The sequence below is a fragment of the Undibacterium sp. JH2W genome (assembly GCF_049340425.1).
Classification (GTDB): domain Bacteria; phylum Pseudomonadota; class Gammaproteobacteria; order Burkholderiales; family Burkholderiaceae_D; genus Undibacterium.
This window is the reverse complement of the sequence record NZ_JBMPOT010000004.1, coordinates 57,672-115,342: the sequence shown is the minus strand read 5'-3', so window position 1 is coordinate 115,342 and position 57,671 is coordinate 57,672. Positions and strand designations below refer to the sequence as shown.

Sequence of the window (57,671 nt, the reverse complement as noted above, 5' to 3'; positions counted from 1 at the left end):
CTCGGTGGCAAAGCGGTAATTGGCCATGCCCGCAATTTTTGCAGCTTTGATTTCATTGAGCTCATGGTCGCCACGCAAGAGCAGCAGCCAGATTTGTGCAGCCTTGCCACTGTCTTTTTCAGCATCGACAGCCAGCACGATGGACTTGACCGTGGTTTCCAGCGGAATATTAAGCAATTGTGCGACATCTTCACATTTGGCTTTACCCGGAGTAGCAGTCTTGGTCAGCGCAGCGGCAGCGGCTGGACGGCTGGTTTGCGTAGGCAAGGCTTCTGCCGCTTCCATATTGGCAGCGTAGTCGGAAGTCGGGCAATACACCAGCGCGTCTTCACCTGTATCGGCAATGACGTGGAATTCGTGGGAGCCAGAACCACCAATCGCACCATTGTCGGCAGCTACCGCACGGAATTCCAGACCAAAGCGCTGGAAGATACGCGTATAGGCGTCATACATGATTTCATAAGACTTTTGCATGCCTTCAACATCGCGGTCAAAGGAATAGGCATCTTTCATGGTGAATTCACGACCACGCATAAGGCCAAAACGTGGGCGGCGCTCGTCACGGAACTTGGTCTGGATGTGATAAAAATTCACAGGCAGTTGGCGGTAAGAGCGGATTTCTGTGCGTATGACATCCGTGATCGCTTCTTCAGACGTAGGCTGGATGATGTAATCACGGCCATGGCGGTCTTTAACACGCATGAGTTCTGGCCCCATCTTGTCCCAGCGGCCAGTTTCTTGCCAAAGTTCGGCGGGTTGCACTACTGGCATCAGCATCTCGATCGCACCGGCGCGATTCATTTCTTCACGAACAATATTCTCTACTTTGCGTATGATGCGCAAGCCCATGGGCATGTAGTTATAGATGCCGGAACCGAGGCGTTTAATCATGCCCGCCCGCATCATCAGTTTATGGCTGACGATCTCGGCATCGGCAGGAGCTTCTTTCAGTGTGGAAATAAAAAATCGTGTAGCACGCATGACAGTGATTCTTTTTAAATGGAGGGTTATAATCAACTCAATTTTAAAGGATTAGCTGGCTAATGCGCCCACTCTTTGCACATTTGATGAAGGAAACTGCGATTTGTTCGCCTCCTTGGGGGCTGTCCGCTGAAAAATGCGGTGTTTTTCGACGAAACAAACGCTCTCTACGCTATCTATTGCAGGAGCAAGCCGTTTAGCCACAGAAAGTTTTGAGGTTGAACATGCTGGATCGTGAAGGCTTCCGCCCTAACGTTGGCATAATTTTGCTAAACGCCAACAATGAAGTCTGGTGGGGAAAGCGTGTGCGCGAGCACTCCTGGCAATTCCCTCAGGGTGGCATTAAATATGGTGAGTCACCGGAGCAGGCCATGTTCCGCGAACTCGAAGAAGAAACCGGCTTACTGCCTGAGCATGTCAAAGTCATAGGCCGTACCCGTGACTGGCTTCGCTATGAAGTGCCGGATCATTTTATCAAGCGTGAAATCCGCGGGCATTATCGCGGGCAAAAACAGATCTGGTTCCTGTTGCGCATGATAGGTCGCGATTGCGATGTCAATCTGCGGGCCAGCACACATCCTGAATTTGATGCCTGGCGCTGGCATGACTATTGGGTACCGCTGGACGTCGTGATTGAATTCAAGCGCGGTGTTTATCAATTGGCCTTGCAGGAATTGTCGCGTTATGTGCACCGCACCGAGCATCCCAATTCCAACCGCAATCGCTATTTACGTAATCAGCAACAGACGCAAAAAAATCAGGATTGCAAGAAAACCGAGCCGGAAGAATCCAAATAATTTATGTTAAATAAAAAACTACGCTATCTTTCCCATCTCGTCATCATAGGCATGGCACTGCTACCTGTCAGCCTGGCTTTTGCAGCGGACGAGGAAGAAGATGACAAGGAATGGCATGAAGTCGCGCTGCAATTACCAGAGGCGCCCAAGCCTGAAAATCTCTTGAATTTTTACAAGAGCCCCAGCCAGACATTTGCAATAGATACCAAGTCGCTCATCGTGGCAGCTGATGGCACTATCCGTTATACCATGGTTGCCACCAGCTCTGGTGGTGCCAGGAACATCAGCTTTGAAGGCTTGCGTTGCCAGTCATATGAAGTCAAGCTGTATGCCTTTGGGCGCCCTGATGGCACCTGGTCACGCTCGCGCCGCAATCAGTGGGATGCCATCACAAACACCGGTGTCAACAAACAGCATGCGACCTTGTACTCCGAGTATTTTTGTGAAGGTAAAACTGTCGCAGGCAAAGCCAGTGTATTACTGGACAAGCTGCGTGGCAAAAAGATGTCGTATTACTAAAATAGCCATACAATATGTAAAAAAGAAATGGGCACTGAACTTTTCAAATTCAAGTGCCCATTTTTATATTTAATTCACAACAAAACCAGATTGTCGCGGTGTATTAACTCCGGCTCTTCAACAAAGCCAAGTATGGCCTCGATCTCAGCCGAAGCATGGCGCTTGATGCGGCGTGCATCTGCGCTTGAATAATTGCTGAGCCCTCTGGCCACTGGTGTTCCCGACTCATCACAGCAAGTCACCACCGCGCCACGACTGAATTCTCCACGTACATCGAGTACACCTATAGGTAGCAAGGATTTGCCTTCCTGCGTTAACTTTTGTACTGCGCCAGCATCCAGCACGACCTGACCTAAGGTCTGCAGATGATCCATCATCCATTGTTTACGCGCTGCCACTGGTGCCATTTGTGAAATCAACTGCGTGCCTATGGCCTCACCTTGCGCCAGACGCAGCAAGACATTCTCTTCACGCCCCCAGGCGATGACGGTATGCGTACCTGAACTGGCACCACGCTTGGCCGCCAAAATCTTGGTCAGCATGCCGCCACTGCCCAGACTGGAACCGGCACCGCCCGCCATGGCTTCCAGCGACGGGTCGCCGGCCCGGGCTTCGTGGACAAACTGGGCATCTGGATTTTTACGCGGGTCAGCCGTGTACAAACCTTTTTGGTCAGTCAGAATGATCAGGGCATCACCTTCAATCAAATTGGCGACCAGTGCCCCCAAGGTATCGTTATCACCGAACTTGATTTCGTCAGTGACCACTGTATCGTTTTCATTGATGATGGGAACGATGCCAAAGCGCAGCAAGGTAAACAAGGTGGAACGTGCATTCAGATAACGCTCACGGTCAGCCAGGTCAGCATGCGTCAATAAAATCTGCGCCGTACCTATCTGATGTTCACGGAAACTGCTTTCATAAATTTGTGCCAGGCCCATTTGCCCAACGGCTGCACAGGCCTGTAACTCATGGATGGCCGTCGGTCGCTTTTCAAAACCCAGGCGTTGCCGCCCTTCGGCGATGGCACCAGAGCTGACCAGTACCACCTCCTTGCCCATGGCACGCAAACCAGCAATTTGCGCCGCCCATTTGGCGATAGCTTGCTGGTCCAGCCCCTTGCCATCATTAGTGACCAGGGATGAGCCTACTTTGATAATCAAACGTTTTGCTTGCTGAATGACAGATTGCATAAATGAATACGGATGTGATTTGGCGACGTTGCCACATCAAAGCGGCAAACAAATCAAAATTATACTTTATATGGATACTATCGTTGCAATCTAAATTTAATTCACATTTAAAAGGAATATTCTACTTTTTATGAGATTTTTATTATTAAAAAGAAATTATTTCAATATCAAAACACTCATTGATTTTTCATTTTTGGTGGGCAGGAGGTGTTTGATGAGCAGGACGAGCAATAGATGGCAGACATAAAAAAACCTGGCTTTCACCAGGTTTTCTTTTAGTCTTCGATTACTTTAAAACGCGGATCATCTGGATCAATAGACAAAATACCCTGCGCTTCTTCTTTCATCGTGGTTTCTTGCGAACGCTGCTCATGCGTACGCTTTTCTTCCAGATATTTATAGATCTCAGTCACCAGCTCTTCACAGCCTTCACGGTTCAAGGCAGAGATTTCAAACACCGGGCCTTTCCAGGCGAAGCGCTTGATAAAGTCTTTGACCTTTTTCTTGCGCTCATCTTCTGTCAGCACGTCGAGCTTGTTGAGCACCAGCCAGCGTGGCTTCTCATACAGGCTCTCATCGTATTTGCGCAATTCCTTGATCAAGGCCTTGGCTTCTTTGACAGGATCAACGGCTTCATCAAACGGTGCCAGATCAACAATGTGCAAGAGCAAGCCTGTGCGTTGCAAATGCTTCAAGAACTGTATGCCCAGACCGGCGCCGTCAGCCGCCCCTTCGATCAGGCCAGGAATGTCGGCGATAACGAAGCTTTTTTCATGACTGACACGAACCATACCCAGGTTAGGATGCAAAGTCGTGAAAGGATAATCAGCGATTTTTGGGCGCGCATTCGATACGGCAGTAATGAAAGTCGATTTACCGGCATTTGGCAAACCCAAGAGGCCTACGTCAGCCAATACTTTCAACTCCAGACGCAATTCGCGGCGTTCGCCTTCTTTACCATCAGAGCGCTGACGTGGCGCACGGTTGGTCGAAGTCTTGAAGTGGATATTACCCCAGCCGCCCTCGCCGCCTTTGACCAATTCAACTTCCTGGCCATGTTCAGTCAGATCGGCGATGACTTCATCGGTATTTCTGTCGCAAATTTGTGTGCCAACCGGCATGCGCAGACGGATATCGTCAGCGCCCTTGCCGTAGCAATCTGCACCACGGCCATTTTCACCGTCTTTGGCTTTATGCAATTTGGAATAGCGATAATCAACCAGGGTGTTGATATTGCGGTCAGCTACAGCCCAGATACTGCCGCCACGGCCGCCATCGCCACCGTCAGGACCGCCAAACGGGCGGAATTTTTCACGGCAAAAGGATGCCACACCATTGCCACCATCGCCGGCGATTACTTCGATACGGGCTTCATCAATAAATTTCATTTTTACCACCTAAAAAAGCTTGTATAAATTTTTGTAACCTGATGGAACAATAAATTTATACAGGATTTCTTCAAATTAAAAGGACTAACATCAAACTGCCTGTGCAGGGTGTACTTAGAATCTGTTTTCGATCCTACTGCGCGAGCGTGATCGGGGCTCATGTGCTGCTCAAAATGCTCATGTACTTGAGTACATTCCGCTTTTTGCGCTGCTCTTCACTCCCGCTGACGCTCGCTCGCTACAGATCGCAAACAGGTTCTTACGGAGAGGTGAACTTGCGGTAAGGGATTGCCGCAATGAGCTGGAACGGAGACTGATCCAACTAAAAAGGCCCTACCGATGGCAGAGCCTTTTTATCATACTGGCTTGCGCCCTGCTTTGAATTACTTCAAAGCATTACGCTGCTGCTGTATCTGCAACAACAATAGCGAACTGGTGACGTGCTGCACCTTTGATCGCGAATTGTACTTTGCCGTTAACCAGAGCGAACAAAGTGTGATCTTTGCCCATACCGACGTTTTCACCAGCGTGTACGCGAGTACCGCGTTGACGAATGATGATGCCGCCAGCATTGATAGTTTGGCCGCCGTAGACTTTAACGCCAAGGCGTTTTGATTCTGAGTCACGACCGTTGCGCGTGGTGCCGCCGCCTTTTTTGTGTGCCATTTTTAATTAGCTCCTTAAATACAGGTAGATTGATTGCTGATCTACAGATTAGCCGTTGATAGAAACGATTTGCAATTCAGTGTAGTTTTGGCGATGGCCTTGACGTTTCTGATAGTGCTTACGACGACGCATTTTGAAAATGCGCACTTTGTCGTGACGACCGTGATCTATAACCTTAGCCAGCACCGTAGCACCTGCGACCAATGGAGCACCAAACTTAATGGTCTCACCAGCGCCCAAAGCGAGCACTTGATCAATGGTGATTTCGGAGCCAATGTCTGCAGGTATCTGTTCTACTTTAAGTTTTTCACCAGCGACAACTTTGTATTGTTTGCCTCCGGTTTTTATGACCGCGTACATGTGAAACCTCATCAAATAAATATTAGGGATTTTCTCCCCGCCAGACAAAAATACACCTGGGAAGTCGGGAAAACCCCAAATTGTACATAATCCTGCCAAAAGCGTCAAAGACTATTTGCATATTTTTTCAGCAAAGCCATGGTAAACGGGCAATTTGCTGCTGAGAAATGGATGAAGCGCAAGAGAACTGGTGCAATTCAAGCAAATACCAGCACTGCATCGTATAATCTCGCCCATCCAGGATTTTTAAGCAGGTTCCCCCTTGTCTGCCACAAACAACCAAAACCCCATCACAGAATTGATTTCCTCCGACATGAACGGGGTAAATCAAGTCATACGCAACAAATTGCACTCTGAAGTTGCACTGGTCAACCAGATCGCTGAATACATCATCAGTGCTGGCGGCAAACGTATACGCCCGGTGCTGGTCTTGCTGGTGGCAAACGCCTTTCAATATCAAGGCAGGCACCATCATGAACTGGCAGCCATTGTCGAATTCATCCATACCGCGACCCTATTGCATGATGACGTCGTTGACGAATCATCCATGCGCCGTGGGCGCAAAACAGCCAATGCCCTGTTTGGCAATGCGGCCTCGGTGCTGGTAGGCGACTTCCTGTATTCGCGTGCATTCCAGATGATGGTGTCCATCAATAGCATGCAAATCATGCAAATTCTGGCTGATGCAACGAATGTCATCGCTGAGGGCGAAGTCTTGCAGTTATTGAATATGCATGATCCTGACGTGACTGAAGAACGCTATCTGCAGGTGATACGCTCAAAAACTGCCAAGCTGTTTGAAGCAGCAGCAGAAATTGGTGCCCTGATCGCGGGTGCCAGTCAAACAGAAATCGAAGCCGCTGGTGAGTATGGCCGATCTTTGGGAACTGCTTTCCAACTGATTGATGACGCTCTCGATTATTCTGGCAATGCCGAGGATATAGGCAAAAACGTCGGCGATGACCTGCGCGAAGGCAAACCCACTCTGCCCCTGATCTATCTGATGAAAAACGGCACGGCAGAAGAGCGCGAATTGGTGCGTGCCTGCATAGAAAACGGCGACGAATCCAAATTTGATGCCATACTGGCTGCCATTACCCAATCTGGGGCACTCGCCTATACTCAAAGTGAGGCCGTTAAAGCTGCAGAACGTGCAGCGGCTGCGATATCGGCCTGGCCAGAAAATCAATACAAACAAGCCATGGTAAAGCTGTGTGCTTTTGCCGTAGGCAGGAATCATTAAATCGCGAAATTCGCGGATTTAACAGATTGTTACAAAATCGGGCAGCCTGCATGGCTGCTCAAAATCTGCGCTCAGACCGGCAAAAAAATGCCTGAAAAAATTGGCATGGCTATTTGGCAGAAAACAATCTATACAGAGTAAAGAAGTAATGAATCAGTGTCAAAAATGACGAAATGATTCCAAACTTGATGGCGTTGTAGCAGCAATGCATTTTTTTGCCTCGTCCTGTGTGACTACACTATGGAACGACTTTACAAATAACAGGCTTGGTTGCATTATCCTAAGGCAACTGATTGTATTGGCAAATTTACTCAAAAGATCCTATGTCCGCAGTCCTACCAAATTCAGCGCCCCAAATGGCAACGCCAGGCTTGGCACGAGCCTTGATGCAGGCCAATTTATTGACGCCGGCTCAAGTTGAAACTGTCAGTAAAAAAGCGCAAGCCGAAAGGATAGGCTTCATTGACGCCCTGACTCAAAGCGGCACGGTCAGCGCACGTGATCTGGCGACATTTTGCTCTGATGCATTCGGCTACCCATTACTGGATTTATCAGTCATCAACGAATCCCTGATCCCGGATAAACTGGTAGATCAAAAACTCATGCAGGCGCAACGTCTGCTAGCAGTAGCCAAAAAAGGCAATAAAGTTTCTTTGGCAATTTCTGATCCGACCAATAATTCAGCCCTGGACCAGGTTAAATTTCAGACTGGCCTGGGTATAGACATTATCGTCGTACAGCATGACGCGCTGGTCAAACTGCTGGAAAAGCTGGGTAAATCCTCAGAACAAAGCCTCAATGAAATTGGTGGCGATGAATTTGATCTCGAATTCAAGGAAGATGATCTTGGTGCCGGTGCAGCAGCCGAGGCACAGGCAACAGAGATTGATGATGCTCCTGTTGTCAAATTCCTGCAAAAAATGCTGGTTGATGCCATTAATATGGGGGCATCCGATTTGCATTTTGAACCATTCGAAAAATTCTACCGCATACGCTTCCGTGTCGACGGCGAGCTCAGGGAAATAGCTCAGCCACCTTTGGCGATCAAGGATAAATTATCCTCACGTATCAAGGTTATTTCCAAATTAGACATCTCGGAAAAACGGATTCCGCAAGATGGCCGCATGAAATTGCAACTATCGGCCAGCAAATCCATCGACTTTCGTGTGAGCACTTTGCCTACTTTGTTTGGCGAAAAGATCGTTATGCGTATTTTGGATGGCTCTCAGGCGCAGATGGGTATCGATGCCCTGGGCTATGATCCGGATCACAAAGCCATCTTGATGGATGCGATTCAACGTCCCTATGGCATGGTGCTGGTGACCGGGCCTACCGGTTCTGGTAAAACCGTGTCCCTTTACACTTGCCTTAACGTTATTAATAAACCTGGTATCAATATCTCGACAGCCGAAGATCCAGCCGAGATTAACTTGCCTGGTGTAAATCAGGTCAACGTCAATGACAAGGCTGGCCTGACCTTTGCAGCCGCGCTGAAGTCTTTCTTGCGTCAGGATCCAGATGTCATCATGGTGGGTGAGATTCGCGACCTTGAAACCGCCGATATTGCGATCAAGGCTGCACAAACCGGTCACATGGTGTTTTCGACCTTGCATACCAATGATGCGCCTGCCACCCTGACACGTTTGATGAATATGGGTGTGGCTCCCTTCAATATCGCCTCCTCCGTCATCCTGATCACGGCACAAAGGCTGGCACGCCGTCTGTGTACCTGCAAAAAACAAGTAGAAATCCTCGATGAAGTCTTGCTGGCAGCTGGTTTCAAGGATGAAGATCTGGATGGCAGCTGGAAGCCTTATGGCCCGGTTGGCTGCGACCGTTGCAACGGTGGTGGCTATAAGGGGCGTGTCGGCATTTATCAACTGATGCCCATATCTGAAGCTCTTGAACGTCTGATCTTGGCCAGTGCCAGTGCGCTGGACCTGGAAGAGCAGGCACAAAGAGAAGGCATCAGGAATTTACGACAATCTGGATTAATGAAAGTCAGACAGGGACTGACCAGCCTCGAGGAAGTCCTCGGATGTACCAACGAATAATAAGAGAATAATGATATGGCAACCAGTGCGGCAAAATCGGCAAAATCATCACAAATCAAAGAGCATTTGTATGCCTGGGAAGGCAAAGACAAATATGGCAAGCAAGTCAGGGGCGAAACACGCGCAGGTGGTGAAGCGATAGTGAACGCCACCTTGCGCAGGCAAGGTATCCTGGTCACCAAATTAAAAAAGAAAAACTATACCTCCGGTAAAAAAATTACCGACAAGGACATCACACTGTTTACCCGTCAGTTGGCTACCATGATGAAGGCCGGTGTGCCCCTATTGCAATCCTTTGATATTGTTTCCAAGGGGCATAGTAATCCATCGGTTTCCAAACTATTGCAAGATATACGCGGTGACGTGGAAACCGGAACCAGCTTGAACGCTGCTTTCCGCAAATTCCCCTTGTATTTTGACCCGCTGTTCTGCAATCTGGTCGGCGCGGGTGAGCAGGCGGGTATTCTGGAAGATTTGCTGACCCGTTTGGCTATCTACAAAGAAAAAACCCTGGCCATCAAGGCCAAGATCAAGTCAGCATTGACTTACCCTATCGCCATTCTGTCGATTGCCTTCCTGGTTACTGCCGTTATCATGATCTGGGTGGTACCTGCTTTTAAACAAGCTTTCAGTAGTTTTGGCGCAGAATTGCCTGGGCCCACACTATTTGTGATGGCGATTTCTGACTTCTTTGTTCAATATTGGTATTTGATTTTTGGTATTTTATTTGGCAGTCTGTATTTCTTTTTCCAGACATGGAAGCGCTCGCTCAAAATGCAGCAAACCATGGACCGCTTATTACTACAAGCACCTATTTTTGGACCAGTGATTAGAAAAGCGACCATTGCACGCTGGACGCGTACACTCGCCACCATGTTCTCTGCAGGAGTCCCATTGGTAGAATCCCTGGATTCTGTTGGTGGCGCCTCGGGTAATGCTGTCTACCTTGATGCCACCATCAAAATTCAAACCGAGGTCAGTACTGGTACCAGTTTGACGGTCGCCATGCAAAATGCCAATGTATTCCCTCCCATGGTCACACAAATGGTGGCCATTGGTGAAGAATCAGGTGCACTGGACCAGATGCTGGGCAAGGTTGCCGATTTTTATGAAGAAGAGGTCGATGAAGCTGTTGCCTCCATGTCCAGCCTGATGGAGCCTATCATCATGGTAATTCTGGGTGTTGTCATTGGTGGCCTGGTAGTTGCCATGTACCTGCCTATCTTCAAAATGGGTGCGGTTGCGGGATAATGGAAGTATTACTTTTCGCACTGCCACATAATGGATGGTCCACAATAGCCTTCGGGCTATTGGGACTGCTGATAGGCAGCTTTCTGAATGTAGTGATTTATCGCCTGCCCAAAATCTATTTGCGCGAGGTAGATAATTTTGTTGCTGAACAACGCCAGGAAAAGCTGCCCCATCAGGATAAATTCAACCTCACGCTACCCAGGTCTGCCTGCCCGCATTGCGGCCATCAGATCACAGCCATGGAAAACATCCCCATCATCAGCTACCTGGTGATTGGCGGTAAATGTACAGGTTGCAAGGCAAAAATTTCCATACGCTATCCCCTTATAGAAGTACTGACTGCCCTGCTCTCTGCCGCCATGATCTGGCATTTTGGCAGTGGCGTGGCAGGCATGGGTGCCGTGGTATTCGTCTGGCTCCTGATCTCCATGACCTTTATTGATCTTGATCATAAATTACTGCTCGACGACCTTACCCTGAGTTTGTTGTGGATAGGTTTGCTGGTCAACCTCAATGGCAGCTTTGTCCCGCTCAAGGATGCTGTTTTGGGAGCTTGTGCTGGTTATCTGTCGCTATGGTCGATTTATTGGGCCTACAAATTATTGACAGGTAAAGAAGGCTTTGGTTATGGTGACTTCAAGTTGCTGGCAGCTTTGGGGGCATGGATGGGCTGGTCGGTGTTGCCCGTCATTATTTTGTTTTCTTGCTGTGTTGGTGCTGCCATAGGCATTACACAAATCGTGTTTTCGAGAATGGGCTGGGGTAAAGAAACGGGTTGGGGTACAGAAATGCCTTTTGGTCCCTATTTAACAGGTGCTGGCCTGATTTCACTGATCTGGGGCAAGAATATTGTTGACTTCTATTTGAGTACCAATCAATGGCTGGCAATTTCTCACTAGGACTGACAGGCGGCATAGGTAGTGGCAAGACCACGATTGCCAATATGTTTGGCGAACTGGGTGCCGCACTCATAGATACCGATCTGATCGCCCATCAGCTAACCACGCCGGAAGGCCTGGCCATTCCTACCATACGCAGTCAGTTTGGTGCTGAATTTATTACCGCAGATGGTGCCATGAACCGGGCTGCAATACGTCAGTTGGTGTTTGCCAATCCCGGGCAAAAGCACAAACTGGAAGCCATACTGCACCCCTTGATACGCGCAGAAACTGAGCGCCAGGCGTCCACAGCCAGTGGTGATTACCGCATTTTTATTGTGCCTCTGCTGATAGAATCCGGTAATTGGAGAAACCGTGTGGATCGCATCCTGGTGGTTGATTGCGATGAAGAAACCCAGATCAGCCGCGTTATGTCGCGCAACCAGTTAAGCAGGGAACAGGTGCAAGCCATCATGCGTAATCAGGCCAGGCGGCAAGACAGACTCAATGCAGCAGACGATGTCATCGTCAATGGCAGTGATTTGAAAAACATACGAGAAGAAGTTTTACGCCTGCATCAGCAGTATCTGCAGCTTGCAGATATCAGCAAGTAAGTATTTGCCAGCCGAAAGCAACAATTTCCTACAAAAAAAATAAGAGAAATCTGCACGTGGTGTTTGTAATTTCACACAGTATGGTTCAGAATCATGTGCAGCTTTGATTAGCACCAATTTTGACAGGGAAACTATTTTGATTGTTTACGAATACCCTTTTAACGAGCGTATTCGCACGTTATTGCGGCTGGAAGACTTATACGAAAAATTCACGTTTTTCTTGCATCAGTCTGACCCCATGCAGCATCACGTTGCCCTTGCCACCATTTTTGAAATGTTGGAAGTCGCTGGTCGCGCCGACCTCAAATCCGATCTCTTGCAAGAACTCGAAAGACAAAGACATACGCTCATCAGCTTCAAATCCAATCCCAATGTACAGGCAGAAATGCTGGATAAAGTATTGGACGACGTTGACCGCGCCAGCAGTGCCCTGGTTACCAGCACGGGCAAGACTGGCCAGAACGTGCGTGACAATGAATGGCTGATGAGCATACGTGGCCGCACCATCATCCCAGGTGGTGCCTGTGAATTTGATTTGCCCAGCTACCATGCCTGGCAAAAAAACACTCCGGAAAAACGCTTCGCCGACATCAGCACCTGGTTTGCCCCGATAGCACCATTGTTTGATGCCATCAATGTGGTCTTGCGCCTGCTGCGCGAATCTGGCTCTACATCGAAAGTCATCGCCCAGGCTGGTAGTTACCAGCAAATGCTGCAAGGCAAGGTTTATCAGTTATTGCGCGTCAATGTCCTGCAGGAACTTGGGGCCATACCTGAAATCTCTGCGAATAAATATATGTTGTGGATACGTTTTATGTCCCAGGATGGCGACATGAAGCCCAAGGCCTATGAAAACGATATCCCGTTTGACCTGACTCTCTGTAATTTCTGAACATGGCTACTTTTGTTGATTGTCCCACCTGCAAAACCAAGGTGGAATGGAAAGAAGAAAACCGCTGGCGTCCTTTTTGTTCTGAACGCTGCAAGCAAATCGACCTGGGTGCCTGGGCAGAAGAGAAGTACACGATACCTGCAGTCAATCTTCCAGAAGACCCGGAAGAACTGGCTGAATAAGCTACGTCACTGACTTAGAACGTGTTTACGATCTGTAGCGAGCGTGCGTCAGCGGGGTGAAGAGCAGCGCAGAAAGCGGAATGTACTTTAGTACATGAGCATTTTGAGCAGCGCATGAGCCCCCGCATTAACTCCGGTTGCGCTCGCGCTTAAGATCGTGAACATGTTCTTAGCGTTTTTGCGGGATACCGTATTTACGCAGCTTGGTGGCGATCATCGAATGCGAAGTCGCCAGACGTGTCGCCAGCTTGCGGCTGGATGGATATTGCGGATACAGGTTTTCCAGCAAACTGCGCTCAAAGGCATTCACCGATAATTCCCAGCTCTCGGTGGCGTCGCTTTTCACCACATCTGCCGTGATACTGCCCTCGGCCCAATCGAGGTCAGCCGCATCCAATACCCGCTGGTCTGACATGGTAATCGCGCGGAACACCACATTCTGCAATTGCCTGACATTGCCCGGCCAATGATTGGACACCAGCGCCGCACAGGCGGATGAATTCAAGCGGCATACCGGTTTTTGCGCCTGGGTGCAGGCACGTTCTATGAAATGTCTGGCCAGCGGCAGGATATCGTCAGGGCGCTCGCGCAAGGCTGGCATCTCCAGATGCAAGACATTCAGGCGGTAAAACAGATCTTCACGAAAACTACCTTCCTGCACCATCTTGCGCAAGTTCCTGTGGGTGGCGCTGATGATGCGCACATTCACCTTGACCTCTTTATCACTGCCTATGCGACGGAACTTGCCGTCATTCAGGAAGCGCAGTAGCTTTGCTTGCAGGTACAGCGACATCTCGCCTATCTCATCGAGAAAGACCGTGCCACCATCCGCCATTTCAAACAGGCCAGGCTTGCCGCCACGCTGGGCACCGGTGAAGGCACCGGACATATACCCAAATAATTCGCTCTCGGCCAGGCTTTCTGGCAAGGCTGCGCAATTCAGCTCCAGGAAAGCCGCATTGCTGCGGCCACTGACACCATGGCAAGCCTGGGCCAGCAATTCCTTGCCGGTACCAGTCTCGCCCGTAATCAGCAAAGGAGCATCAACGACGGCCACCCGTACTGCCTTGATTTTCAGGCTGCGTATCTGTTCTGACTCACCGATGATGAAATGAAAGCCACTGCCTTCCGAATGCTGCAAGGCATGCAGGCGGCCACCTATGCGTGTGGGCGCATGGAAGGTCAGCACCGCACCTACCGAGCGACCATGGGTAATATCAAGACCCTGGGGCTCGGATACCGGCGTCACATCCATGAAATAAGGCTCACCGTTGAGACTGACTTCACGGCTGGGTAAGCGGAAGCCGCAATTGACCAGCTCTTCCTGTATGCCGGCATCGTCAAGCACCTGGTTCAGGCTGCGCTGACACAGGCTGGACTCACTCATGCGCGTTGCCGTGGCGGCAGCCACATTGGCAATCACGATATGGCCGCTGGCATCAATCGCCAGCACCGGGTCTTCCATGACCGCCATCATGGTGTCGAGATTGAGACGCCTGCGTATGCCGGGTAAAACATCCAGCACCTTGATTTCACCTACCCCACGCACAGACTGGCAATCAGTCTGCAATGAGGGCAGCATGAATTCCAGTAGCTCAGGGCTGTCGATATAGATATTCGGTGGGTCGACTTCAACCGCCACTACATTGAGCCCGCGCCGCGCCAATACCGCCAGTATTTCGTGAGCAATACCTACTCTGTCCTTGAACTGGATATTGATGCGCATGCGTTGCTTTGTAATGAAACGATGAAAGTCTGCTTAAGTCTGATTGATATGCGGATTAATACGGCTCCGGGATATAACCACGTGGGCGGGCATGCTGGCGACGGAAAGCGCTATTCGATGCCAGGCCACGCAAACGGCCCAGGTCAAATTGCTCCAGTTGCTGCAAGACTGCACGATTGAGCGTCATTTTAACTTGCATCATCAACAAGTCCACGCTTTGCTGGCTGGAAGTACGAGTATTGCGTCTTTCCTGTGGCACTTCTGCCTCTTCTTCCTGAACCGCTTTTTCCATTGCCTTGGCAGCAGCACGTTCTTCTGCATTGACGAAGCTACGATAAACATCCGCCAGAGTGATGATGCCATTGCAGTCGCGGCAATGCCATGCATCCTTCTCCTTGGTGTCACGGCTGACCAGGGCATCCTTGCTCAGCACTGCCAGTATCGAACGTATCAGGCGCGGGGTCTTGCCCGTGGCTTGCGCCAGTGTGGTGATGTTTGCAGTACGTGGCATCACCATCATGATTTGCGCCAGTAATTCTATGGCGGTATAAAACCGCGCATTCAGGTTGGCATCTGAAAAAACCTGGGTTGATGACAATAACTCTTCAATTGCATTCATGCCAACTCCTTGTGTATGAAAATTGGACTGTTGACGCTGCCGTAACGGTCCATGAATAAACCTTCAGTAGAAATAGCCGGGCGCTTGCCAGAAACCACGTCGGCAATGAACTGACCAGAGCCGCAAGCCATGGTCCAGCCCAGCGTGCCATGACCGGTGTTCAGGTACAGGTTGCGGTAAGGCGTAGGGCCAATGACAGGGGTGCCGTCCGGCGTCATGGGACGCAGGCCAGTCCAGAATTCAGCTTTGCTGACGTCACCGCCACCAGGGAACAAATCAGTCACTGAATGCTCCAGGGTGGCACGACGGTCTGCCCGCAGGTCGAGGTTATAGCCGGTGATTTCGGCGGTGCCACCGACACGTATGCGGTCGCCCAGGCGGGTAATTGCGACTTTATAGGTCTCATCCATGACCGTCGATTCCGGCGCTTTTTGTGTGTCGGTAATAGGGACGGTGATTGAATAGCCCTTGATAGGGTAAACAGGAATCTTGATGCCCAATTCTTTCAAGAGAATTGGGGAATAACTGCCAAGTGCCAGTACGAAACAGTCTGCCTTGATCTCACCTTCGGAAGTGATGACAGAACTGATGGTATCGCCGCTCTTGACCAGTCTTTGTATAGTGACGCCGTACTTGAACTGGACACCCAGTTCTTGCGCGAATCTGGACAGGCTTTGGGTGAACTTGAAGCAGTCGCCGGTTTCATCCCCTGGCAAACGCAGGGCACCGACAAATTTGTCCTGCACATTGACCAATGCCGGCTCCACTTTCAGGCAAGCTGCCTTGTCCAGTTTTTCATACGGCACATCGTAACGTTTGAGGATGGCGATATCGGCCTCTGCACCATCGAGTTGTTGCTGGTTGCGGAACAGTTGCAGCGTACCCTGGGTACGTTCGTCATAGCTGATACCGGTATCGCTGCGCAATTGTTGCAAGACATCACGGCTGTATTCAGCCATGCGCAACATGCGGCCCTTATTGATTTCATAGCGCTTGCTGGTGCAATTCATCAGCATCTGCGTGACCCAGCGCCACATGGTAGGGTCCAGGCTGGGGCGTATCGCCAGCGGACTATGCTGCATCATCAACCATTTGATGGCTTTCAAAGGAACACCAGGGCCTGCCCATGGAGCGGAATAGCCAGGGGAAACTTCACCCGCATTGGCAAAACTGGTTTCCAGGCCTGCGGCTGGCTGACGTTCTATCACTGTCACTTCATGGCCTGCTTTGGCCAGATAATAGGCTGACGCTGTACCGATAACACCTGCACCCAATATAACTATTTTCATTTTTTTCTCCCGGCTTACTGCTAGCTCACTGATGGATTAATCTGTTTGTCTGTTGTGTTCTTTGTTTGTTCTGGCTACTTGCTCAGGCAAGCGGCCATACATGTAGAGGCTTAATTGCTATAGGTACGCTCATAGCGGCCTCCCAGACTGGTCAGGATTTCATAGCCTATGGTATTGGCACGTGCTGCCACCTGGTCCACTGTATTGTCAGCAGAGATCAGATCCACCATAGAGCCGGGTTGCAGATGTTCTGCGGCGACTGCAGTCACATCAAGGGTGATGGTATCCATCGATACATTGCCCACCATGGGCACGGCCTGGCCGGCAATATGGGCAATGCCGCGATTACTGAGGCTGCGCATCCAGCCATCGGCATAGCCAACACCGACGGTGGCTATGCGAGTGGTCTGGCTGCTACGCCAGGTCGATCCATAACCGACACCAGTGTTAGCCTGAATTTCACGGGTTTGTATGATGCGACCTTGCAGATGGGCAACGGCACGCAAGGGGTTGGCTTGGCCTGCGACAGGAGCAACGCCATACAAGGCTGCGCCAGGACGGGCCAGGTCGAAATGAAAGTCTTTACCCAGGAAGATGCCGGAAGAATTCGCCAGACTGGCTGGCAAACCCTGGCAAGCCGGGATTTGCATGCGCAAGGCGTTAAAGGCTTGCAACTGCTGCTGATTGACCGGATTAGCCTGGTCTTCGGCGCTGACCAGATGGCTCATGATGTATTGCAGGTCTATGCCCTCGCTGAGGCTGGCATCGGCCTGCCATTGCTGTGCCTCGGCTGCGGACAAGCCCATTCTGGCCATGCCGGTATCAACTTGCACGATGGCTGGCAGGCGACGCTGTTCTTTTTGCGCCAAGGCACGCCAGGCCAGCATTTGTGGCAGGCTGTTCAAGACTGGGGTGCAGTTATTTTCCAATAATTCGGCCTCATGCCCTACTGGTGAGCCATGCATGACATAGATGGCGGCATCTGCAGGCAAATGTTCACGGATGATGATTGCCTCTTGCAAATGCGCGACAAAAAAATCACGGCAATCTTCGGCATACAAGGCTTGCACCACCGGCACCGCACCGAGCCCATAGGCATCTGCCTTGACCGCAGCACCGCATTTCGCCGCCCCCAATAAGCCACGCAGCAGACGATAGTTATAACGTATTGCCTGTAAGTCAATACGAAGTACTGCACCTGCTATTCCAGCAACTTGCTTCATATCTCACCACTCCATCGCATCAAAAGAAATGCGATTAGTTATGCAATCGTCGTGCCACAAAATTTTATTGAAGAAATTCAATGACTTATAGAATTTATGTCGGAACCCTTAAAATTCCCGTATTGAAATCAATACAGTTATGCATTTTCTTCTGCACTTCAAACTAGAGACTACTCTCTACTACGTACTAAAAACCGCACACTGTATTTATTTTAATACAGTGTATTGATTTCAATACACATCGATAATAAAATAAAGCACAGATAATCTCAGCCCAAATAGCTGCCGACAATAAGTGATACTACGGATTGTTTTTCATAAAAAGACAGTTTGATGACATCACTCACGAACCGCATGCAATGAAGTATAGACGTGTGGAAATAAAGCAAAAGCTAAAAAGGGTCAGAGCCGAGCTTGAAAGTCAGCACTGACCTACTTTTCGGACTGAGGAGGTGGGAGTCAATGGCCACAGAATTGGCCAGCAAGTACTAAGCTGCTGCCAGAGCGGCCTCGTCCTTACGCAGCAAATCCAGCCATTCCAGCAATGGTATGGTGGCTGGTAATAAAGGCGTGAGCCCCACACTACCCTGCCAGGCAAAGGCTTGCCCTTCCAGGCTTTGCGGTTCGCCCTGCCATTCTCGGCTGATATAGAAATGCAGCCTGACATGGGCATGCGGATAGATATGCTCAACGCCACACCAGGGTTCAGCAGTCAACACTTGTATGCCCAGTTCTTCGACAAACTCACGCTTGAGTGCATCAAGTATGGATTCATCGGGCTCAACCTTGCCACCCGGGAATTCCCAATAACCCTCATATGGCTTGCCAGCGGGACGTTGTCCCAGCAAGACATCGCCATTGGCTTTCATCAGGATGCCGACAGCGACATCCACAGGTTTTGCACTCACCTCAGGACTCCGCCAGCTTGCCAGCGTAGTCACGGGCAAATTGCCAGGCCACGCGGCCAGAACGCGAACCGCGTTGCAAAGCCCAGCGCAGGGCATCGCCACGTGCTTCTTCTATCTGGCTAGAGGTACAGCCCATGCTGCCCAGCCAGTAAGCGACGATGTCGAGGTAATCATCCTGTTTGAAAGGATAGAAAGAAACCCAGAGACCAAAGCGTTCAGACAAGGAGATTTTTTCTTCTACCGTTTCGCCCGGATGCAGGTCCCCATCATCGCTATATTTATAGCTGGCATTGTCCGACATTTTCTCGGGCAAGAGATGGCGGCGGTTTGAAGTGGCATAGATCAGCACATTGTCAGACTGGGCAGAAATACTGCCATCCAGTGCCACTTTCAAAGCCTTGTAACCGGCCTCGCCTTCTTCAAAGGACAGGTCATCACAAAAGACAATGAAACGCTCGGGACGCTCAGCGATCAGGTCGACAATATCCGGCAAATCAGCCAGGTCGGCTTTATCTACTTCGATGAGGCGCAAACCCTGATTCGAAAACTGGTTCAGGCAAGCCTTGATCAGTGACGATTTGCCTGTGCCACGGGCACCAGTCAGCAAGACATTATTGGCTGGTTTACCGTGGACAAATTGCCTGGTGTTTTGCTCTATCTGGGCTTTTTGTGCGGCGACATTACGCAAGTCATCCAGCGCTATGGTTGATGCATGGCGCACGACTTGCAAATAGCCATGGCCACCACGCTTGCGCCAACGGTAAGCAAAGCCGAGATTCCAGTCAGGTGCTGGCGTACTGGCGGGCAATATATTTTCCAGCCTGCTCAGCAAATGCTCGGCACGCAAGAGAAATTGATCAAGCTGCGTCATTGTCTTTCCAGATCAGGAACGGTAGTCGGCATTGATGGAGACATAGTCATGCGACAGGTCGCAAGTCCAGACTGTCGCTGCCGCATCGCCACGTGCCAGTTTGACGCGTATGGTGATTTCGCTTTGCTTCATGATGCGCTGACCATCTTCTTCACGGTACTCAGGATTACGGCCACCGTTTTTAGCGACCCAGACATCATCCAGGTAGAGGTTCAGCTTGCCAACATCCAGGTCATTCACACCGGCATAACCTATGGCGGCCAGGATGCGGCCCAGGTTAGGATCGGAAGCAAAGAAAGCGGTTTTTACCAGTGGCGAATGGGCAATCGAGTAAGCGATCTTGCGGCATTCTTCTACATCACGGCCTTCTTCCACTGCAATCGTCATGAACTTGGTCGCGCCTTCGCCATCACGGATAATCATGTGAGCGAGTTTTTGCGACAGCGCAGTCACGGCTTCTGCCAGTGCTACATATTCAGGTGTCTCGACATCATTGACTTCGACTTCACCCGCACCTGTGGCGATGAGCATGAAAGAGTCATTGGTGGAAGTATCACCATCGATGGTGATGCAGTTAAAGGATTTGTCAGCCGCCTGCTTGACCATATGATCAAGCACATTTTGCGCAACCTTGGCATCTATTGCCAGATAACCCAGCATGGTCGCCATATTTGGCTTGATCATGCCCGCACCTTTACTGATGCCTGTCATGGTCACGGTTTTGCCGTTGATTTCCACCGTTGCCGAGGCCGCCTTGGGTTGGGTATCGGTAGTCATGATGGCGGTAGCGGCATTGAACCAGTTATCGTCCGTCAGGTTGGCTATGGCTGCAGGCAAACCAGCCACCAGCCTGTCGACTGGCAATTGTTCGAGGATCACGCCAGTAGAAAATGGCAGTATCTGGGACGCTTCACAAGCCAGCAATTCTGCCAGGGCAGCGCAAGTTGCATTCGCAGCAGCCAGACCAGCATCGCCAGTACCTGCATTCGCATTACCGGTATTCACCACCAGCGCGCGAATAGGGCTGGATGCCATGTGCAAGCCTTCCAGGTGGGCCTTGCAGACTTGCACAGGTGCTGCGCAAAAGCGGTTGGTCGTAAATACCCCGGACACGGTCGCCGTAGGGGCCAGTTCCATGACCAGTACGTCTTTGCGATTGGGCTTGCGTATGCCAGCCTCGGCATAACCGAGGCGTATGCCGGCTACCGGTTTCAAATCTGCAGCCACAGGGATGGGGGAATTAACGGCCATGGTTTTTCCTTGCGTTGAAATCAAGCCGACATTGTAGGGCATTTTGTTGCACTGCGAAGCATGTTTGCGCTGAGGAAATTTCACGCAGGCCGGGCCTAGCCCTTACAAACCCATGATCATTTGTGCAATGATATTTTTTTGTATTTCATTTGAACCACCATAGATGGAGAGCTTGCGCATGTTCAGGTAATTGATGGCGAGTGGACTGGCCAGCTCGCTGGTATCCTGACGATCACGCAGGGGCAAAGCCTGCTCCCCTACAGCTTGCACCAGCAATTCAGTGATGGCCTGTTGTATTTCCGTACCTTTGATCTTGAGTATCGATGCTTCCGGCCCTGGCGCATGACTTTGCTCTTCTGCTGACAAGACGCGCAGATTGGTTATTTCCAGCGCCATCAAATCTATTTCCACCTGTGCCAGACGCGTGGCAAAGGCGGCATCTTCCATGAGCGGTTTGCCATTCTTGAATTCACGCGCTGCCACTCTCTTCAGCCTGGCCAACTCACGCTTGGCGATGCCTATACCCGCGATATTGGTACGCTCATGTCCCAGCAAGAACTTGGCATAAGTCCAGCCCTGGTTTTCTTCACCCACCAGATTGGCAAGCGGTACCTTGACATCATCAAACCAGACTTCATTGACTTCATGCGCACCATCCATGGTGATGATGGGCCTGACAGTAACACCAGGGGATTTCATGTCGATGAGTAAAAATGAAATACCACGCTGGGCCTTGGCTGCACGGTCTGTACGTACCAGGCAAAATATCCAGTCGGCATAATGTGCCAGTGTGGTCCAGGTCTTTTGACCATTCACCAGATAGTATTCACCCTCGCTGTCACTGTTGCGCTCAGCCGTGGTCTTGACGGAAGCGAGATCAGAACCGGAGCCCGGCTCAGAATATCCCTGGCACCACCATTCATCGGCGGACAGTATCTTTGGCAAAAATCTCTGCTGTTGCTCGGGCGAGCCAAATTCCATGATGACGGGTGCCACCATCTTGATACCAAAAGGTGGCAGGCGCGGCGCACCGGCAGCGGCGCATTCTTCTTCAAATATATAGCGCTGGATAGCAGACCAGCCGGTGCCGCCATGTGCTACAGGCCAGGAAGATGCTCCCCAGCCCTGGGCATGCAGTAACTTTTGCCACTGCTGGTAATCGCTTTTTTCAAGTGCTAAGCCATGATGCACTTTATGGCTGATGGAATGAGGTAAGGAAGTTTGCAGGAAATGACGGACCAGTTGACGAAAGCCAAGCTCTGCATCGTTAAAGTTCAAGTCCATAAGCCCCCTCAGGTCTGGTCAGCACAGTGTGAGATTCCAGAATATAGAATGAATGCCCAAATAAAGCACGCCCGTTCACTTTAACCTCACACCATACTTGCGTCAAGCCAGGAGGTGACGAATCCCCAAATGGATACTCGGCGAGGAAATAAAAAAAGGCGACCAAATGGTCGCCTTTCATTTTTGCTATTTCAAATGGTCAAGCCAGTTTGCCGTGGCATTGCTTAAACTTCTTGCCGCTGCCGCAAGGGCAAGGGTCATTTCGACCGACCTTCAGGGCATAACTGATTTCCGGCTGATCGGTAGCAAAGCCTGGATCAGGTGCCAGCATTTCTTCCGGCGTTGCATCTGCATCAAAATCAGCGTGCTGGTAATGGACGTTTTCGATCTGAGATTGCGCCAGTCTTTCTTCTGCCGCATCAATCTCTTCACGAGATTGTATGCGCACAGTAACCACGGTCCTGACCACTTCATTCTTGATGGCTTCCAGCATCTGGCCAAACAATTCAAAAGCTTCGCGCTTGTATTCCTGTTTAGGATTTTTCTGCGCATAACCGCGCAGATGTATACCCTGACGCAAATGATCCAGTGCAGCCAGATGTTCACGCCAGTGGGTATCTATGCTTTGCAGCATGACATTGCGTTCGAAACCGGCAAAAGATTCTTTACCAACGATGGCAATCTTGGCGTCATACACTTCATTGGCGGCTTTTTGCACGCGTTCAAGAATGTCTTCATCCGTGATATTGCTATCGTCTTTGAGCATTTGCGCCAGCGGCAAATCCAGTGCCCATTCATCACGCAAGGCAGCTTCCAGAGCCGGGATATTCCACTGCTCTTCGACTGATTCTGCCGGTACATATTCACGCACGATGTCTTCAAACATGCCATGACGCAGGGAAGAAATCAGCTCAGCCATGTCTTGCGCTTCCAGCAATTCATTACGCTGCTGGTAAATCACTTTACGCTGGTCATTGGCGACATCATCATATTCCAGCAATTGCTTGCGGATATCAAAGTTACGTGCCTCAACCTTGCGCTGTGCCGATTCTATGGAGCGCGAAACTATACCTGCTTCTATAGGTTCGCCTTCCGGCATTTTCAGCCTGTCCATGATGGCGCGGACACGGTCACCAGCAAAAATACGCAGCAAGGTGTCGTCAAGTGACAGATAGAAACGGGAAGAACCCGGATCACCCTGGCGACCAGAACGACCACGCAATTGATTATCTACACGACGGGATTCATGACGCTCAGTACCGACGATATGCAAACCACCAGCATTGACCACTGTCTCATGCAGGGATTGCCATTCGTCGCGCAGCTTTTGCGATTGCGACTGCTTGTCTGCATCCGACAAGGCAGCATTGGCTTCTATCATTTGCACTTGCTTGGCGACATTACCGCCCAACACGATATCCGTACCACGACCCGCCATATTGGTGGCGATGGTAATGGCTTTTGGACGACCGGCCTGGGCAATGATTTCCGCTTCACGGGCATGCTGTTTGGCGTTCAAGACATTGTGCGGCAAACCTGCTTTTTCCAGTATGCCGGACAGGAGCTCAGAATTTTCAATCGAGGTAGTACCCACCAAGACAGGCTGGCCGCGCTCATAGCAATCCTTGATGTCGATGAGCATGGCATTGTATTTTTCTTGCGCAGACTTATAGACCTGATCTTGCTTGTCCTTACGCTGGGAAGGACGGTTCGGTGGAATCACCACGGTTTCGAGACCGTAGATTTCCTGGAATTCATAAGCTTCAGTATCTGCCGTACCTGTCATGCCTGACAGTTTGGAATACATACGGAAATAATTCTGGAACGTGATCGATGCCAGAGTCTGGTTTTCATTCTGGATACGCACACCTTCTTTGGCTTCAACAGCCTGGTGCAAACCATCAGACCAGCGACGGCCTGTCATCATACGGCCAGTGAATTCATCAACGATGACGATTTCATCATTTTGCACTACATAGTGCTGATCCTTGAAATACAGGGCATGTGCGCGCAGGGCAGCATACAAATGATGGATCAGGGTGATGTTGGCTGCGTCATACAGGGAAGCGCCTTCCGGCAGCAAACCCATTTGTGTCAGTATGCTTTCTGCCTTGTCATGGCCTGCTTCAGTCAGCAAGACCTGATGGGCTTTTTCATCCTTGGTGTAATCACCGGGCACTTCTATCTTGCCTTTGCCATCTGGTGTTTCTTCACCAATCTGCAGCGTCAGCAATTTTGGTACTTCATTGATTTTGTAATACAGCTCAGTATGATTTTCAGCCTGGCCAGAAATGATCAAAGGTGTACGGGCTTCATCGATAAGAATAGAGTCAACTTCATCGACGACAGCGAAATTCAGGCTGCGCTGTACACGGTCTTTGGCTTCATAGACCATGTTATCGCGCAAATAATCGAAACCATATTCGTTATTTGTGCCGTAAGTGATGTCCGAGCCATAGGCAGCCTGCTTGGCATCGTGATCGAGTTGCGACAGGTTGATACCCGTGCTCAGACCCAGCCAGCCATATAATTGGCCCATCCATTCAGCATCGCGTTGCGCCAGATAATCATTGACGGTAACAACGTGCACGCCCTTGCCTGACAAGGCATTGAGGTAAATTGGCAGGGTCGCCATCAGGGTTTTACCCTCGCCCGTACCCATTTCAGCGATTTTGCCGTAATGCAATACCATGCCGCCTATCATCTGCACGTCAAAGTGACGCATTTTCAGTACACGTTTGCTGGCCTCACGGCAAACAGCGAAGGCTTCCGGGAGGATGGCATCAAGTGTCTCTCCGTTCGCAACACGTGCTTTGAACTCAGCAGTCTTGGCTTGCAAAGCCTCGTCCGACAAAGCTTCCAGCTTGGGTTCCAATGCGTTGATTTCACGCACAGTCTTTTGGTATTGCTTCAAAAGCCGCTGATTGCGGCTGCCGAATATCTTGGTCAGGAATGACATGCTATGAACGGAAAGTTAAATTCTTAAAAAAATTGCTGCAAACAATGCTTAATTTGACAGCAACATTAGGATAACCTGTGATTTTACCATGTGACACCCAATTAACCAGTACTTGCACAATTTTGCCTATCAATAAAGCAATAACAGACAAAATATGACAGTTTTTTGCTTACGCAAGGGTGAGCAGATGACAAACAATTCCCAGACATGAGTTTGCAGTTGGTGGCAGTATCACCAAACTCAATAGCCCAGACACAAAAATGCACGCAGTTGTGTCGGGCCTTTGCCACACTTTTATATACGATAAAACGGCCTGGGCCGTTCTGCACGCAGCTTATTTCTGGTTCAAAGCAGCAAGATTGGCTTGATTAGCGCCTGCCGACAAGAATTTATGAGGATTTTGTGGCACGCCTTTGACATGCACTTCAAAGTGCAAATGCGCACCAGTGGAACGGCCTGTAGAACCTATGTCAGCAATATGCTGGCCACGCTTCACGATATCACCCAGCTTGACGTAGATTTTGGATGAGTGGGCATAACGGGTCATGATTTCGCCACCATGATCGATTTCCACCATATTACCAAATTGCGGGTGATATTCTGCTGCCACCACCACGCCACCAGCTGCCGCGACTATGGGAGTGCCACTGGGGCTGGAAAAATCTATACCTTCATGAAAAGCACTGCGTCCAGAGAAAGGGTCCAGCCTCCACCCGAATCCAGATGCATTATAGGCAACATTAACCGGCTGTATGGTCGGCAAAAGCTTGGATTGCACCTTGAAGCCCATAAGCTTGGTTTCCACCACGTTCATATAATCTGACCTGTGTTCTATATCCTCAGACATGGCAGCCAGTGCAGCCTGGAACTCGGCCAGGTTTAATTCCTTGGCGGGTTGGGTAGAGACCTCAGGGCCGCCGCGCCCCGGCATTTCCTTGAAGTTAAACTCTTCTGGCTTGACACCAGCCAGGCCCTGCACTCGTTCGCCGAGTGCATCGAGACGTATCAGTTGCGCCTGCATTTCACCAAGTTTGGCAGCCATCGCAGCCAGATTTTCTTTCATAAACTTGTCTTTATTACCAGTATCGCTAGTACCAGTAGCAGCCACTGGCACCAGGTCACGCAAGACCGGCAAGTCGGCACTGGCCAGCTTGAGAGTCAGGGCAGCCATCAGGGCGGCACAAAAAGTGATGACAAGCAGAAATGCAAATGAGGCAAGAATGACATGACGGGAAGACAAAGTCACTGACTTGGCCTGGGTAAAGCGGGAGTGCATCAAAATGATTTGCATCAATATGCTCCTCTGAAAACGATGGACGACCTATAGCTCCTTGTGAGAGCTGGCCTGTCCTGTTTGTGGTAAGGTATTGCGCATGTCAACATTTTCACGCCCTACCTATCCGGTTAACATTAAACGCGGTCGCAAAGTGCCTGGTGCCAGCGAAGCCGGTGACTTTTTACGCAGTAACGAGAGAATCTCCCAACTGCTACCCACAGTGCAGCGCAACCTGAAGCTGCAAAAAGACTGTGGACTGATACTGCCGCCGATATTTGCCTCTTGTGAGGTCATGCAAGTAACGGAGGGGCAGTTGACGCTCTCTGCGCCGAACGCCGCACTGGCGACCAAATTGAAACAGCAATGTCCGAAACTGCAAGCATTTTTGCAAGAACGGGGATGGCAGATTAACGCAATCCGCATCAAAGTACAAGTCAGGCGTGTCGTAGAGAAACCAGTTGCCGTTAAGCAAATAGCATTTTCAGGCAAGGCCCTGCAGGCTTTTGGGCAATTGGAACATGCGCTGGAAGACACACCACAGAATGCTGATCTGCGCGCAGCACTGAGCCGTTTGATAGAGCGCCACCGCTCTGGCAGCTAATCTCTCAAGACTTCAACCTGCAGCTTAAGCGAGTGCCCACTCTCTATCTACTTGCGTGGCATAAGTCGGTGGTGCCATCTCCAGATCATCGAAACTGACGATCTCATAAGAATCTGGCTGGGCCAATAAAGCGCGCAGCAACTGATTATTCAAGCCATGACCAGACTTGTGCGCAGTATAACTGGCGAGGAAGGGATGGCCGATCAAATACAAATCACCAATTGCATCCAGGATTTTGTGACGGACAAATTCATCATCAAAGCGCAGGCCATCTGAATTCAGAATACGGTATTCATCCATGACGATCGCGTTTTCCATGGAACCGCCACGTGCCAGACCTATGCCCCTGAGCATTTCCACATCCTGCATGAAACCAAAAGTGCGCGCCCTGGCGACATCCTGCACAAAGGTGGCGCTGGCAAAATCAACCTCTGCTGTTTGCACCGTACCATCGACTGCCGGGTGATTAAATTCAATAAAGAAATGCAGCTTGAAACCATTGTAAGGTTCCAGCCTGGCCCATTTCTCGGACTTGCCTGTACCTTCGCGGATTTCTACCGGCTTTAAAACACGGATAAATTTCTTGGCGGCGTCTTGTTCCTGCATGCCCGCCTGCTGCAATAAATAGACGAAAGATGAAGCAGAACCATCCATGATGGGGATTTCTTCTGCGCTGACATCGATGTACAGATTATCGATACCCAGACCTGCGCAGGCTGACAGCAAATGCTCTACCGTTGATACCTTGCCATGCTCATTCGACAAGGTCGACGCCATGCGGGTATCACCCACGCCCAGGGCCTGGGCAGGCAAGACTACCGGCGGTGTCAGGTCAGTGCGTGTAAAGATAATGCCGGTATCTACCGGTGCCGGACGCATGACGAGTTCAACCTTGGTACCGGAATGCAGTCCGACACCAACTGTTTTCACGACTTGTTTGATGGTTCTTTGCTTTAACATCGCGCTATTATAGCGTTTCAGGCAATTTCCCATGCAGGAGTGAGGAAAATTAGCCGTTTCACATCTTAAAAATGAATACAAAAACAACAATTCAAATCCGCCGCGCTGTCGCCACTGATCTGGATGCAATGTGTGATCTCAGCGACCAGATCAATGCCCAGCATCATGCTGCTGCACCCCGGATTTTTGTACAACAAGCAAATCGCGAACTTGACCGCCAGTTCTGGCACGGCACGTTTGAAAACCCTGCCGGTTGTGCCTTACTGGCCTGCGCTGGTGAGCAAGTCCTGGGCTTCATCACCATGAGCTGGCATGAAAATACCTCTATCCCCTTCTTGTACCGTCGCCGTATCTGTCGCATAGGCACGATCGTAGTATCTGATGCACATCAGAAGCTAGGCATAGGGAAGTTATTGATGGATGGTGCAACTAGCTGGGCACGTCAGCATGCCGCTGTGGAAATCAGGCTGGAAGTGTTCGACTTCAACCGCAATGCCATGGATTTTTATGCAGCTCAGGGATATGGCGTGCAGTCGCACATCATGAGCAAGTCTCTGGAATAAAAATATCGTATATTAAAAAAATGGCGCACAGTTCAAAAACTGTGCGCCATTTTTAATACGAGTCAGATGACCTGATTAGCTTAATTGTGCCAGCAGTGTTTCTGCGTTCGACACTTCAAACTTGCCGCCTTCTTCGATATTCAATTGCTTGACGACACCGTCGACAGCCAGCAAGGAATAACGCTGGGAACGCGTGCCCATGCCAAATTTGCTGAAATCTGCATCCAGGCCCAGCGCTTTGCTGAAATCTGCATTGCCGTCAGCCATCATGCGGACGATGCCTGTGGATTTTTGATCGCGGCCCCATGCACCCATGACGAATGCGTCATTGACAGAGATACACCAGATTTCATCAACGCCCTTGGCTTTCAAATCTGCGGCCAGTGCAACATAGCCAGGCACATGCTTGGCTGAGCAAGTTGGCGTGTACGCGCCAGGCAAGCCAAAAATCGCAATGGTTTTACCTTTGCTCAGGTCTGCGACTTTGAATGTATTCGGTCCGAGTGAACATCCTTCAGATTCCACTTCAATAAATTCTGCCAGGCTGCCCTCAGGCAGGGTATCGCCAATCTTGATTGTCATTTTATGCTCCCTAGATAAGTATTCGGATATTCATTGCCTTGTTGCATGCTACCGCCTGCATAAAACGCAGGAAGTTTGAGCCATATCAACACCGACAGTGAAGGACGCAAGTATGCCTGAGCTAGGATTTTCTTGCAGAAGTTAAAAGGATAAGGCTTAAGACCTCTCAACACAGAGGCACAGAGTGAGGAAAGTCTGCTTGCAAGCAGACTTCGTTACGCAGGCGCGCGGCATGCCGCACGAAGTCCCTGCTACACCACAGAGAAGAGCAAGAGGAAAAACAATCGGAATAAATGTTTGATATCCCGCCACGCTGAACCAATGGTTTTTCAAAGTATTGTTTTCACCAAAAATAGAATCCTTGCTATACGTCTGATACGTAACCAAACACAGCATTTCTCTTGCCTTTCTCTGTGCCTCTATGTCTCTGTGGTGAGCTTTTTGGTCTGAATTTTCGACCAACAAATAAAAAACGCCAGCCTCTTTCGAAGCTGGCGTTTTGCAGAAAAACCAGATAAATCAGTCGGCCTGCTTGCGCAGGAAAGCTGGGATATCGTAGGTTTCCATGCCATTTTTTTCCAGGGCACGTACAGTTTCTGACGCAGATTCACGGCGCCATACTGCAGGTTTGCTCAAACCATCAAATCCCGCAGAACCGGTTACGGAACCAGTGCTGATGGTGGCAGATGTCATGACAGGGCTGGCCATCACTGTTTCATTGTGAGTACCAGTACGCAGCATAGGTGTTTGCACCAGCTGTATATTTTTCTTGCCACGACCCAGACCGGTTGCTACTACTGTCACACGGATATCGTCACCCATGTTGTCGTCGTAAGCGATACCCTGGGCAATCGATGCATCCGGTGCAGCAAAAGCGCGCACAGTAGACATGACTTCCTTGATCTCTTTACCTTTGAGACCACGGCTAGCTGTGACATTCACCAGCACACCGCGGGCACCGGACAAATCGATACCATCCAGCAGTGGTGATGCAACTGCCTGTTCGGCGGCGATGCGTGCGCGGTCAACGCCAGAAGCAGTTGCGGTACCCATCATGGCCTTGCCTTGTTCACCCATGATGGTTTTCACGTCATTGAAGTCGACGTTGATATGGCCAGGCACATTGATGATCTCGGCAATACCGGCGACGGCATTGTTCAAGACATCATCTGCATGCTGCAGCCATTCGATCATGCTGTCGTCTTCATAAATCTCTTCGAGTTTTTCGTTGAGAATGATAATGAGTGAATCGACATGCTGAGACAAGGCTTCCAGACCTTCGTCAGCGATGTCCATGCATTTCTGACCTTCGTAGGAAAATGGTTTGGAAACCACCGCCACGGTCAATGCACCTAATTCCTTGGCGACTTGCGCAACTACCGGAGCAGCACCTGTACCTGTACCACCACCCATACCTGCAGCGATAAATACCATGTGCGCGCCGCGCAATGCGTCTTCGATGCGGGCACGGGAATCTTCAGCCAGCTTGCGGCCGACTTCCGGTTTCATGCCTGCGCCCAGACCAGTCTCGCCGATCTGTATCACATTATTTGCTTTAGACTGCAACAGTGCTTGCGCATCTGTGTTTGCTGCGATGAACTCAACGCCGGACACGCCTTTGTTGATCATGTGCTGAACCGCATTGCCGCCTGCGCCACCTACGCCGACAACCTTGATTACGGTGCCTTGTGTGGCGTTATCAACCATATCGAACTCCATCATGACTCCTCCAGGTAGGCAGTTATCAGTCGCTAGGCATCACCGGGATGTGACGACTAGCGACTAATAACTGTATATCGAACTATTATAAAATGACTACACTAAATTAGATACAAAATACAAGCTAAAAATTCCCTAAAAACCACTCTTTCATGCGTTGCCAGACCGCTTTGGCTGAACCTTCTTGCCGAGTGACCAGATGACCGCGCAAATACTGCTTCTTCGCTTCCAACAACAACCCCAAAACTGTGGCATAACGCAGGCTGCGCACGACATCTGCCAACTGCCCGCTGTAAGCCGGCATGCCTAATCTGGTTGGCTTCAAAAAGATGTCTTCAGCCATCTCAACCATGCCCGGCATGGCAGCAGAACCGCCTGTCAAAACGATGCCGGAAGACAGCACATCTTCATAACCGGATTCGCGCACTACCTGGTGCACCAGTGCAAACAATTCTTCTACACGCGGCTCTATCACTGCCGCCAGAGCCTGGCGCGATAAAGAACGCGGACCACGGTCACCCAGGCCAGGTACTTCCAGCGTATCTGAGGGATCAGCCAATACCTGTTTGGCGACACCAAAACGCACCTTGATTTCTTCCGCTTCCGAGGTCGGCGTGCGCAAGGCCATGGCGATATCATTGGTGATCTGGTCACCAGCAATCGGGATCACTGCCGTGTGTCGTATCGCACCTTCGCTGAATACCGCCACGTCAGTCGTGCCGCCACCTATATCGATGAGCACCACACCCAGTTCTTTTTCATCCTTGGTCAGCACAGCTTCTGCCGAGGCCATCGGTTGCAAGATCAAGTCAGACACTTCCAGGCCACAACGGCGCACACACTTGACAATGTTCTGGACTGCAGACACAGCACCGGTGACGATATGCACTTTGACTTCCAGACGTATGCCGCTCATGCCTATAGGTTCGCGCACATCATCCTGGCTATCGACGATAAATTCTTGCGGCAAGGTGTGCAGCAATTGCTGGTCAGTCGGGATATTGACGGCCTTGGCAGTTTCTATCACACGCGAAACGTCAGCTGCGGTGACTTCTTTATCCTTGATCGCCACCATGCCGCTGGAATTAAAGCTGCGGATATGGCTGCCAGCAATGCCGGTATACACATTACGTATCTTGCAGTCAGCCATCAACTCGGCTTCTTCCAAAGCGCGTTGTATGGATTCGACGGTCGCCTCAATATTGACGACGACACCTTTTTTCAGCCCCTTGGATTCATGCTGGCCCAGGCCTATGACTTCATGCCTGCCATCAGGCATGACTTCTGCCACGACTGCCACAATTTTTGAGGTGCCGATATCGAGACCAACGATCAGATTTTTAGCGTCTTTTGTCATGTCTTTCCACTTGCTTTTGTTTGCTTTTTTGATCCGATATTGCTATGACTCGATTTGAGCGCCAGGCCATTCGGATAACGCATGTCCACACTTTCAATACTGTCTTGCAAACTGGCCAGCAGTTGTGGGTAAACCGTCATCAGTTTATCCACCCTGCCCTTGAGCGTTGTCGCGTCCTGCACCCTGCCCAATTGCACTTCCATGCCATTATTCAGCTTCAGACTCCAGGCATAGCGACTGGAATAATTCACCGAATCCGGTGCCAGGTTAATTCTGGCAAACCAGTTTTTAAATTCCAGATACTGTGCCAATACTTCTTTTTCACTACCTTCTGGCCCACTCAGGGCAACCAGGTCTGCATCATCTTCAGCTTCTGCCAGGTTGGCGGTAAACACATCACCTTTGGCAGAAATCAATAGTCCATCCTCACCCCAGGTCCCCAGGGCTACATGTTCTTCCAGGGTGACGATAAGCTTATTGGGCCATTCTCTTTGTACACTGGCCTTGCGCACCCAGGGTACAGCTTCAAACGCGGCCCGCACACTATCCAGATTTGCCGTAAAAAAATTACCTCTGATCTTGGGTAAAGCCGTGTTCCTGATAGTAAGCGGATTGACATGCCGCAAGCCTGTACTATCAGTCATATTGCTGGCTTCCACCCGTATCGCTTTCAAAGTAAACAACGGCCTTTGTATCACCCACCACACCCCGGACAACACCAGGATGAACAGCACCAGCCCAAACAGGGCATTCGCGGTATTGTTCATCAGCTTGCTGTCATGCCACATTTTTATCTTGCCTGCTTATTTCTTTTCTGGAGATTTAATTTTCAAACTCGCCATCTTCAAAATCTCTACACACAAATCTTCATAACTGATACCAACTGCCTTGGCTGCCATGGGCACCAGTGAATGTCCTGTCATACCTGGCGAAGTATTAATTTCAATTAAAAACGGCTTGTTATCCGACTTGCGCAACAAGACATCTACCCTGGCCCAGCCTTCGCAATCGAGTGCACGATAGGCATCAACTGCCATTTTGCGTATGCTGTCAGTCAGGTCTTGCTCCAATACTGCCGGGCAAATGTATTGCGTGTCGTCGGTAAAATACTTGTTCTGGTAATCGTAATTACCATCAGGGGCAATAATTTCAGTAATCGGCAAGGCATATGCATGCTCACCTTTACCCAAGATTGCCACCGTCAATTCGCGGCCTTCGACAAATTCTTCGGCCAGCACCACTTCATCAAACTGGGCCGCCAGGGCATAGGCTTCCTGCATGTCGGAATAACCCACAACCTTGGTAATGCCTATTGTAGAACCTTCATGTGGCGGTTTGATGATAAGCGGCAAACCCAGCGTATCTGGTACTCGGCGCAATTCGGTCTGCCCCGTCAGCACGGCATAAGCCGGTGTGCTCATGCCATAGGTTTGCCAGATGCGCTTGGTAAAAATCTTGTCCATGGCAATCGCCGATGCCATGACGCCACTGCCGGTGTAGGGGATATTCAATTGCTCCAATACACCTTGAAGACTGCCATCTTCACCATAGCGGCCATGCAGGGCAATGAAAACTCGGTCAAATTTTTCTGCTGCCAGTTCGGCAATGTTACGCTCTGCGGTGTCGAAAGGATGGGCATCAATACCCTTGCTCAACAAGGCTTGCAAGACACCCTTGCCAGACATGAGGGAGATTTCACGTTCAGCCGAACGTCCGCCAAACAGCACGCCTACTTTGCCCAGAGATTTCACATTCAATTCACTCATGATGATCTGATCACTTATTTATTAGGTTTACACTGACTGCGCCAGTTTTGCCGGCACCGCATTGATGGAACCTGCGCCCATGACGATGACGACATCGCCGTCTTTCAAAATCCGCACTATGCTGTCTGGCATTTCCAATATGTCTTCGACAAATACCGGCTCTACCTTGCCCATGACGCGCAAGGCGCGGGACAGGGAACGACCATCGGCTGCCAGTATCGGTGCCTCACCTGCGGCATAGACTTCTGCCAGCACCACCGCATCAGCATCCGAAATCACGCGCACGAAATCTTCAAACAAATCGCGGGTACGGGTATAGCGGTGCGGCTGGAAAGCCAGCACCAGCCTGCGGCCTGGATAAGCACCACGTGCTGCTGCCAATGTCGCCGCCATTTCCACTGGGTGATGACCGTAATCATCTACCAGGGCAAAAGTCCCGCCATTTGCCAGGGCGATTTCGCCATAACGGGTGAAGCGGCGGCCCACCCCATTGAATTCGCTCAGCGCTTTTTGAGTTGCTTCATCGCTGACACCCACTTCACGTGCAATCGCAATCGCGGCGCAAGCGTTTTGTACATTGTGCATGCCAGGCTGGTTCAGGCTGACCTGCATATTCTCATAGCCATCTTGCACTACCGTGAAATGCATCTTGCCATTGGCGGCTGTGGCATCAACTGCACGGACATCGGCATCTGCATGGAAACCATAGGTGACGATGGGTTTGGATACGAAAGGCATGATTTCACGCACATTGGCGTCATCCAGGCACAAGACTGCCACACCATAGAATGGCAGTCGCTGGGTAAATTCTATGAAAGCCTGTTTCAGGCGGGCGAAATCATGACCATAGGTTTCCATATGGTCGGCATCGATATTGGTGATGACTTCGATGACTGGCAAGAGATTGAGGAAGGAAGCATCTGATTCATCAGCTTCTGCCACGATAAAGTCGCCACTACCCAGTTTGGCATTGGCACCGGCACTATTGAGCAAACCACCGATGACGAAAGTCGGGTCCAGGCCGCCTTGTGCCAGGACGCTGGCGACCAGGCTGGTGGTGGTGGTCTTGCCGTGAGTACCGGCAATCGCGATACCGCTTTTCAGACGCATGAGTTCTGCCAGCATCATGGCACGTGGCACGATGGGGATATGTTTGGCGCGGGCGGCGATAACTTCCGGGTTATCCCCCTTGACTGCAGTCGATGTTACGACAGCATCCGCACCGGCGATATTTTCAGTGGCATGGCCCTGCATGACATTGGCACCGAGTTGCGCCAGACGTTTTGAGGCAGCATTGCTGCCGAGGTCAGAACCTGAAATGGTGTAACCGAGGTTCAACAAGACTTCGGCGATGCCGCTCATGCCTGAGCCGCCTATGCCTACAAAATGGATGTGTTTGACTTTGTGTTTCATGCTAATGCTTCCAGAATATGGGCGATATTGGCACTGGCTTCGCGCTGCCCCAGGGCATAGGCTGTTTCAGCCATCGCCAGGCATTGCGCTCTGTCCAGCACTCTTAATTTCTCTGCCAGCGATGCTGGGCTTAATTCAGTTTGTGGCATATGGATGGCAGCTTTTTGCCCTGCCATCCAGATAGCGTTTTCTTTTTGGTGTGAAGTGCTCGACGCCATGAAAGGCACGAGTATGCTGGCCACACCAGCAGCAGTCAGTTCAGATACGGTAATCGCACCGGCACGGCAAATCACCAGATCAGCCTCAGCATAGCGACGTGGCATGTCGTCAATAAAATCCAGCACTTCTGCCTGCACACCTGCCTGCGCATAACTCTGGCGCAAGGCTTCTATATGTTGCTTGCCAGACTGATGAGTAATCACCGGGCGCTGGGCTTCTGGCAACAAGGCCACCGCCTGCGGTACTGCATCATTCAAGACTTTTGCTCCCAGGCTGCCACCAACCACCAGTATGCGCAAGGGGCCGGTACGTACCGCATAACGTGTCGCTGGCGCGGGTAATTCGCAAATTTCTTTGCGTATGGGATTGCCGATTACTTCTGTTTTTTTATCGGCAGTCACCGTTGCCGATGGCAGGCCAAACAATAATTTACTGGCGAAAGGGCGCAAAGCCTTGTTCGACAACAACAAGGCAGCATCAGCATTCATCAGCACAACCGGCTTGCCACGCAAGGCAGCCATGATGCCGCCAGGCACAGTCACATAACCACCCATGCCCAGCACCACATCTGGCTGACGGTGACCTATGATACTGAAGCAACTAAAGAAACTCTTGAGCAGCTTGAACGCACCGCTGACCGTATGCGACAAACCCTTGCCACGCAAGCCAGAGAAATCGATATTGTCCATGGCGATATTGTGCTTGGGGACGATCTGCCCTTCCATACCAATTTGCGTGCCCAGCCAGCTGACTTGCCAGCCGCGTTCGCGCATGATGTCGGCTATCGCCAGACCAGGGAAGATATGCCCCCCTGTGCCAGCTGCCATGATCAGCAATTTCTTGGGCATTTTTTTTATCGCTTGGCTCATGCCCGGCCTCCACGCATCAATACGCGGTTTTCATAATCGACACGCAGCAAAATCGCCAATCCCACGCAATTAATCATGACACCAGAACCACCATAACTCATCAAAGGCAGGGTCAAACCCTTGGTAGGCAATAAGCCCAGGTTAACCCCCATATTAATAAACGCCTGCACACCTATCCAGATACCTATGCCCTTGGCCAGCAAACCGGCAAAGGTTTGATCCAGGGCTATTGCTTGCCTGCCGATTTCAAAAGCACGTTTCAGCAACCAGTAAAATAAAAGTACCACCGCCATGACACCAACGAAGCCCAGCTCTTCTCCGATGACAGCCAGCAAAAAATCTGTGTGTGCTTCTGGCAAATAATGCAGTTTTTGTACACTGGCACCCAGGCCCACGCCAAATAATTCACCCCGGCCAAAAGCAATCAGGGAATGCGTCAACTGGTAAGCCTTGCCAAGTGCATGGTCTTCTTCAAATGGGCTGAGGTAGGCAAAAATGCGCTCACGCCTCCACGGTGACAACAAAATCACTGAAGTAAAAATACCCACCAGGGTGGCTGCGATACCACCAAACCAGACGCCATTGATACCACCCAAAAACAAAATACCCATGGCGATACAAACGATGACACCAAAAGCGCCCAGGTCAGGTTCCAGCAAGAGCAACAAACCCACCACAGCCACTGCCGCCAGCATGGGCACGAAACCTTTGGTCAGTTTGTGCATGTATTCCTGCTTGCGTACGGTATAGTCAGCGGCATACAAGACCATGAACAACTTCATCAGTTCAGATGGCTGCAAATTCAGGACCTTGAAAGACAACCAGCGTTTGGCACCATTGACGCCCTTGCCCAGGCCAGGTATCAACACAGCTGCCAGCAAGACCAGGGTCGCCACAAATAAATACGGCGCATATTTCTGCCAGACAGCGAGAGGTATGCGAAACACCAGCGCCCCGGCAATCAGGGACACCACCACAAACATGGCCTGGCGCACCAGGAAATGCGAATTCTTGTAATTGGCATACTTGGGTGAGTCCGGCAGTGAAATCGAAGCCGAATACACCATGACCATGCCAAACAACATCAGAATAATCGTCACCCACACCAAAGGCTGGTCATAGTCCATCATCTTGGACCGGCTGACCAGATTGGTATCCACCGGGGGAGCACCAAACGGTGACCACCTTTGCAGTGGAAGCAGGATCTGACGCATCAGCAAACCTCCCCTCGTGCCAGAGCGATTTCGCGCACAGCATCGACAAACACTTCAGCGCGATGAGCATAATTGCGGAACATGTCGAGACTGGCGCAAGCCGGTGACAGCAACACAATATCGCCATCTGCCGCCATTTCAGCAGCAGCCTGCACGGCCATTTCCAGCGTTGCGACATCGTGCAAGGGCACACTGGCTATTGCCAACGCCTGTTGCAATTCTTCTTTGGCTTTACCTATCAGGATGACCGCCTTGGTATAGCGCTCCACAGGATCAGCCAGGGGAGAAAAATCCTGACCCTTGCCTTCGCCACCGGCAATCAAAATAATCCGCTTGTGCAGGGCATCAGACTGTTGACCCAATCCCTTCAATGCAGCGACTGTGGCACCAACATTGGTGCCCTTGCTGTCATCGATATAATCAACACCAGCGATATTGGCAACCTGCTCTACCCTGTGCGGCTCGCCTTTGTAATCACGCAAGCCATGCAGCAAAGGCGCGAATGACAAACCTATGCCACGGCACAGAGCCAGGGCAGCCAGGGCATTTGCGGCATTATGCTGGCCACGGATTTGCAGTGCATCGGTAGGCATCAGACGGCTGATGATGACCGGCATTTCCTCTACTTCTTTTTTCTTGCGGCGGCTATTGGTGACAACTGGTGCATCTTCTGCCGGATTTGCCACTACCAGCCAGCCCATGCCATGTTCGTTCAGCAAACCCAGATCAGCCAGATGTTTGGGTGCATCGACACCAAAGCTGACAGCATTACCAAGCGGTTTTGCCATGGACATGACGAGCGCATCATCACGGTTCAGGACTTGCAAAGTCTGTTCGCCAAAAATCTTGGCCTTGTCAGCGCAGTAAGCTTGCAGGCTGCCATGCCAATCGAGATGATCCTGGGTGATATTCAATACCGTTGCCACATCGGCTTGCAGACTATGTGTGGTGTGCAGCTGGAAGCTGGATAATTCCAGCACCCAGACTTGCGGCAAGCTGTCTTGCTCCAGGCACTCACGCAAGACATCAAGTACAGCTGGGCTGATATTGCCAGCAACCTTGACTGTCAAACCGGTGCGTTCAACCAGCAAACCAACCAGGCTGGTGACGGTGGTCTTGCCATTGGTGCCAGTGATGGCAATGACTTTGGGCTGGTATTCACGCTCTGCTTTCAATGCCTGCAAAGCCTGGGCAAATAATTCTATCTCGCCCCAGACAGGGATATTTTTTTCATTCGCTACAGGTAATAGTTCCTGCAATTCACGCAGAGGTGACAAGCCGGGGCTAACAGCCATCAACTCAATATCATCGAGTAATGCCGGGCTGAAAGCTTCTCCAATAAATTCAACCTGATCCGACAAGGCTTGCAATTGCGGCAACCTGTCCGGTGCTTCACGTGTATCGGCAACACGCAGGCGTGCACCGGCGCGCAATAGCCATTGCGCCATCGCCAGTCCGGTTTCACCCAGACCAAGAACCAGTACATGTTTACCTGAAAAATCCATATCTGCTATTTCTATCCAACAAAACAAACGTCAAACTGCTTATTCATTTTTTAACGCAACTTCAGAGAAGACAAACCTATCAAGACCAGCAACATGGTGATGATCCAGAAACGTACGACAACCTGAGTTTCCTTCCAGCCTTTTTTCTCAAAGTGGTGATGCAAAGGTGCCATCAATAACAGGCGGCGGCCTTCGCCATATTTTCTCTTGGTGTACTTGAAGTAACTGACTTGCAACATGACAGACACAGTCTCTGCCACAAAAATCCCACCCATGATGAATAGCACAATCTCTTGCCTGACGATGACAGCCACCGTACCCAGTGCACCACCCAGTGCCAGTGCACCGACGTCACCCATGAAGACTTGGGCAGGATGGGCATTGAACCAGAGGAAAGCCAAACCAGCGCCCGCCATCGCGCCACAGAAAATCAACAACTCACCTGCACCGGGTATATGCGGTATCAACAGATATTTGGCATAGCCGACATTACCCGTCAGGTAAGCAAACAGGCCAAGTGCAGAACCAACCATGATGGTAGGCATGATGGCCAGGCCATCTAGGCCGTCAGTAAAATTCACAGCATTGCTGGTACCAACGATGACGCAGTAGGTTAACGCAATAAAACCCCAGACGCCCAGGGGATAGCTGACAGTTTTAAAGAAGGGCACAATCAAATCTGCCTTGGGTGGCAAATCCATATTGAAGCCAGACTGCACCCAGGCAATAAACAATTCCATGACTTTTGAATTACTGGGAGCAGATACCGAGAAAGCCAGATAAAAAGCTGCCACCAGGCCGATCAAGGATTGCCAGAAATATTTCTCCCTTGAGCGCATGCCTTCAGGATCTTTATAAACCACCTTGCGATAATCATCGACCCAGCCCACAGCACCAAAGCCCAGGGTGACGATCATCACAACCCAGATGAAACGATTACTCAGATCGCCCCACAACAAAGTGGAGATACCAATAGATATCAAGACCAGCACACCACCCATGGTAGGTGTGCCGGATTTAACGAGATGTGTTTCCATGCCATAGCTGCGCACAGCCTGGCCTACCTTAAGCCTGGTCAGCATGCGGATGACCGCTGGACCAGCAAAAATACCGATGGAGATGGCCGTCATCGTGGCAAACACTGCGCGGAAGGTAATAAACCCAAAGACGCGCAGCCAGCCTATATCCTGCTTTAACAATTCAGCCAACCAGAGCAACATACTAATGATTCCCTATTATTTTTTGTTGTGATGTATTTTTATTTGTATCATCCGCTGCCAACAAGTGCGCAACGACTCTTTCCATTTTCATGAAGCGCGAGCCCTTGACCAGTACTATCGTGTCAGCCGCGGTTTGTGCATCCAGGTTCTGGCACAGATTTTCTACGCTGGCGAAATGCTGCGCACCGGCTCCATAGCCTTGTGCTGCATGGGCGACAAGCTCACCCAGCAAGAACAGTTTTTTGATACCGCGTTGCTGCGCATATTCACCAATTTCTTGATGGAATTGCGCACCGTTTTCACCCACCTCGCCCATATCACCAAGCACCAGCGTGGTATCGCCACCGATTTGCGCCAGCACATCTATCGCGGCACGTACTGAATCAGGGTTGGCGTTATAGCTGTCATCAATGACTGTCGCGCCACATTTGGCTTGCTTGCGTTGCAGGCGACCATTGACGGGTGCGAAATTTTCCAGACCAGCGACGATGGCTTCTTTGCTGACACCTGTCGCATGGCAGCAAGCTGCAGCGGCAAGCGCATTCAAGACATTGTGTTGGCCTGCGGCATTCAGGCGTATTGACAATACCTGGCCAGCCAGGTTGATTTGCAAATCGCTGCCAAACACGCTGGGCAGGTAGGTCGCATGCACATCGGCATCCGTAGTCAGACCAAAAGTCAGGGTTTTACGCTGGCCGCGTTCAGACGCAAAGGATTGCCATAAAGCTGTGTAAGTATCATTGGCAGGAAATACAGCCACGCCATCATCTGGCAGGCACTGTATTGCCACACCATTTTCGCGCGCCACTGCTTCCACGCTTTGCATGAATTCCTGGTGTTCGCGCTGGGCATTATTCACCAGTGCCACGGTAGGCATGGCAGCAGATGCCAGCAAGGCGATTTCACCAGGATGGTTCATGCCCATTTCTATGACTGCTGCCTTATGCCCTGCATACAATTGCATGATGGTCAGCGGCACGCCGATTTCATTATTCAAATTGCCTGCAGTCGCCAGACGGCCATCTGCACCAAAGGCTGCAGCCAATATCGAAGAAATCATTTCCTTGACGGTGGTCTTGCCGTTGCTGCCTGTGACACCAATCACTGGCAGATCAAATTGTTGACGCCAGAAACGGCCAACCTGCGCCAGTGCCAGTTTGCTGTCTAAAACCTGCAAGGCTGGCAGACTGAACTCTGTTGGCAGGCGTTCGGCAATCACCGCTGCTGCGCCGGCAGCCGCGACTTGCGGCAGAAAATCATGGGCATCAAAGTTTTCACCACGCAAGGCGACGAACAGATCGCCTGCGCCAATTTTGCGGCTATCGGTAGCCAGGCCCGTGATACGAGTAATTACACCGGCATCGCCAGTCAGCTTCGCCGCAGGCAAGGCAGCCTGCAATTCCTGAAGAGTAAATTCCATCAACTCCCCCTCTTCATATTACCGCTGGTTGCCACGGTAGCGAGTGAGAGTGCAGCATGTTCTTCATCAGAGAATGGCCATTTCTTGCCATGGATATCCTGATAGGTTTCATGCCCTTTACCCGCCAGCAAAACTACGTCATGGTGATCAGCATGCTTGATTGCATACAAGATCGCATTGGCGCGATCTTCTATGACTTGCGGCGTGCTTGTCATGCCTTTGAGAATGTCCTGAATAATTTGCGAAGGATTTTCGCTGCGCGGATTATCACTGGTGACGACCACATGTTGCGCCAGCTCGGCTATCTTGCCCATCTGCGGGCGCTTGCCGGGGTCACGATCGCCGCCACAACCAAACACGCACCATAAAGCTCCGGCTCTTTCTTGAGCAACTTGTTGCAAGGCTTCCAAGGTTTTTTCCAATGCATCTGGCGTATGCGCATAATCAATGACCACCATGACATGACCGGCAGTGCCCAGTAATTGCATGCGACCAGGGACAGGCGTCAGTTTTTCTATGATGCCTACCGCCTTGTTCAGGGCGATGCCCTTGCTCAGCAACACGGCGAGTACCGCCAGGATATTGCTGACATTGAACTTGCCTATGAGCTGGGTTTTGACTTGCGCCGCACCAAATGGAGATTCCAGATGGAAGCTGGTGCCTGCATGGCTGGTTTTCAGACTACTCGCGACCAGTGCATCTATGCCTGGCACCAATTCTTTTTCCAGGCTATAGCCCAGCAGTTTTGTCGCTGGCTGACTGGCTTGCAAATGCTTTACCAGTTCCAGGCCATAGGCATCATCGAGGTTAATGACAGCCGTCCCCAGCCCCTGCCAGTCAAACAACTTTGTTTTTGCAACAGCATAGCCTTGCATGTCGCCATGATAATCAAGATGATCACGCGTTAGATTGGTCAGTACAGCCACATCAAAATGCAGGCCATTCAAACGGCCCTGATGCAGGCCTATGGAAGACGCTTCTATCGCCAGCGCCTGCGCACCATCGCGCTGCAGGTCTGCCAGTTTTTGCTGCAAACTTATGGCATCAGGCGTGGTGTAACCGGTTTCTGCCAGTTGCCCCAACATGCCATTGCGGTATTGACCTATGCCCAGCGTACCGATCACTGCAGCAGGTGTGCCACTCATTGACAGCGCTTTGGCTATCCATTGCGAGCAGGAAGTTTTGCCATTGGTTCCGGTGACGGCCACATTGAACCAGTCTTTATCTGGCTCACCATACCAGGCGTGAGCAACATGACCAACTACGTCCTGCAGATTATCTACTGGCAGATGCAGGATGTTAAGTGTGTCATCCCAGACAAAATTATCGGCTTCATAAACGACTGCAACCGCACCATTGGCAATTGCATGGGCGATATGGGTACGGCCATCGGTAATGTGGGTACGCAAGGCGAAGAAGACATCGCCTGTTTGTATGGAGCGGGAATCTGAACGCAATTGCGCATTCGGCGCATGCTGCTTCAGCCAGTCCAGTATTGCTATTATCATTGTATTTTTCTGTGTCATTACATGCTTTCCTGTACACCTTCGTCAGGAATAATGCTGGTGACGGATGAGTCCGGCTGCACATTGAGTGAGCGCAGGACGTTCGCCATAATTGCTGCAAACACCGGTGCTGCTACGGGGCCTGCAAAGTGCCCCCCGACAGTTGGTTCATCCACCATCACCGCGACTATCACACGCGGATTTGAAGCAGGAGCGAAACCAACAAAATCCAGCAAGTATTTATTCACGTAACGGCCACCCTCAAGCTTGTGGGCAGTACCTGTTTTGCCAGCGACACGGTAACCAGCAATACGCGCCTGAGGAGCAGTGCCGCCTGGTTCTGTCACAGTTTCCAGCATCATGCGCACTTGTTTCGAGGTCTTTTCAGAAATCACACGTGAACCTTGTGGCATTTCCGCTGACTTTTGGAAAGTCAGCGGTATCATGTCGCCATTCCTGGCAAAAATCATATAGGCGCGTGCCATCTGTATCAGCGAGACTGAAATACCATGGCCATAGCTCATGGTGGCCTGTTCGATAGGACGCCAGTTCTTGTAATTACGCAAACGCCCGGCCACAGCACCAGGGAAACCAAATTTAGGCTGCTGGCCAAAACCCAGGGTAGTAAACATTTCCCACATCTCTTGCGGACGCATCTGCAAAGCCATTTTCACCGTACCGATATTCGATGATTTTTGTATGACTTGCGCTACTGTCAGAGAACCTTGTTTATGCGCATCATGGATCAAGGCCGGGCCTATGGCCATGACACCAGGGGCGGTCTGGAAGACAGTATCCGGCGTGACCCGGCCCGTTTCCAGCGCCAGGGCAACAGTCACCGGCTTCATGGTGGAACCTGGCTCAAAAGTATCGGTCATGACACGGTTACGCAATTGCGCACCAGTCAGTACAGACCTGTCATTGGGGTTGTAAGTAGGCAAATTCACCAACGCCAGTACTTCACCAGTCTGCACATCCAGCACCACGGCACCACCGGCCTTGGCTTTGTGTTTTTCCAATGCTTCTTTCAAATGGGTAAACGCAATGTACTGAATCTTGCTATCTATCGATAGTGTCAAATCCTTGCCATCGTGCGGCTCACGCACGGCCTGTATATCTTCTACAATATGGCCCAGCCTGTCCTTGATGACACGGCGACTCCCGGTCTTACCCGCCAGGTTTTTTTCCGATGCCAGCTCTATACCCTCTTGTCCAATATCCTCAACATTGGTAAAGCCAACCACATGGGCCATGACTTCGCCTTCTGGATAAAAGCGTTTATATTCTTTACGGGTTTCTATACCAGCGATGTTGAGCGCCAATATCTTGTCAGATACTTCAGGCTCAACCTGGCGCTTCAGATACACAAACTGACGGTCAGAATCGAGCTTCTTGCGCAATTCTGCATCCGTCATATCCAGCAATTTGGCCAGTTGTTGTATTTTTTCTTTTGGCGCTTCCAGTACATCATCAGGAATAGCCCAGATGGCTTTTACTGGTACTGAGGAAGCCAGCACCTGACCATTACGGTCAGTGATCTTGCCACGGGTCGCTGGCAATTCCAAAGTGCGGGCATAGCGGTTCTCCCCTTGCTTGATCAGGAACCCAGTACTAAACCCCTGCAAGTAAAGCGCTTTGGCAATCAAGGCAATAAAGGCGGCAAACAATAAGAACAACACAAAACGCGAACGCCAGGCAGGCAGCTTCACATCCAGCACCGGGCTGGAAGAAAAGGCGACGCCGCGTGCAGCGGCGGTACGGGATGTGCTGGCTGATCTGCTCATTTTGCCTCCACCGCTTTCAGGTACTGAGTACGATCAGGTGTGACAACCACCATATTCAAGTCACGTGCAGCACTGGCTTCTATGCGCGCATGCTTGCCAAAAGTGGATTGATCGAGTTTCAGTTGTGTCCACTGCAATTCATATTGCTTGCTGAGACTTTGTTCACGCTCCAGCTCGATAAACAGGCGACGGGCCTGGTATTGAGAATTAATCAGCGACAAGGCACAGGCGATCAGCGTCGTTGCCAGGAAAATATTGAGGCGGGTACTCATGCACCCTCCTCAGGCAAACGCTCTGCCACCCGCAAAATTGCCGAACGCGAACGTGGATTGGCACTGACTTCGGCATCGGAAGGCTTGATGCGGTTCAGCAAGCGCATTTGCGGTTTTGGCAAATCGATATGACGTATGGGCAAACGACGATCAGGTTGCTCCACCTTGACCTTGGAAGCAAAGAATTGCTTGACGATGCGGTCTTCCAGGGAATGAAAACTGATCACCGACATGCGACCATACGGTGCCAGGGCCTCATAGGCGGCAGCCAGACCTATTTCGAGATCTTCAAGCTCCTTATTGATGAAAATCCGTATAGCCTGAAAGGTGCGAGTTGCCGGGTCTTTACCCTTCTCGCGAGTTTTGACGGCGTGTGCGACGATTTCTGCGAGCTGTCGTGTTCCACGAATGGCGTCTGTCTTCCTGCGAGCAACAATCGCCTTTGCAATCTGAAAAGCAAACCGTTCTTCCCCATAATTTTTTATAACCTCCGTAATTTGTTCTTCTTCGGCAGTTGCCAGCCATTCGGCCGCAGAAATGCCACGCGTGGTATCCATACGCATATCGAGCGGACCATCTGACCTGAAGCTGAAGCCGCGGCTGGCATCATCCACCTGGGGAGATGAAATACCCAGGTCCATCAGGATGCCATCGACCTTGACTACGCCACAGTCGGGCAATGCCTCGCCAATAGCGGCAAAACTGTCATGTACGATATGGAAACGCGGGTCCAGAATTTCTGCTGCACTGGCAATCGCCTGGGTATCTTTGTCAAAGGCAATCAGACGGCCATTACTGCCCAGTTGCGACAAGATCAGGCGACTATGACCTCCACGGCCAAAAGTGCCGTCTACATAAATCCCGCTGACACGCTGATCTGTGATGCCGAGGGCGTCTACAGCCTCATGCAACAACACAGTCTGGTGCGTAAAATCTGCCGCTTGCTGAATACTCATTGCCTGCGATCAGAAAGAAAAATTGTTTAATACATCAGGAGCGCCGCCAGCTATGGCTTTCGCTTCGTTTTCTGCCAGCTTGGCAGCATCCCAAATCTCAAAATGGCTGCCCATGCCCAACAGCATGACATCGCGCTGCATGCCTACGGCACTGCGCAACTCAGGTGCAACCAGGATACGGCCTGCGCTATCCATGTCGACATCAAAGGCATTACCAAGAAAAATACGCTTCCAGTCACGTGCCTGAATTGGCCAGGCAGCAATTTGTTCACGATGGGATTCCCAGGTAGGACGTGGGAAAAGCAAAAGACAACCGTCGGGGTGACGGGTCAGGGTAATCCGGCCTTCGCACTGTACATTGAGCGCGTCACGGTGCCGGGCAGGGATGGACATCCTGCCTTTTGCATCGAGATTAAGTGAGGACGCCCCCTGAAACACGCTATCTACCTTCTTCCTGAAAATCTGTATGTCTGGCCAAGCATGGAATGTAAGCGAAAATAGGTATTCTGTTCCACAAAATTACACTTTTTCACACTATTGCCCACTTTAGAGGATGACTTGAGTGTGGTCAAGCGTATTTGCTCAGTAAATTTGGAAAATTTCTAATGAAGTCAATGACTTAGCGCAATAAGTTGAGGTAGCCACCAGACAACTCCAGGTAAATTATCCTGATAAATTAAGCACTTACGCTGCATAGTGAAAGTAGCGCCTTACATATAACCATGTGTTTATCCCGGATGTTGCGTTTTGGGATGGAAAACTTAGGAGAAATGCCTGCAGGAAAGAGGAGTTCGCCGCTTTTTAGCCGCCGAAGTAACAATTAAACCACTTTGATATGCCGAGGGGGATGAACAAGGGCGCAAATTATCGCTGAAATTCGTGGCTTGCGGGCAGTTTTTCGGCACAATTTTTGCGCCGCAGCACTTTTGAATATGAAGATGTCAAGAAGCCCGGGTCTGACGCTGCAATAATTGCAAAAACTCTTTATCAGCTACAGCCTTACTGAAATAAAAACCCTGGAATTCATCACACTTGCAGTTGCGCAAGGTTTCCAGTTGTATAGCTGAATCCACGCCTTCTGCGATGACCTTAATGCCCAGGGTATGTGCCATGGCAACTATCGCCAGCACAATGGCAGTGTCATTCGGGTCCTCCGGGATGTCCTTGATGAAAGAACGGTCCACTTTGACACTATCAACCGGGAAGCGCTTCAGGTAGGCCAGAGAAGAGTAGCCAGTGCCAAAATCATCAATGGACAGCGTAAAGCCAGCCTCTTTCAAGCCATCCATGAGCAAAATGGCTTGTTCGCGATTATGCATGACCATGCTTTCAGTGATTTCGAACTCTATTGAGTTGGAAGGCACGCGCCAGAAATCGACCACACTTTTGACTTCTTCCAGCATATGCGCATCATTGAACTGGGCACCCGACAAATTGATGGCAACCCGCCCAAAGCTTTTATCGACATTGCGAAAACTCAGGATGTCGCGACAGGCTATATCGAGTACCAGCATGCCCAGGCGGGCGATCAGCCCAGCTTCTTCTGCCAGGCCGATGAACTCTATCGGAGAGAGCAAGCCACGCTCTGGGTGGTTCCAGCGCACCAGTGCTTCGGCACCGACGATGCGCTCAGTCACCACATCCAGCTTGGGTTGATAATGGACGACAAATTCACGCCTTTCCAGCGCCCTGCGCAGCCTGGCCTCAAAAGCCAGTCTTTCGACGGTATGGGTATTCATTTCCGAGGCATAGAACTGATAATTATCCTTACCCTTGTTTTTTGCCTTGTACATGGCAATGTCAGCGTTTTTTAGCAGAGTCTGGGCGTCGCGGCCATCAGTGGGGAAAGTTGCAATGCCTATGCTGGCACTGAGCTGGCATTCCTGACCATTTATTTCGAAAGGTTGGGCAGCAGCATGCAGCAGCTTGTCAGCCACGTCGCCAAGATCGCGTGTCTCACTGAATTGATCGATCAGCAGTATGAATTCATCCCCGCCTATCCTGGCGATAATATCCGACTCTCGCAAACAATGCCGGAAACTGCGGGCCACGGTGCGCAAGACATGATCGCCTTCATCATGACCAAAAGTGTCATTAATGTTCTTGAAACGATCGAGGTCAAGGAAGAGTACCGCCAACTGGCTGCGATTGCGTTCGGCAATGGCGAGTGAGCGGGCCAGATGCTGATTATACAAAAAGCGGTTAGGCAAACCCGTCAGTTCGTCATAATGAGCGAGCTGCATGATTTTCTTTTCTGAGCGCCGCCCCTCTATGGCAATCCCGGCGATATCAACGGTGATACGGATCAAACCCAGGTCTTTTTCACTAAGTGGCTCGCGGCTGTAAGAAAACAGGCTGAAGCTGCCCAGTAACTGGCCATTCTTGCCGACGATGGGCCAGGCAGCGCAAGAAGCAAACTCCGTCAGTGTCTCTACCCCATTCACGAATTGCATGGCGGGTGCCAGCAAGAATTCATTCAACCATACCTGCTGCATGCTGAGTACCGCTTCTGACCAGATGCCACTGCCACGTGTTACGGTCATATTGGGTATCTGTGCCAGCAGGATTTCCGGGAAATGCATTCCAGTAGCCTGGGCGAAGCTGCGCTTGTCATCTGCTAATAGCTGTATCCCACAGCGCCAGTGTGGGCAAAGGTTTTCCACAAATTTGCTGACCGCTTCCAGTATTGTAGATAACTCATCATCACCACCTATGAGTTTCAACAAGCGGTTTTGTCCGGCAATCAGCAGTTCACTATATTTGCGGGCATTGATGTCTCGCTCTACACAAAACAAGAGCATTTCGCCATCGACTTCAACCCGGCTCAGGGAGATTTCACTATGCTGTATCTGATCATTACGCGTGGTGATCCATTCAAAACGTTGAGCCTTGCCCTTAAAAGCCTGATCTATCAGTGTTGCCACCAGAACGTCCTTATCCTGGGTGGCATAACCGGCAACTGTCTGAGTACTGGGAGAAAAGCTGCCGACCTTGCGGCCTATGACCTCATCCTGGCTACTTACACCAAAGAAAGCTACGGCTGCCGGGTTGCAATCGACATAGATATAGTCGCGGTTGATCAGCAGGATGGCATCTTGCGCGCCCTGATACAAAAGCCGGTAACGGCTCTCACTGGCTTCCAGACGATTTTTTGAATCGCGCAAATGGCGAATTTGCCAAAGAAGCAACAGTGCCAGAATAAAAATAAAACCCGCCGTCACTGCTGTCACCATGATTTTCTGGGTCACTCTGGCATTCCAGTCTGCCAGTATCGCAGCGGTCTCCCTGGCATATACCAGAGTCAGCGGGAAATCGCTGATACGGCGATAACTAATTAACCATCCCCTGCCGTCAGCATCCTCATCACGTAAAGCCCCCTCTTCCCACTTATTGCGCACTATGCTATCAATCACAGAGCGTGTGTACTCACGCTCTTTTTGCTCAGCGTCGGCCTGCGCCCCGGCCAATTTCTTGCCCGCCTCATCATATAGGGCAATGCTGGCACCGCTACCGAGCGCAATACGTTCATAGAAGTCATACAGATAGCGCAACTGTATATCTGCTTGTATCAGGCCAGCACGCTTGCCATCTTTGTCAAAGAAATTCCTGGCGATGGGAAGTATCCACTGACCAGTCTGGCTCATTTGATACGCCTGACCCAGCACGACTTTACTATCATCAGGGTGATCAAGCAGGAACTTCAAGTGCTGCTGATCCTGTGTTTGTTCTGGTGCCACACCCCGGGACTGGCTGCTAGCGAGTCGAGCGCCTTGAAGATTGAACAAGGACAGCGCGTAAACGAATTCAGAATCCTGCCTCTGCATGGCAAGGATTTGTTGTAATTGTTTTTCTTCGGCAAAAGTCAATCTGGTTTCAGAAAGAACTTCTTCGCCAGTCACATTCATTAATTGCAAAGCGCCGCGCATGACCTCGCTGACATGCTCCTCGAGTATGCGCACCGCCAAAAAATTATGCTCTTGCGCAGCATTGATGGTCAGCGTCTTATCTTGGGCTATAGACCACCAGCTCTGCCCTATGATCGCGGCAGCAATCAGGCAGATGCAAAATGCGAGGGCCATCAGAGGCACATCCCGCTCTTTTTTCAGGCCGCCAGTCTCCATGCGTTTGCAATATTGTAAATACAGCGTCGATGAGAACTTATAAGAACTTATTGCACCAGTGTACCACTGGTATTTTCAGAATAAGGGCTTGCTGACAAGGAATGATGCTTGATGGCGACAATCTTGGACAGACTGCAGCATATTGTGGGCCGTATAAGACTTAGCGGACGGGAAATATGAGATATACAATAAAATGAAGCAGGCCGATAGGCCGGATTTTGTTACGGCATAGACATTGCTGCCGTCTGCTATGACAATCATTCCTCTAGGCGACGGATTGCTCCGCCGCTCAAGCTTTCTACCCGCACGCTCCGCGAGCCACATCAACGCGTGCCTATTTGAAATTGCTCCGGGTGGAGGTTACCGCGTTTCACCGTAACTTAATACGCTCGTCTCTGTGGCCCTATTCCTCGTCTTATACCAAAGCTTGCGCCCTGGCTTTCAACGTACGGCCGTTAGCCGTCACCCTGCTCTATGGAGTCCGGACCTTCCTCCCGTCACCTTGATTGCTCAAGGCAACCAGCGATTGTCTGGCCTGCTTCGGGCTCTATTCTACCTTATCTCATCCTGTTCAATGATAATTCCGTGCATAAGCCTCAAATACGATGCAAATTAAGCAGGCTTTCTGGTAGCGTACTGCTTTTACTTTTTTATCATTGTCTATCATGCTGAAATCACGTTCTGGCGGCCAGTTGATTGTGGATGCCCTGCAAGTCCACGGTGTCGATACCATCTTTGGTGTACCTGGCGAGAGTTATTTGCCGGTGCTGGATGCCCTGCATGACAGCCCCATACGCTTCATCATCAACCGTCAGGAAGGCGGCGCGGCCTTCATGGCAGACGCCTATGGCAAGATGACAGGCAAACCCGGCATCTGCTTCGTTACACGCGGCCCCGGTGCTACCAATGCCTCGATAGGTGTACATACGGCTTATCAGGATTCAACTCCGATGATCCTGTTCATAGGCCAGGTAGGCAATGATTTTGTCGAGCGTGAAGCCTTCCAGGAGATTGATTACCGCCGCATGTTTGGCCAGATGGCGAAATGGGTAGCCCAGATAGACCGCGCTGACCGCGTGCCTGAATATATCGCCCGCGCCTTCCAGGTGGCCACCAGTGGCCGCCCCGGCCCCGTTGTGCTGGCATTGCCAGAAGACATGCTGGCCCAGGTGGCAGAAGTTGCCGACACCCGTCATTACACGCCAGTGCAGGCATCAGCCTCGCCACAGCAACTGGCGCAACTGCGCAATATGTTGACGGTATCGCAACGCCCTGTACTGTTGCTGGGTGGCAGCGGCTGGGACCAGGCAGCCTGTCAGCACATCAGTGAATTCGCCACCAGCAACCACTTGCCCGTGGCTTGCGCATTCCGCTTCCAGGATTTGATGGACAATGCCCATCCCAACTATATAGGCGATGTAGGCATAGGCATCAACCCCAAGCTGGCACAAAGACTCAAAGATGCCGACCTCATCATCGCCATAGGCCCGCGCCTCGGTGAAATGACCACCAGCGGCTATAGCGTGCTGGAAGCACCGATACCTAAACAGAAACTGGTGCATATCCACAGCGACGCACTGGAACTGGGCCGCGTCTATCAGGCAGACCTGATGATCAACAGCGGCATGAAGGAAATTGCCGAAGCCCTGGCCGAGATGGCAGGGCTGGATGCTGCCACCAAGTGGAAGACAACAGTCAGTGAAGCACGCGCTGATTTGCTGGCATGGCAAACCGAGCCAGCGATTTTTGCCAAGGAAAATGCCCCGTTGAACCTGTGGCAAGTGGTGCAGGACATCAAACGCCTGGCCCCCAAAGACACCATCATCACCAATGGCGCTGGCAATTACGCCACCTGGGCGCACCGCTACTTCCCTTACAGTGGCATGCGTACGCAACTGGCCCCGACATCCGGTGCCATGGGCTATAGCGTACCATCTGGCGTTGCCGCCAAGATAGTGGCACCAAAACGTACCGTCATCACCTTTGCCGGTGACGGCGAATACCTGATGAATGGCCAGGAACTGGCAACTGCCGTGCAATACAAGGCAGGCGTGGTCATCATCGTCTTCAATAATGGCATGTATGGCACCATACGCATGCACCAGGAAAGAGAATTTCCGGCGCGCGTCTCTGGTACGGAATTGCACAATCCTGACTTTGCGGCACTGGCCCGCGCCTTTGGTGGCAGTGGAGAAGTCGTCAACACAACGGCAGAATTTGCCCCGGCACTGGAAAGAGCACTGGAGCATAGCCGCCAGCACAATCTGCCAGCATTGATAGAACTGCGCTATGACGGCAATCTGATTACCCCAGGTGCTACGCTGGAGACCCTGCGCAAGACAGCACAGGATGCCGGTAAATAAAGTCTGAATGGGACCGGCTTCGGTATTGGTCTGAAGCCGGTTTGCGCTGCAACAAACAAGATGGCATTCCCACTATCCACAAATTAAGGCACACTCCCATCATTACCTCTAAGGGAAGCTGCCTACATGAGCAAACCTCCACTGCCTAAAAGTATCTGGGTACTCGGCTTTGTCAGCATGCTCATGGACATTTCCTCTGAAATGATACATAGCCTGCTACCCATGTTCATGGTCGGCACGCTCGGCATCAGTGTGTTTGCCGTTGGCCTGATCGATGGTATCGCCGAATCAACCACTCTTATCGTCAAGGTATTTTCAGGGGCATTGAGTGACCGCTTGGGTAAACGCAAGGCACTGGCCGTGTTTGGCTATGGTATGAGTGCCTTCACCAAGCCGCTGTTTGCCATTGCCCAGGGCATGGGCATGCTGCTGACAGCTCGCATGATGGACAGGATAGGCAAAGGCATACGCGGTGCGCCGCGTGACGCCCTGATCACCGACATCACCCCGGCAGAAATACGCGGCGCGGCTTTCGGTTTGCGACAATCACTCGATACCATAGGTGCCGTGGTCGGCCCCTTGCTGGCTACTGCACTGATGCTGCTATGGATGAATGACTACCGGCGCATATTCTGGCTGGCCGTCATTCCCGGTTTGGCTGCAATGGCCTTGCTCTTCGTCGGCGTAAAAGAGCCGGACAACAAAATTGCAAAGAGACCAGGCAACCCTGTCAGCATGCACAATCTGCGCCGCATGGGTGCACCTTACTGGTGGGTAGTGGCATTGGGCAGCATATTTACCCTGGCCCGCTTCAGTGAAGCGTTTTTGATACTGCGCGCCCAGCAAATGCAGATACCCGTGGCTTATGTGCCCCTCATCATGGTCGCCATGAACCTGGTGTATGCAGCAACAGCCTACCCTTTTGGCAAACTGTCTGACCGGGTGTCTCACCCTCAGTTGCTGGCCTGGGGCCTGCTGGTGCTGGTGGCATCGGATGTAGTACTCGGCTATAGCCAGCACTGGTATGGGCTGGCAACAGGTATCGCCTTATGGGGCGTACACATGGGCATGACCCAGGGCTTATTGTCCAGCATGGTCGCAGCCAGTGCTCCAGCTGATTTACGTGGCACGGCCTTTGGCTTCTTCAATCTCGCCAGTGGTTTCAGCCTGCTATCGGCCAGCGTCGTCGCAGGCTTGCTGTGGCAAAAATTTGGATCTGCGTTTACCTTCTATGCTGGAGCCGTTTTTGCCTGCATAAGCTTGCTGGGACTTATATTGCATCCATCGCCCAGAAAACAAAAAGTACTTTCTTAGGCCGTGCCTGATGTAGCTACTGTCTGCCGCTTGCGTGCCAGCCACAGTTTGGTCAGCCCCCACATCAGAGTCAAAGCAAACAACCAGGCCAGGTAACAAACCAGTAGTGAAGCCTCATACGCTGGCGTCGCCTCCGGCTTGCGAAAATCAACGATCTGGCCATAACGCAGTTGCATATAAATCCAGCTCAGCGCATGGATGAGCGCAATGTGCACCAGATAAAAGAACATCGGTGTTTTGCCAAACAACATCAGCAAGGGCAAAGGTTTTTTCACATACTTATCCATCAAGGCCAGCGTCCCCAGGCCTATGCTGAGGGTAATGCAAAGGTATAACAAGGAAGGCGGATATTTATGCACCTTGACGAAAGACATGAAGTCATAGAACCAGCCCTTGCCTTGTGCCGACCAGAAATCAGGGTCACCATAATAATTGCCACTGCGCAAAATCATAAAACTCACTAGCAGGATAGTCGCTGCGGAGAACAGGACACGCTGGCGCTTGTCAGCCTCCCACAACATCACCGGCCCCAGCGCATAACCAGCCGCCATCAAACCTATCCAGGGCATGAGTGGATAGGCAAAGACGATGCCCAGCTTATCAGTCAGGGGATAAAAGCCACCCTGATGCCAGGCCATGAACAAAACGTGGCTGCCTTTGGCATGCATGCCATCGAGCAGGTTATGCGGCAATATCAATGCCGCAGCAATCAGAGCAATGGCCCAACGCGGCAACCAGATCAGCAAACCCAGCGCCATCATCGCCATGCCTATGGCCCAGATTACCTGCAGGATGAACACATTAAAACCAAATTGCCAGCTGAAGCTGACCCAGGTGCATTCCAGCAAAACCAGCAAAGCACCCCGGCTTAGCAGATAGCGCATCATATCTTTTTTATCACGCTGCTGCGAGCGCAAGAAAGCCGACATGCCAGCCAGGGTCACGAAGATGGGCGCGCATAAATGGGTAATCCAGCGTGTCCAGAACCAGCCTGGCGAACCTTGCTGCAAATCCAGAGGATCGAACGGGGTCACCGCAAAAAAGTCGCGGGTATGATCCAGTGCCATCAGCACGATGACCAGACCGCGCAAGAGATCTATGGCTTGTAGCCGGTTTTGCCGCATCATGGTGTATCCCCGTCTGCGACCAGGCGCAGCTTTTATTTTAATGCAGCAATTCTATCCAGCCTCTGCGGCTTGCAGCAAAGCATTTCAAGCCAGGCAAATAAAAAAGCGCCCATTTGTTGCCAAATGAGCGCCTTGGTTAAAACCAGCTGCTTACTTACTCGTCATCCTTCAGCCGCCCGCCTTTAAGTTGTTGCAAGCGCTGCTTCTCTTGCCTGCGTTCAGTACGCTTGGGATTGAGGGCGCCATGGACACCGGCATTGCGTTGCTTTGCCACTACCGCCAGTGGATTGCGTGGCTTGGGCAATTTGATTGTGAGCTTCATCTCTTATCCTTTCACGCAAACGACCTGGCGCAAGGTATGTACAACTTCAACCAGATCATGCTGATGCGCCATGACTGCATCGATATCCTTATACGCTGCCGGAATTTCATCGACGACTCCCTTGTCCTTGCGACATTCTATACCCTGAGTCTGGGCTGCCAGATCATCAGCATCATAAGTCTCCCTGGCCTCACCCCGGCTCATCCTGCGCCCTGCCCCATGTGAACAGGAACAGAATGATTCAGGATTACCCTTGCCCCTGACGATATAACTACGCGCCCCCATACTGCCAGGAATAATCCCCATCTCACCCATGCGGGCAGAAATTGCTCCCTTGCGGGTAATGAAGAGATTTTCATTATTATGGGTTTCTTGCGACACATAATTGTGATGGCAATTAATGGCTTCGCCGTCAAGCTTGAAACTGGTGACTTCTCTTTCCAGCACAGCCAATGCCCTGCGCATCATTTCACTGCGATTAGCCAGCGCATAGTCCTGCGCCCACTGCACTGCTTCAACATAGTCATCAAACAATTCCGAGCCTTCAGTGAAATAAGACAAGTCCTTGTCCGGCAAATGTATCTGGTGCCGCCACATTTCTTTTCGTGCGGCCCAGATAAAATGCTTGCCTATGACACTGCCCACACCACGTGAACCAGAATGCAGCATGATCCAGACGCGCTGTTCTTCATCAATACATACTTCAATGAAATGATTACCACCACCCAGGGTACCTAGCTGGCATATCCAGGTCTGGTAAAACTTGGGCAGCATGCGCATGATGCTTTTGTGCTTGGCAACGATCTTGTCCAGCCTGTCATTCAAGGGCTTGCCCACTCTGACCAGCGCAGACCCGCGCATCCGGTTCCAGGCATGCTGGCGAAAACCGACAGGTATCTCGGCTTCCAGGGCACTGCGCAGCTTCGCCAGATTGTCTGGCAACTGGCTGGCCGTCAAAGTCGTGCGCACGGCATTCATGCCACAACCTATGTCCACCCCAACCGCACCGGGGATGATGGCTGCACGGGTAGGTATCACACTGCCTACCGTGGCCCCCACACCCGCATGCACATCGGGCATGGCGGCAACGTGGGGATGGACGATGTTTAAACTGGCGATATTGAGCAACTGTTGTATCGCAGTATGATCAACATCATCGGTAAATATATGCACAGGCACTCTGGCCTTGTGCAAACTCTTAGCTATAGGCATACAATTTTCCTTCTTGTCATGCCGGTGTTTTTTCAGCCAGTCATTTCTGCCGTTCAGCAAATTCTGCTGCTAGCATGAGAAAAATCTGGCTGCTTTTCTTCGTCAATAAGCCTGCGTATTTTTTTGGCGAACACCGTCCCTTCCTGCATGGCGCAAAGCTATGCAAGTTCTGGCGTTCCAACAAAAATCAGCGGTTTGAAAAGTAAAAACCCCGACGAGTTTCCTCACCGGGGTTTTCAAAAAAACGACCGGCTCGGGTTGGCGATTTGCCTTAACCCCGAGCGTCGTGCACGGGGCTAAATATTGTTCTGATTGTTATTAGCCGTATTCCGTGGCATGGCCGTTCCTTTCTTGAATTGGGTGTTGATGAAAAAACGAATTGCAGAAAATTTTTATATTGCTGCATATCGAAGAGACTCGATTCTGCACGAGAATAAATTACTGTGTCAATAGAAATTATAAAAATACCTCAATCTTTTATGACAGCATTCTATTCACTCTTAAAAGACTGAGCATGCTTGCTATGACACACGATCTTTGGAATCAAGCTCCAAACCAGCCAGTAGCCAATGCTGGTTTGTTGACCACCCAAGGAAACGTTGCGCACCTGTGGACACGCAAATTTCACGGTCGAGTCGCTTACCTTTTGCAGCTACTTGCAGACCAATCATGGCAGGTTGAATTGCCTCTTTAAGATTTTTATTTTGAAGATGCAAGTGAGTTTCTGTCCATTCCAAAAATTCAGCGACCCTGTGTTCAGAGAGTTGCGACATGAAAAAGATCATCTGACGCCAGGCATAGGCAGAATTTTTCACTTTGATCAAACCGTCATGCCATCCTGAGCGCTTCTTGCTCAGACAATT

Annotated in this window: 50 protein-coding genes and 1 other RNA gene (2 of these 51 cut by a window edge); 13 read left to right on the top strand and 38 right to left on the bottom strand. The window is 50.9% G+C overall.

Annotation, left to right across the window (positions count from 1 at the left end):
* Positions 1 to 981, bottom strand: the 5' portion of a protein-coding gene (locus tag ACO0LC_RS06915; protein ID WP_423001919.1) for a proline--tRNA ligase. It extends 756 nt beyond the left edge of the window; only the first 981 of its 1,737 coding nucleotides appear in the window; its start codon is at positions 979 to 981; its stop codon lies beyond the left edge, outside the window.
* A 224-nt stretch (positions 982 to 1,205) separates the two neighbouring features.
* Here ACO0LC_RS06915 and ACO0LC_RS06910 point away from each other — a divergent pair, with 224 nt between their 5' ends.
* Together ACO0LC_RS06910 and ACO0LC_RS06905 are read left to right on the top strand one after the other, a co-directional pair.
* Entirely contained in the window at positions 1,206 to 1,778 is a 573-nt protein-coding gene (locus ACO0LC_RS06910; protein WP_423001918.1) for an RNA pyrophosphohydrolase, read from the top strand.
* A gap of 3 nt (positions 1,779 to 1,781) precedes the next feature.
* Positions 1,782 to 2,297 (top strand): CNP1-like family protein, encoded by a 516-nt coding sequence (locus ACO0LC_RS06905; RefSeq protein ID WP_423001917.1) that lies wholly within the window; start codon positions 1,782 to 1,784, stop codon positions 2,295 to 2,297.
* Between the two features lie 74 nt (positions 2,298 to 2,371).
* Here the strand turns inward: ACO0LC_RS06905 and proB are convergent, their stop codons facing one another.
* The 4 genes from proB to rplU all read right to left on the bottom strand — a co-directional run bounded on the left by proB (position 2,372) and on the right by rplU (position 5,904).
* Positions 2,372 to 3,490 (bottom strand): glutamate 5-kinase, encoded by a 1,119-nt coding sequence (proB, locus tag ACO0LC_RS06900; RefSeq protein ID WP_423001916.1) that lies wholly within the window; start codon positions 3,488 to 3,490, stop codon positions 2,372 to 2,374.
* A 275-nt stretch (positions 3,491 to 3,765) separates the two neighbouring features.
* Positions 3,766 to 4,878: a GTPase ObgE gene (gene obgE / locus ACO0LC_RS06895; RefSeq protein ID WP_110255241.1), complete on the bottom strand. Its 1,113-nt coding sequence runs from the start codon at positions 4,876 to 4,878 to the stop codon at positions 3,766 to 3,768.
* 396 nt (positions 4,879 to 5,274) lie between these two features.
* Positions 5,275 to 5,544 carry a 50S ribosomal protein L27 gene (rpmA, locus tag ACO0LC_RS06890; RefSeq protein ID WP_423001915.1) on the bottom strand — a complete coding sequence of 90 codons (270 nt, stop codon included), beginning with the start codon at positions 5,542 to 5,544 and terminating at the stop codon, positions 5,275 to 5,277.
* A 48-nt stretch (positions 5,545 to 5,592) separates the two neighbouring features.
* Positions 5,593 to 5,904, bottom strand: coding sequence for a 50S ribosomal protein L21 (rplU, locus tag ACO0LC_RS06885; protein WP_110255243.1), 312 nt, complete (start codon positions 5,902 to 5,904; stop codon positions 5,593 to 5,595).
* 262 nt (positions 5,905 to 6,166) lie between these two features.
* Between rplU and ispB the strand changes: the two genes are divergently transcribed.
* From ispB to ACO0LC_RS06850, 7 genes are all read left to right on the top strand, one after another.
* Positions 6,167 to 7,147: an octaprenyl diphosphate synthase gene (ispB, locus tag ACO0LC_RS06880; RefSeq protein ID WP_423001914.1), complete on the top strand. Its 981-nt coding sequence runs from the start codon at positions 6,167 to 6,169 to the stop codon at positions 7,145 to 7,147.
* 323 nt (positions 7,148 to 7,470) lie between these two features.
* A complete protein-coding gene (gene pilB / locus ACO0LC_RS06875) occupies positions 7,471 to 9,201 on the top strand; it encodes a type IV-A pilus assembly ATPase PilB (protein ID WP_423001913.1) in 1,731 nt (576 codons plus the stop codon).
* A 15-nt stretch (positions 9,202 to 9,216) separates the two neighbouring features.
* Positions 9,217 to 10,452 carry a type II secretion system F family protein gene (locus tag ACO0LC_RS06870; protein ID WP_423001912.1) on the top strand — a complete coding sequence of 412 codons (1,236 nt, stop codon included), beginning with the start codon at positions 9,217 to 9,219 and terminating at the stop codon, positions 10,450 to 10,452.
* Positions 10,452 to 11,351: a prepilin peptidase gene (locus tag ACO0LC_RS06865; RefSeq protein ID WP_423001911.1), complete on the top strand. Its 900-nt coding sequence runs from the start codon at positions 10,452 to 10,454 to the stop codon at positions 11,349 to 11,351. Before ACO0LC_RS06870 ends, ACO0LC_RS06865 begins: the two co-directional genes overlap by 1 nt.
* Positions 11,330 to 11,944: a dephospho-CoA kinase gene (coaE, locus tag ACO0LC_RS06860; RefSeq protein ID WP_423001910.1), complete on the top strand. Its 615-nt coding sequence runs from the start codon at positions 11,330 to 11,332 to the stop codon at positions 11,942 to 11,944. The genes ACO0LC_RS06865 and coaE overlap by 22 nt, the downstream gene beginning before the upstream one ends.
* 136 nt (positions 11,945 to 12,080) lie before the next feature.
* Positions 12,081 to 12,836, top strand: a complete 756-nt coding sequence (zapD, locus tag ACO0LC_RS06855; protein ID WP_423001909.1) for a cell division protein ZapD — start codon at positions 12,081 to 12,083, stop codon at positions 12,834 to 12,836.
* A gap of 2 nt (positions 12,837 to 12,838) precedes the next feature.
* Entirely contained in the window at positions 12,839 to 13,018 is a 180-nt protein-coding gene (locus tag ACO0LC_RS06850; protein WP_423001908.1) for a DNA gyrase inhibitor YacG, read from the top strand.
* A gap of 169 nt (positions 13,019 to 13,187) precedes the next feature.
* On the opposite strand, the gene ACO0LC_RS06845 is transcribed toward ACO0LC_RS06850, so the two are convergent.
* The 10 genes from ACO0LC_RS06845 to ACO0LC_RS06800 all read right to left on the bottom strand — a co-directional run bounded on the left by ACO0LC_RS06845 (position 13,188) and on the right by ACO0LC_RS06800 (position 26,439).
* Positions 13,188 to 14,744, bottom strand: coding sequence for a sigma-54-dependent transcriptional regulator (locus tag ACO0LC_RS06845; protein WP_423001907.1), 1,557 nt, complete (start codon positions 14,742 to 14,744; stop codon positions 13,188 to 13,190).
* Between the two features lie 55 nt (positions 14,745 to 14,799).
* A complete protein-coding gene (locus tag ACO0LC_RS06840) occupies positions 14,800 to 15,363 on the bottom strand; it encodes a hypothetical protein (protein WP_423001906.1) in 564 nt (187 codons plus the stop codon).
* Positions 15,360 to 16,652, bottom strand: coding sequence for a D-amino acid dehydrogenase (locus ACO0LC_RS06835; RefSeq protein WP_423001905.1), 1,293 nt, complete (start codon positions 16,650 to 16,652; stop codon positions 15,360 to 15,362). Before ACO0LC_RS06835 ends, ACO0LC_RS06840 begins: the two co-directional genes overlap by 4 nt.
* A 110-nt stretch (positions 16,653 to 16,762) precedes the next feature.
* Positions 16,763 to 17,875, bottom strand: a complete 1,113-nt coding sequence (gene alr, locus ACO0LC_RS06830) for an alanine racemase (protein ID WP_423001904.1) — start codon at positions 17,873 to 17,875, stop codon at positions 16,763 to 16,765.
* 488 nt (positions 17,876 to 18,363) lie between these two features.
* Complete coding sequence (locus ACO0LC_RS06825) at positions 18,364 to 18,783, bottom strand: NUDIX domain-containing protein (RefSeq protein ID WP_423001903.1); 420 nt, start codon at positions 18,781 to 18,783, stop codon at positions 18,364 to 18,366.
* Between the two features lies 1 nt (position 18,784).
* Entirely contained in the window at positions 18,785 to 19,654 is an 870-nt protein-coding gene (locus tag ACO0LC_RS06820; RefSeq protein WP_423001902.1) for an ATP-binding protein, read from the bottom strand.
* A gap of 12 nt (positions 19,655 to 19,666) precedes the next feature.
* Positions 19,667 to 20,905 (bottom strand): bifunctional glutamate N-acetyltransferase/amino-acid acetyltransferase ArgJ, encoded by a 1,239-nt coding sequence (gene argJ / locus ACO0LC_RS06815; protein ID WP_423001901.1) that lies wholly within the window; start codon positions 20,903 to 20,905, stop codon positions 19,667 to 19,669.
* A 102-nt stretch (positions 20,906 to 21,007) separates the two neighbouring features.
* Positions 21,008 to 22,189, bottom strand: coding sequence for an acyl-CoA dehydrogenase family protein (locus tag ACO0LC_RS06810; RefSeq protein ID WP_423001900.1), 1,182 nt, complete (start codon positions 22,187 to 22,189; stop codon positions 21,008 to 21,010).
* Positions 22,190 to 22,388: 199 nt separating this feature from the next.
* A complete protein-coding gene (gene secA, locus ACO0LC_RS06805; RefSeq protein WP_423001899.1) occupies positions 22,389 to 25,148 on the bottom strand; it encodes a preprotein translocase subunit SecA in 2,760 nt (919 codons plus the stop codon).
* Positions 25,149 to 25,482: 334 nt separating this feature from the next.
* Positions 25,483 to 26,439: a M23 family metallopeptidase gene (locus tag ACO0LC_RS06800; protein ID WP_423001898.1), complete on the bottom strand. Its 957-nt coding sequence runs from the start codon at positions 26,437 to 26,439 to the stop codon at positions 25,483 to 25,485.
* An 82-nt stretch (positions 26,440 to 26,521) separates the two neighbouring features.
* On the opposite strand from ACO0LC_RS06800, the gene ACO0LC_RS06795 reads away from it, so the two are divergent.
* The gene (locus tag ACO0LC_RS06795) at positions 26,522 to 27,025 is read left to right on the top strand and encodes a DciA family protein (protein WP_423001897.1); all 504 of its coding nucleotides are present in this window, start codon (positions 26,522 to 26,524) and stop codon (positions 27,023 to 27,025) included.
* Positions 27,026 to 27,049: 24 nt separating this feature from the next.
* Here ACO0LC_RS06795 and lpxC read toward each other — a convergent pair whose 3' ends face one another.
* Positions 27,050 to 27,985: a UDP-3-O-acyl-N-acetylglucosamine deacetylase gene (lpxC, locus tag ACO0LC_RS06790; protein ID WP_423001896.1), complete on the bottom strand. Its 936-nt coding sequence runs from the start codon at positions 27,983 to 27,985 to the stop codon at positions 27,050 to 27,052.
* 71 nt (positions 27,986 to 28,056) lie between these two features.
* Here lpxC and ACO0LC_RS06785 point away from each other — a divergent pair, with 71 nt between their 5' ends.
* Entirely contained in the window at positions 28,057 to 28,548 is a 492-nt protein-coding gene (locus ACO0LC_RS06785) for a GNAT family N-acetyltransferase (protein WP_423001895.1), read from the top strand.
* A 75-nt stretch (positions 28,549 to 28,623) separates the two neighbouring features.
* Here the strand turns inward: ACO0LC_RS06785 and ACO0LC_RS06780 are convergent, their stop codons facing one another.
* The 18 genes from ACO0LC_RS06780 to rnpB form a co-directional block, all read right to left on the bottom strand.
* Positions 28,624 to 29,130, bottom strand: coding sequence for a peroxiredoxin (locus ACO0LC_RS06780; RefSeq protein WP_423001894.1), 507 nt, complete (start codon positions 29,128 to 29,130; stop codon positions 28,624 to 28,626).
* A 519-nt stretch (positions 29,131 to 29,649) separates the two neighbouring features.
* Positions 29,650 to 30,849, bottom strand: a complete 1,200-nt coding sequence (gene ftsZ, locus ACO0LC_RS06775; protein WP_422949570.1) for a cell division protein FtsZ — start codon at positions 30,847 to 30,849, stop codon at positions 29,650 to 29,652.
* Positions 30,850 to 30,973: 124 nt separating this feature from the next.
* Positions 30,974 to 32,206 carry a cell division protein FtsA gene (gene ftsA / locus ACO0LC_RS06770; RefSeq protein ID WP_110255262.1) on the bottom strand — a complete coding sequence of 411 codons (1,233 nt, stop codon included), beginning with the start codon at positions 32,204 to 32,206 and terminating at the stop codon, positions 30,974 to 30,976.
* Complete coding sequence (locus tag ACO0LC_RS06765; RefSeq protein ID WP_423001893.1) at positions 32,203 to 32,994, bottom strand: cell division protein FtsQ/DivIB; 792 nt, start codon at positions 32,992 to 32,994, stop codon at positions 32,203 to 32,205. Before ACO0LC_RS06765 ends, ftsA begins: the two co-directional genes overlap by 4 nt.
* Before the next feature lie 15 nt (positions 32,995 to 33,009).
* Positions 33,010 to 33,975, bottom strand: a complete 966-nt coding sequence (locus ACO0LC_RS06760; RefSeq protein WP_423002135.1) for a D-alanine--D-alanine ligase — start codon at positions 33,973 to 33,975, stop codon at positions 33,010 to 33,012.
* A gap of 24 nt (positions 33,976 to 33,999) precedes the next feature.
* A complete protein-coding gene (gene murC, locus ACO0LC_RS06755; protein WP_423001892.1) occupies positions 34,000 to 35,385 on the bottom strand; it encodes a UDP-N-acetylmuramate--L-alanine ligase in 1,386 nt (461 codons plus the stop codon).
* Complete coding sequence (gene murG, locus ACO0LC_RS06750) at positions 35,382 to 36,473, bottom strand: undecaprenyldiphospho-muramoylpentapeptide beta-N-acetylglucosaminyltransferase (RefSeq protein ID WP_423001891.1); 1,092 nt, start codon at positions 36,471 to 36,473, stop codon at positions 35,382 to 35,384. The genes murC and murG overlap by 4 nt, the downstream gene beginning before the upstream one ends.
* Positions 36,470 to 37,603 carry a putative lipid II flippase FtsW gene (ftsW, locus tag ACO0LC_RS06745; RefSeq protein WP_423002134.1) on the bottom strand — a complete coding sequence of 378 codons (1,134 nt, stop codon included), beginning with the start codon at positions 37,601 to 37,603 and terminating at the stop codon, positions 36,470 to 36,472. The genes murG and ftsW overlap by 4 nt, the downstream gene beginning before the upstream one ends.
* A gap of 83 nt (positions 37,604 to 37,686) precedes the next feature.
* Complete coding sequence (gene murD, locus ACO0LC_RS06740; RefSeq protein WP_423001890.1) at positions 37,687 to 39,192, bottom strand: UDP-N-acetylmuramoyl-L-alanine--D-glutamate ligase; 1,506 nt, start codon at positions 39,190 to 39,192, stop codon at positions 37,687 to 37,689.
* 50 nt (positions 39,193 to 39,242) lie between these two features.
* Positions 39,243 to 40,412, bottom strand: a complete 1,170-nt coding sequence (gene mraY, locus ACO0LC_RS06735) for a phospho-N-acetylmuramoyl-pentapeptide-transferase (RefSeq protein WP_423001889.1) — start codon at positions 40,410 to 40,412, stop codon at positions 39,243 to 39,245.
* Position 40,413: 1 nt separating this feature from the next.
* Positions 40,414 to 41,832 carry a UDP-N-acetylmuramoyl-tripeptide--D-alanyl-D-alanine ligase gene (locus tag ACO0LC_RS06730; protein WP_423001888.1) on the bottom strand — a complete coding sequence of 473 codons (1,419 nt, stop codon included), beginning with the start codon at positions 41,830 to 41,832 and terminating at the stop codon, positions 40,414 to 40,416.
* A complete protein-coding gene (locus ACO0LC_RS06725; protein ID WP_423001887.1) occupies positions 41,832 to 43,340 on the bottom strand; it encodes a UDP-N-acetylmuramoyl-L-alanyl-D-glutamate--2,6-diaminopimelate ligase in 1,509 nt (502 codons plus the stop codon). Before ACO0LC_RS06725 ends, ACO0LC_RS06730 begins: the two co-directional genes overlap by 1 nt.
* A 17-nt stretch (positions 43,341 to 43,357) precedes the next feature.
* Positions 43,358 to 45,121, bottom strand: a complete 1,764-nt coding sequence (locus tag ACO0LC_RS06720) for a peptidoglycan D,D-transpeptidase FtsI family protein (protein WP_423001886.1) — start codon at positions 45,119 to 45,121, stop codon at positions 43,358 to 43,360.
* A complete protein-coding gene (gene ftsL, locus ACO0LC_RS06715) occupies positions 45,118 to 45,393 on the bottom strand; it encodes a cell division protein FtsL (RefSeq protein WP_423001885.1) in 276 nt (91 codons plus the stop codon). Before ftsL ends, ACO0LC_RS06720 begins: the two co-directional genes overlap by 4 nt.
* The gene (rsmH, locus tag ACO0LC_RS06710; protein WP_423001884.1) at positions 45,390 to 46,349 is read right to left on the bottom strand and encodes a 16S rRNA (cytosine(1402)-N(4))-methyltransferase RsmH; all 960 of its coding nucleotides are present in this window, start codon (positions 46,347 to 46,349) and stop codon (positions 45,390 to 45,392) included. The genes ftsL and rsmH overlap by 4 nt, the downstream gene beginning before the upstream one ends.
* 9 nt (positions 46,350 to 46,358) lie before the next feature.
* A complete protein-coding gene (gene mraZ, locus ACO0LC_RS06705; protein ID WP_110255274.1) occupies positions 46,359 to 46,787 on the bottom strand; it encodes a division/cell wall cluster transcriptional repressor MraZ in 429 nt (142 codons plus the stop codon).
* A gap of 503 nt (positions 46,788 to 47,290) precedes the next feature.
* Positions 47,291 to 50,470, bottom strand: a complete 3,180-nt coding sequence (locus ACO0LC_RS06700; RefSeq protein WP_423001883.1) for an EAL domain-containing protein — start codon at positions 50,468 to 50,470, stop codon at positions 47,291 to 47,293.
* A 191-nt stretch (positions 50,471 to 50,661) separates the two neighbouring features.
* Positions 50,662 to 51,012: RNase P RNA component class A (gene rnpB / locus ACO0LC_RS06695), an RNA gene on the bottom strand.
* Positions 51,013 to 51,135: 123 nt separating this feature from the next.
* Between rnpB and ACO0LC_RS06690 the strand changes: the two genes are divergently transcribed.
* Together ACO0LC_RS06690 and ACO0LC_RS06685 are read left to right on the top strand one after the other, a co-directional pair.
* Complete coding sequence (locus tag ACO0LC_RS06690; RefSeq protein WP_423001882.1) at positions 51,136 to 52,833, top strand: thiamine pyrophosphate-binding protein; 1,698 nt, start codon at positions 51,136 to 51,138, stop codon at positions 52,831 to 52,833.
* 126 nt (positions 52,834 to 52,959) lie between these two features.
* Positions 52,960 to 54,147: an MFS transporter gene (locus ACO0LC_RS06685; protein ID WP_423001881.1), complete on the top strand. Its 1,188-nt coding sequence runs from the start codon at positions 52,960 to 52,962 to the stop codon at positions 54,145 to 54,147.
* Here ACO0LC_RS06685 and ACO0LC_RS06680 read toward each other — a convergent pair.
* The 4 genes from ACO0LC_RS06680 to ACO0LC_RS06665 form a co-directional block, all read right to left on the bottom strand.
* Positions 54,144 to 55,274, bottom strand: a complete 1,131-nt coding sequence (locus ACO0LC_RS06680; protein ID WP_423001880.1) for a DUF1624 domain-containing protein — start codon at positions 55,272 to 55,274, stop codon at positions 54,144 to 54,146. The genes ACO0LC_RS06685 and ACO0LC_RS06680 overlap by 4 nt on opposite strands.
* 154 nt (positions 55,275 to 55,428) lie before the next feature.
* The gene (locus ACO0LC_RS06675; RefSeq protein ID WP_423001879.1) at positions 55,429 to 55,596 is read right to left on the bottom strand and encodes a hypothetical protein; all 168 of its coding nucleotides are present in this window, start codon (positions 55,594 to 55,596) and stop codon (positions 55,429 to 55,431) included.
* A 3-nt stretch (positions 55,597 to 55,599) separates the two neighbouring features.
* Complete coding sequence (locus tag ACO0LC_RS06670; RefSeq protein ID WP_423001878.1) at positions 55,600 to 56,808, bottom strand: RtcB family protein; 1,209 nt, start codon at positions 56,806 to 56,808, stop codon at positions 55,600 to 55,602.
* Positions 56,809 to 57,329: 521 nt separating this feature from the next.
* Positions 57,330 to 57,671: the end of a hypothetical protein gene (locus ACO0LC_RS06665; RefSeq protein WP_423001877.1), read on the bottom strand. Its footprint extends 2,118 nt past the window's final position; the window shows 342 of its 2,460 coding nt (coding positions 2,119–2,460); its start codon lies off the right edge, out of view; it ends in the stop codon at positions 57,330 to 57,332.

Excerpts from the sequence above, each read along its gene's own strand:
- rsmH (WP_423001884.1), bottom strand. The coding sequence starts at position 46,349 with ATGAGTATTCAGCAAGCGGCAGATTTTACGCACCAGACTGTGTTGTTG.
- ACO0LC_RS06835 (WP_423001905.1), bottom strand. The coding sequence starts at position 16,652 with ATGAAAATAGTTATATTGGGTGCAGGTGTTATCGGTACAGCGTCAGCC.
- murD (WP_423001890.1), bottom strand. The coding sequence starts at position 39,192 with ATGGATTTTTCAGGTAAACATGTACTGGTTCTTGGTCTGGGTGAAACC.
- ftsZ (WP_422949570.1), bottom strand. The coding sequence starts at position 30,849 with ATGGAGTTCGATATGGTTGATAACGCCACACAAGGCACCGTAATCAAG.
- proB (WP_423001916.1), bottom strand. The coding sequence starts at position 3,490 with ATGCAATCTGTCATTCAGCAAGCAAAACGTTTGATTATCAAAGTAGGC.
- argJ (WP_423001901.1), bottom strand. The coding sequence starts at position 20,905 with ATGGCCGTTAATTCCCCCATCCCTGTGGCTGCAGATTTGAAACCGGTA.
- obgE (WP_110255241.1), bottom strand. The coding sequence starts at position 4,878 with ATGAAATTTATTGATGAAGCCCGTATCGAAGTAATCGCCGGCGATGGT.
- ACO0LC_RS06690 (WP_423001882.1), top strand. The coding sequence starts at position 51,136 with ATGCTGAAATCACGTTCTGGCGGCCAGTTGATTGTGGATGCCCTGCAA.
- ACO0LC_RS06785 (WP_423001895.1), top strand. The coding sequence starts at position 28,057 with ATGAATACAAAAACAACAATTCAAATCCGCCGCGCTGTCGCCACTGAT.
- ACO0LC_RS06870 (WP_423001912.1), top strand. The coding sequence starts at position 9,217 with ATGGCAACCAGTGCGGCAAAATCGGCAAAATCATCACAAATCAAAGAG.
- ACO0LC_RS06685 (WP_423001881.1), top strand. The coding sequence starts at position 52,960 with ATGAGCAAACCTCCACTGCCTAAAAGTATCTGGGTACTCGGCTTTGTC.
- ACO0LC_RS06670 (WP_423001878.1), bottom strand. The coding sequence starts at position 56,808 with ATGCCTATAGCTAAGAGTTTGCACAAGGCCAGAGTGCCTGTGCATATA.
- ACO0LC_RS06810 (WP_423001900.1), bottom strand. The coding sequence starts at position 22,189 with ATGGACTTGAACTTTAACGATGCAGAGCTTGGCTTTCGTCAACTGGTC.
- ACO0LC_RS06850 (WP_423001908.1), top strand. The coding sequence starts at position 12,839 with ATGGCTACTTTTGTTGATTGTCCCACCTGCAAAACCAAGGTGGAATGG.
- ftsA (WP_110255262.1), bottom strand. The coding sequence starts at position 32,206 with ATGACAAAAGACGCTAAAAATCTGATCGTTGGTCTCGATATCGGCACC.
- ACO0LC_RS06720 (WP_423001886.1), bottom strand. The coding sequence starts at position 45,121 with ATGAGCAGATCAGCCAGCACATCCCGTACCGCCGCTGCACGCGGCGTC.
- lpxC (WP_423001896.1), bottom strand. The coding sequence starts at position 27,985 with ATGTTAAAGCAAAGAACCATCAAACAAGTCGTGAAAACAGTTGGTGTC.
- pilB (WP_423001913.1), top strand. The coding sequence starts at position 7,471 with ATGTCCGCAGTCCTACCAAATTCAGCGCCCCAAATGGCAACGCCAGGC.
- rplU (WP_110255243.1), bottom strand. The coding sequence starts at position 5,904 with ATGTACGCGGTCATAAAAACCGGAGGCAAACAATACAAAGTTGTCGCT.
- ACO0LC_RS06780 (WP_423001894.1), bottom strand. The coding sequence starts at position 29,130 with ATGACAATCAAGATTGGCGATACCCTGCCTGAGGGCAGCCTGGCAGAA.
- mraY (WP_423001889.1), bottom strand. The coding sequence starts at position 40,412 with ATGTTGCTCTGGTTGGCTGAATTGTTAAAGCAGGATATAGGCTGGCTG.
- ACO0LC_RS06725 (WP_423001887.1), bottom strand. The coding sequence starts at position 43,340 with ATGATAATAGCAATACTGGACTGGCTGAAGCAGCATGCGCCGAATGCG.
- coaE (WP_423001910.1), top strand. The coding sequence starts at position 11,330 with ATGGCTGGCAATTTCTCACTAGGACTGACAGGCGGCATAGGTAGTGGC.
- ACO0LC_RS06845 (WP_423001907.1), bottom strand. The coding sequence starts at position 14,744 with ATGCGCATCAATATCCAGTTCAAGGACAGAGTAGGTATTGCTCACGAA.
- ACO0LC_RS06700 (WP_423001883.1), bottom strand. The coding sequence starts at position 50,470 with ATGGAGACTGGCGGCCTGAAAAAAGAGCGGGATGTGCCTCTGATGGCC.
- ACO0LC_RS06730 (WP_423001888.1), bottom strand. The coding sequence starts at position 41,832 with ATGGAATTTACTCTTCAGGAATTGCAGGCTGCCTTGCCTGCGGCGAAG.
- ACO0LC_RS06680 (WP_423001880.1), bottom strand. The coding sequence starts at position 55,274 with ATGATGCGGCAAAACCGGCTACAAGCCATAGATCTCTTGCGCGGTCTG.
- alr (WP_423001904.1), bottom strand. The coding sequence starts at position 17,875 with ATGAAGCAAGTTGCTGGAATAGCAGGTGCAGTACTTCGTATTGACTTA.
- ftsL (WP_423001885.1), bottom strand. The coding sequence starts at position 45,393 with ATGAGTACCCGCCTCAATATTTTCCTGGCAACGACGCTGATCGCCTGT.
- ftsW (WP_423002134.1), bottom strand. The coding sequence starts at position 37,603 with ATGATGGACTATGACCAGCCTTTGGTGTGGGTGACGATTATTCTGATG.
- ACO0LC_RS06820 (WP_423001902.1), bottom strand. The coding sequence starts at position 19,654 with ATGACGCAGCTTGATCAATTTCTCTTGCGTGCCGAGCATTTGCTGAGC.
- ACO0LC_RS06795 (WP_423001897.1), top strand. The coding sequence starts at position 26,522 with ATGTCAACATTTTCACGCCCTACCTATCCGGTTAACATTAAACGCGGT.
- murC (WP_423001892.1), bottom strand. The coding sequence starts at position 35,385 with ATGAAACACAAAGTCAAACACATCCATTTTGTAGGCATAGGCGGCTCA.
- ACO0LC_RS06800 (WP_423001898.1), bottom strand. The coding sequence starts at position 26,439 with ATGCAAATCATTTTGATGCACTCCCGCTTTACCCAGGCCAAGTCAGTG.
- rpmA (WP_423001915.1), bottom strand. The coding sequence starts at position 5,544 with ATGGCACACAAAAAAGGCGGCGGCACCACGCGCAACGGTCGTGACTCA.
- secA (WP_423001899.1), bottom strand. The coding sequence starts at position 25,148 with ATGTCATTCCTGACCAAGATATTCGGCAGCCGCAATCAGCGGCTTTTG.
- ACO0LC_RS06840 (WP_423001906.1), bottom strand. The coding sequence starts at position 15,363 with ATGAATGCAATTGAAGAGTTATTGTCATCAACCCAGGTTTTTTCAGAT.
- ACO0LC_RS06910 (WP_423001918.1), top strand. The coding sequence starts at position 1,206 with ATGCTGGATCGTGAAGGCTTCCGCCCTAACGTTGGCATAATTTTGCTA.
- ACO0LC_RS06675 (WP_423001879.1), bottom strand. The coding sequence starts at position 55,596 with ATGAAGCTCACAATCAAATTGCCCAAGCCACGCAATCCACTGGCGGTA.
- ACO0LC_RS06865 (WP_423001911.1), top strand. The coding sequence starts at position 10,452 with ATGGAAGTATTACTTTTCGCACTGCCACATAATGGATGGTCCACAATA.
- murG (WP_423001891.1), bottom strand. The coding sequence starts at position 36,473 with ATGAGCCAAGCGATAAAAAAAATGCCCAAGAAATTGCTGATCATGGCA.
- ACO0LC_RS06765 (WP_423001893.1), bottom strand. The coding sequence starts at position 32,994 with ATGTGGCATGACAGCAAGCTGATGAACAATACCGCGAATGCCCTGTTT.
- ACO0LC_RS06905 (WP_423001917.1), top strand. The coding sequence starts at position 1,782 with ATGTTAAATAAAAAACTACGCTATCTTTCCCATCTCGTCATCATAGGC.